At 34.5% G+C, this 57,671-nt stretch carries 54 protein-coding genes, 2 pseudogenes and 1 other annotated feature (2 of these 57 cut by a window edge); of the genes and pseudogenes, 38 read left to right on the top strand and 18 right to left on the bottom strand.

What is annotated here, in order from left to right; all coding sequences use genetic code 11:
- The 5 genes from DOK78_RS11195 to DOK78_RS11175 form a co-directional block, all read left to right on the top strand.
- Nucleotides 1-956, top strand: partial view of a DUF58 domain-containing protein gene (locus DOK78_RS11195; protein ID WP_207940280.1) — the 3' portion only. 58 nt of this gene lie to the left of the window's left edge; 956 of the gene's 1,014 nt are visible here — the last part of the coding sequence; its start codon lies beyond the left edge, outside the window; it ends in the stop codon at nucleotides 954-956.
- Entirely contained in the window at nucleotides 953-3,100 is a 2,148-nt protein-coding gene (locus DOK78_RS11190) for a DUF4129 domain-containing transglutaminase family protein (RefSeq protein ID WP_207940281.1), read from the top strand. The genes DOK78_RS11195 and DOK78_RS11190 overlap by 4 nt, the downstream gene beginning before the upstream one ends.
- A gap of 214 nt (nucleotides 3,101-3,314) precedes the next feature.
- Complete coding sequence (locus DOK78_RS11185; protein WP_339076179.1) at nucleotides 3,315-3,701, top strand: hypothetical protein; 387 nt, start codon at nucleotides 3,315-3,317, stop codon at nucleotides 3,699-3,701.
- On the top strand, nucleotides 3,662-3,937 hold the full coding sequence (locus tag DOK78_RS11180) for a hypothetical protein (protein WP_339076177.1): 276 nt from the start codon (nucleotides 3,662-3,664) through the stop codon (nucleotides 3,935-3,937). Before DOK78_RS11185 ends, DOK78_RS11180 begins: the two co-directional genes overlap by 40 nt.
- A gap of 147 nt (nucleotides 3,938-4,084) precedes the next feature.
- Complete coding sequence (locus DOK78_RS11175) at nucleotides 4,085-4,609, top strand: HdeD family acid-resistance protein (protein WP_207940283.1); 525 nt, start codon at nucleotides 4,085-4,087, stop codon at nucleotides 4,607-4,609.
- A gap of 36 nt (nucleotides 4,610-4,645) precedes the next feature.
- Here the strand turns inward: DOK78_RS11175 and DOK78_RS11170 are convergent, their stop codons facing one another.
- From DOK78_RS11170 to DOK78_RS11150, 5 genes are all read right to left on the bottom strand, one after another.
- Nucleotides 4,646-5,212, bottom strand: a complete 567-nt coding sequence (locus DOK78_RS11170; RefSeq protein ID WP_207940284.1) for a hypothetical protein — start codon at nucleotides 5,210-5,212, stop codon at nucleotides 4,646-4,648.
- A gap of 13 nt (nucleotides 5,213-5,225) precedes the next feature.
- Entirely contained in the window at nucleotides 5,226-6,293 is a 1,068-nt protein-coding gene (locus DOK78_RS11165) for an RnfABCDGE type electron transport complex subunit D (protein WP_207940285.1), read from the bottom strand.
- The gene (gene rsxC / locus DOK78_RS11160; RefSeq protein WP_207940286.1) at nucleotides 6,286-7,626 is read right to left on the bottom strand and encodes an electron transport complex subunit RsxC; all 1,341 of its coding nucleotides are present in this window, start codon (nucleotides 7,624-7,626) and stop codon (nucleotides 6,286-6,288) included. Before rsxC ends, DOK78_RS11165 begins: the two co-directional genes overlap by 8 nt.
- A gap of 136 nt (nucleotides 7,627-7,762) precedes the next feature.
- Nucleotides 7,763-8,203, bottom strand: coding sequence for a hypothetical protein (locus DOK78_RS11155; RefSeq protein ID WP_207940287.1), 441 nt, complete (start codon nucleotides 8,201-8,203; stop codon nucleotides 7,763-7,765).
- A gap of 80 nt (nucleotides 8,204-8,283) precedes the next feature.
- A complete protein-coding gene (locus DOK78_RS11150) occupies nucleotides 8,284-8,811 on the bottom strand; it encodes an HdeD family acid-resistance protein (RefSeq protein ID WP_207940288.1) in 528 nt (175 codons plus the stop codon).
- Nucleotides 8,812-8,951: 140 nt separating this feature from the next.
- On the opposite strand from DOK78_RS11150, the gene DOK78_RS11145 reads away from it, so the two are divergent.
- Nucleotides 8,952-9,437 (top strand): hypothetical protein, encoded by a 486-nt coding sequence (locus DOK78_RS11145; RefSeq protein WP_207940289.1) that lies wholly within the window; start codon nucleotides 8,952-8,954, stop codon nucleotides 9,435-9,437.
- Between the two features lie 29 nt (nucleotides 9,438-9,466).
- Here DOK78_RS11145 and DOK78_RS11140 read toward each other — a convergent pair whose 3' ends face one another.
- The gene (locus tag DOK78_RS11140; protein WP_207940290.1) at nucleotides 9,467-10,063 is read right to left on the bottom strand and encodes a nitroreductase family protein; all 597 of its coding nucleotides are present in this window, start codon (nucleotides 10,061-10,063) and stop codon (nucleotides 9,467-9,469) included.
- 252 nt (nucleotides 10,064-10,315) lie between these two features.
- Between DOK78_RS11140 and DOK78_RS11135 the strand changes: the two genes are divergently transcribed.
- From DOK78_RS11135 to DOK78_RS11110, 6 genes are all read left to right on the top strand, one after another.
- Nucleotides 10,316-13,855, top strand: coding sequence for a PD-(D/E)XK nuclease family protein (locus tag DOK78_RS11135; protein ID WP_207940291.1), 3,540 nt, complete (start codon nucleotides 10,316-10,318; stop codon nucleotides 13,853-13,855).
- Complete coding sequence (gene addA / locus DOK78_RS11130; RefSeq protein WP_207940292.1) at nucleotides 13,848-17,516, top strand: helicase-exonuclease AddAB subunit AddA; 3,669 nt, start codon at nucleotides 13,848-13,850, stop codon at nucleotides 17,514-17,516. The genes DOK78_RS11135 and addA overlap by 8 nt, the downstream gene beginning before the upstream one ends.
- Before the next feature lie 66 nt (nucleotides 17,517-17,582).
- Nucleotides 17,583-17,903: a winged helix-turn-helix transcriptional regulator gene (locus tag DOK78_RS11125; RefSeq protein ID WP_207940637.1), complete on the top strand. Its 321-nt coding sequence runs from the start codon at nucleotides 17,583-17,585 to the stop codon at nucleotides 17,901-17,903.
- Nucleotides 17,904-17,946: 43 nt separating this feature from the next.
- Nucleotides 17,947-18,155: a binding site (T-box leader), on the top strand.
- Between the two features lie 78 nt (nucleotides 18,156-18,233).
- Nucleotides 18,234-19,277, top strand: coding sequence for a phenylalanine--tRNA ligase subunit alpha (pheS, locus tag DOK78_RS11120; protein ID WP_207940293.1), 1,044 nt, complete (start codon nucleotides 18,234-18,236; stop codon nucleotides 19,275-19,277).
- Between the two features lie 5 nt (nucleotides 19,278-19,282).
- On the top strand, nucleotides 19,283-21,703 hold the full coding sequence (pheT, locus tag DOK78_RS11115) for a phenylalanine--tRNA ligase subunit beta (RefSeq protein WP_207940294.1): 2,421 nt from the start codon (nucleotides 19,283-19,285) through the stop codon (nucleotides 21,701-21,703).
- 225 nt (nucleotides 21,704-21,928) lie between these two features.
- Nucleotides 21,929-23,536 carry an ATP-binding cassette domain-containing protein gene (locus DOK78_RS11110; protein ID WP_207940295.1) on the top strand — a complete coding sequence of 536 codons (1,608 nt, stop codon included), beginning with the start codon at nucleotides 21,929-21,931 and terminating at the stop codon, nucleotides 23,534-23,536.
- A gap of 37 nt (nucleotides 23,537-23,573) precedes the next feature.
- Here DOK78_RS11110 and trpS read toward each other — a convergent pair.
- Nucleotides 23,574-24,580: pseudogene (gene trpS / locus DOK78_RS11105) on the bottom strand (tryptophan--tRNA ligase).
- Nucleotides 24,581-24,834: 254 nt separating this feature from the next.
- On the opposite strand from trpS, the gene DOK78_RS11100 reads away from it, so the two are divergent.
- The 8 genes and pseudogenes from DOK78_RS11100 (at nucleotide 24,835) to cbpB (ending at nucleotide 31,116) form a co-directional block, all read left to right on the top strand.
- Entirely contained in the window at nucleotides 24,835-25,572 is a 738-nt protein-coding gene (locus tag DOK78_RS11100) for an amino acid ABC transporter ATP-binding protein (protein WP_207940297.1), read from the top strand.
- An 11-nt stretch (nucleotides 25,573-25,583) separates the two neighbouring features.
- Complete coding sequence (locus DOK78_RS11095; protein ID WP_207940298.1) at nucleotides 25,584-26,396, top strand: transporter substrate-binding domain-containing protein; 813 nt, start codon at nucleotides 25,584-25,586, stop codon at nucleotides 26,394-26,396.
- 11 nt (nucleotides 26,397-26,407) lie between these two features.
- Nucleotides 26,408-27,055: an amino acid ABC transporter permease gene (locus DOK78_RS11090; RefSeq protein ID WP_207940299.1), complete on the top strand. Its 648-nt coding sequence runs from the start codon at nucleotides 26,408-26,410 to the stop codon at nucleotides 27,053-27,055.
- 13 nt (nucleotides 27,056-27,068) lie between these two features.
- Nucleotides 27,069-27,725: an amino acid ABC transporter permease gene (locus DOK78_RS11085; RefSeq protein ID WP_207940300.1), complete on the top strand. Its 657-nt coding sequence runs from the start codon at nucleotides 27,069-27,071 to the stop codon at nucleotides 27,723-27,725.
- 122 nt (nucleotides 27,726-27,847) lie between these two features.
- Nucleotides 27,848-28,663, top strand: a complete 816-nt coding sequence (gene racE / locus DOK78_RS11080; RefSeq protein WP_207940301.1) for a glutamate racemase — start codon at nucleotides 27,848-27,850, stop codon at nucleotides 28,661-28,663.
- A pseudogene (gene rph, locus DOK78_RS11075) lies at nucleotides 28,664-30,014 on the top strand (ribonuclease PH). It abuts the gene before it with no gap.
- A 1-nt stretch (nucleotide 30,015) separates the two neighbouring features.
- Nucleotides 30,016-30,528 carry a metallophosphoesterase gene (locus DOK78_RS11070; protein WP_207940303.1) on the top strand — a complete coding sequence of 171 codons (513 nt, stop codon included), beginning with the start codon at nucleotides 30,016-30,018 and terminating at the stop codon, nucleotides 30,526-30,528.
- Between the two features lie 96 nt (nucleotides 30,529-30,624).
- Complete coding sequence (gene cbpB, locus DOK78_RS11065) at nucleotides 30,625-31,116, top strand: cyclic-di-AMP-binding protein CbpB (RefSeq protein ID WP_207940304.1); 492 nt, start codon at nucleotides 30,625-30,627, stop codon at nucleotides 31,114-31,116.
- 37 nt (nucleotides 31,117-31,153) lie between these two features.
- Here the strand turns inward: cbpB and DOK78_RS11060 are convergent, their stop codons facing one another.
- Both DOK78_RS11060 and fabI read right to left on the bottom strand, forming a co-directional pair.
- Nucleotides 31,154-32,083 (bottom strand): mechanosensitive ion channel family protein, encoded by a 930-nt coding sequence (locus tag DOK78_RS11060; RefSeq protein ID WP_422389682.1) that lies wholly within the window; start codon nucleotides 32,081-32,083, stop codon nucleotides 31,154-31,156.
- A 170-nt stretch (nucleotides 32,084-32,253) separates the two neighbouring features.
- Nucleotides 32,254-33,009: an enoyl-ACP reductase FabI gene (gene fabI / locus DOK78_RS11055; RefSeq protein ID WP_207940306.1), complete on the bottom strand. Its 756-nt coding sequence runs from the start codon at nucleotides 33,007-33,009 to the stop codon at nucleotides 32,254-32,256.
- Between the two features lie 209 nt (nucleotides 33,010-33,218).
- Between fabI and fabZ the strand changes: the two genes are divergently transcribed.
- Nucleotides 33,219-33,662 carry a 3-hydroxyacyl-ACP dehydratase FabZ gene (gene fabZ, locus DOK78_RS11050; protein ID WP_207940307.1) on the top strand — a complete coding sequence of 148 codons (444 nt, stop codon included), beginning with the start codon at nucleotides 33,219-33,221 and terminating at the stop codon, nucleotides 33,660-33,662.
- A gap of 43 nt (nucleotides 33,663-33,705) precedes the next feature.
- Here the strand turns inward: fabZ and DOK78_RS11045 are convergent, their stop codons facing one another.
- Nucleotides 33,706-34,452, bottom strand: coding sequence for a peptidylprolyl isomerase (locus tag DOK78_RS11045; protein ID WP_207940308.1), 747 nt, complete (start codon nucleotides 34,450-34,452; stop codon nucleotides 33,706-33,708).
- 180 nt (nucleotides 34,453-34,632) lie between these two features.
- On the opposite strand from DOK78_RS11045, the gene DOK78_RS11040 reads away from it, so the two are divergent.
- The 7 genes from DOK78_RS11040 (at nucleotide 34,633) to DOK78_RS11010 (ending at nucleotide 41,072) form a co-directional block, all read left to right on the top strand.
- Nucleotides 34,633-35,724 carry a DUF871 domain-containing protein gene (locus DOK78_RS11040; RefSeq protein ID WP_207940309.1) on the top strand — a complete coding sequence of 364 codons (1,092 nt, stop codon included), beginning with the start codon at nucleotides 34,633-34,635 and terminating at the stop codon, nucleotides 35,722-35,724.
- Between the two features lie 130 nt (nucleotides 35,725-35,854).
- Nucleotides 35,855-36,784, top strand: coding sequence for an alpha/beta hydrolase (locus DOK78_RS11035; RefSeq protein WP_207940310.1), 930 nt, complete (start codon nucleotides 35,855-35,857; stop codon nucleotides 36,782-36,784).
- Nucleotides 36,785-36,892: 108 nt separating this feature from the next.
- Nucleotides 36,893-38,206, top strand: coding sequence for a GTPase ObgE (gene obgE, locus DOK78_RS11030; RefSeq protein ID WP_243430415.1), 1,314 nt, complete (start codon nucleotides 36,893-36,895; stop codon nucleotides 38,204-38,206).
- Between the two features lie 117 nt (nucleotides 38,207-38,323).
- Nucleotides 38,324-38,881 (top strand): DUF1269 domain-containing protein, encoded by a 558-nt coding sequence (locus DOK78_RS11025; protein ID WP_207940311.1) that lies wholly within the window; start codon nucleotides 38,324-38,326, stop codon nucleotides 38,879-38,881.
- 44 nt (nucleotides 38,882-38,925) lie between these two features.
- Nucleotides 38,926-39,870, top strand: coding sequence for a ribonuclease Z (gene rnz, locus DOK78_RS11020; protein ID WP_207940312.1), 945 nt, complete (start codon nucleotides 38,926-38,928; stop codon nucleotides 39,868-39,870).
- 2 nt (nucleotides 39,871-39,872) lie between these two features.
- Complete coding sequence (locus DOK78_RS11015) at nucleotides 39,873-40,661, top strand: SDR family NAD(P)-dependent oxidoreductase (protein WP_207940313.1); 789 nt, start codon at nucleotides 39,873-39,875, stop codon at nucleotides 40,659-40,661.
- 12 nt (nucleotides 40,662-40,673) lie between these two features.
- A complete protein-coding gene (locus DOK78_RS11010) occupies nucleotides 40,674-41,072 on the top strand; it encodes a LapA family protein (RefSeq protein WP_207940314.1) in 399 nt (132 codons plus the stop codon).
- 21 nt (nucleotides 41,073-41,093) lie between these two features.
- On the opposite strand, the gene DOK78_RS11005 is transcribed toward DOK78_RS11010, so the two are convergent.
- Nucleotides 41,094-41,663: a DUF2179 domain-containing protein gene (locus DOK78_RS11005; protein WP_207940315.1), complete on the bottom strand. Its 570-nt coding sequence runs from the start codon at nucleotides 41,661-41,663 to the stop codon at nucleotides 41,094-41,096.
- 1,190 nt (nucleotides 41,664-42,853) lie between these two features.
- Nucleotides 42,854-43,957, bottom strand: a complete 1,104-nt coding sequence (locus DOK78_RS11000; RefSeq protein ID WP_207940316.1) for a GGDEF domain-containing protein — start codon at nucleotides 43,955-43,957, stop codon at nucleotides 42,854-42,856.
- 114 nt (nucleotides 43,958-44,071) lie between these two features.
- On the opposite strand from DOK78_RS11000, the gene DOK78_RS10995 reads away from it, so the two are divergent.
- The 4 genes from DOK78_RS10995 (at nucleotide 44,072) to DOK78_RS10980 (ending at nucleotide 48,147) form a co-directional block, all read left to right on the top strand.
- Nucleotides 44,072-44,311, top strand: coding sequence for a hypothetical protein (locus DOK78_RS10995; protein WP_339076166.1), 240 nt, complete (start codon nucleotides 44,072-44,074; stop codon nucleotides 44,309-44,311).
- The gene (locus DOK78_RS10990) at nucleotides 44,275-44,808 is read left to right on the top strand and encodes an EAL domain-containing protein (protein WP_339076165.1); all 534 of its coding nucleotides are present in this window, start codon (nucleotides 44,275-44,277) and stop codon (nucleotides 44,806-44,808) included. Before DOK78_RS10995 ends, DOK78_RS10990 begins: the two co-directional genes overlap by 37 nt.
- 535 nt (nucleotides 44,809-45,343) lie before the next feature.
- Complete coding sequence (gene recJ, locus DOK78_RS10985) at nucleotides 45,344-47,623, top strand: single-stranded-DNA-specific exonuclease RecJ (protein WP_207940318.1); 2,280 nt, start codon at nucleotides 45,344-45,346, stop codon at nucleotides 47,621-47,623.
- Nucleotides 47,624-47,634: 11 nt separating this feature from the next.
- Nucleotides 47,635-48,147, top strand: a complete 513-nt coding sequence (locus tag DOK78_RS10980) for an adenine phosphoribosyltransferase (RefSeq protein ID WP_207940319.1) — start codon at nucleotides 47,635-47,637, stop codon at nucleotides 48,145-48,147.
- 34 nt (nucleotides 48,148-48,181) lie between these two features.
- Here the strand turns inward: DOK78_RS10980 and DOK78_RS10975 are convergent, their stop codons facing one another.
- Complete coding sequence (locus DOK78_RS10975) at nucleotides 48,182-48,397, bottom strand: hypothetical protein (RefSeq protein ID WP_207940320.1); 216 nt, start codon at nucleotides 48,395-48,397, stop codon at nucleotides 48,182-48,184.
- Nucleotides 48,398-48,581: 184 nt separating this feature from the next.
- Between DOK78_RS10975 and DOK78_RS10970 the strand changes: the two genes are divergently transcribed.
- Nucleotides 48,582-48,794 (top strand): hypothetical protein, encoded by a 213-nt coding sequence (locus DOK78_RS10970; RefSeq protein ID WP_207940321.1) that lies wholly within the window; start codon nucleotides 48,582-48,584, stop codon nucleotides 48,792-48,794.
- Nucleotides 48,795-48,815: 21 nt separating this feature from the next.
- Here DOK78_RS10970 and DOK78_RS10965 read toward each other — a convergent pair whose 3' ends face one another.
- Both DOK78_RS10965 and DOK78_RS10960 read right to left on the bottom strand, forming a co-directional pair.
- Nucleotides 48,816-49,715 (bottom strand): aminoglycoside phosphotransferase family protein, encoded by a 900-nt coding sequence (locus tag DOK78_RS10965; RefSeq protein WP_207940322.1) that lies wholly within the window; start codon nucleotides 49,713-49,715, stop codon nucleotides 48,816-48,818.
- 59 nt (nucleotides 49,716-49,774) lie between these two features.
- On the bottom strand, nucleotides 49,775-51,568 hold the full coding sequence (locus DOK78_RS10960; RefSeq protein ID WP_207940323.1) for a DUF4153 domain-containing protein: 1,794 nt from the start codon (nucleotides 51,566-51,568) through the stop codon (nucleotides 49,775-49,777).
- 86 nt (nucleotides 51,569-51,654) lie between these two features.
- Here DOK78_RS10960 and DOK78_RS10955 point away from each other — a divergent pair, with 86 nt between their 5' ends.
- Complete coding sequence (locus DOK78_RS10955; RefSeq protein WP_207940324.1) at nucleotides 51,655-52,191, top strand: GNAT family N-acetyltransferase; 537 nt, start codon at nucleotides 51,655-51,657, stop codon at nucleotides 52,189-52,191.
- 11 nt (nucleotides 52,192-52,202) lie between these two features.
- Here the strand turns inward: DOK78_RS10955 and DOK78_RS10950 are convergent, their stop codons facing one another.
- Nucleotides 52,203-52,553: a DUF2200 domain-containing protein gene (locus DOK78_RS10950; protein WP_207940325.1), complete on the bottom strand. Its 351-nt coding sequence runs from the start codon at nucleotides 52,551-52,553 to the stop codon at nucleotides 52,203-52,205.
- Between the two features lie 146 nt (nucleotides 52,554-52,699).
- Here DOK78_RS10950 and DOK78_RS10945 point away from each other — a divergent pair, with 146 nt between their 5' ends.
- The 3 genes from DOK78_RS10945 (at nucleotide 52,700) to DOK78_RS10935 (ending at nucleotide 54,166) form a co-directional block, all read left to right on the top strand.
- Nucleotides 52,700-53,203, top strand: coding sequence for a GNAT family N-acetyltransferase (locus tag DOK78_RS10945; protein ID WP_207940326.1), 504 nt, complete (start codon nucleotides 52,700-52,702; stop codon nucleotides 53,201-53,203).
- Nucleotides 53,204-53,267: 64 nt separating this feature from the next.
- Nucleotides 53,268-53,606 carry a DUF6054 family protein gene (locus DOK78_RS10940; protein ID WP_207940327.1) on the top strand — a complete coding sequence of 113 codons (339 nt, stop codon included), beginning with the start codon at nucleotides 53,268-53,270 and terminating at the stop codon, nucleotides 53,604-53,606.
- 17 nt (nucleotides 53,607-53,623) lie between these two features.
- Entirely contained in the window at nucleotides 53,624-54,166 is a 543-nt protein-coding gene (locus tag DOK78_RS10935) for a DNA-3-methyladenine glycosylase I (protein ID WP_207940328.1), read from the top strand.
- A gap of 59 nt (nucleotides 54,167-54,225) precedes the next feature.
- On the opposite strand, the gene DOK78_RS10930 is transcribed toward DOK78_RS10935, so the two are convergent.
- Both DOK78_RS10930 and DOK78_RS10925 read right to left on the bottom strand, forming a co-directional pair.
- Complete coding sequence (locus DOK78_RS10930; protein ID WP_207940329.1) at nucleotides 54,226-55,305, bottom strand: iron-containing alcohol dehydrogenase family protein; 1,080 nt, start codon at nucleotides 55,303-55,305, stop codon at nucleotides 54,226-54,228.
- A gap of 38 nt (nucleotides 55,306-55,343) precedes the next feature.
- Nucleotides 55,344-57,101 (bottom strand): EAL domain-containing protein, encoded by a 1,758-nt coding sequence (locus DOK78_RS10925; RefSeq protein WP_207940330.1) that lies wholly within the window; start codon nucleotides 57,099-57,101, stop codon nucleotides 55,344-55,346.
- A gap of 232 nt (nucleotides 57,102-57,333) precedes the next feature.
- Here DOK78_RS10925 and DOK78_RS10920 point away from each other — a divergent pair, with 232 nt between their 5' ends.
- Nucleotides 57,334-57,671 carry the start of an ABC transporter permease subunit gene (locus DOK78_RS10920; protein ID WP_207940331.1) on the top strand. 1,126 nt of this gene lie beyond the right edge of the window, so 338 of the gene's 1,464 nt are visible here — the first part of the coding sequence; the start codon lies at nucleotides 57,334-57,336; the stop codon falls past the right edge of the window.

Below are 57,671 nucleotides of genomic sequence, written 5' to 3'. Positions count from 1 at the left end.
TTGTGATTTATGCGTTGATTTTTACCAATGAAACGGGCTGGACTTTGTTGTTATTTGCTAGCTTACTTATCCTTATTGAATTGATAAGCATATTAGGCTCTTTACGAAGGTTACAATTAACTACTAGTGAACAACTTATGATACATCTAGGAGAACAGGCAGAACTTACGTTAGAAATCACCAAACGAAGACAATATCCATTAATTTTATTTCAAACCGAAATATCTAGTGTCTTTTTTAAACAGTCTATTTTCTTTTATTTTTTTAATACTCAAAAAAACGTGCAGGTTAGTTGGTCACCTGAACAACGAGGATATTATCAAAAACTGCCTGTTCAAGTAATCAGTCGAGATTTTTTTGGTTGGTTTCAAAAAAAGAAAACTCTCGAATTGAACATGACAAGTTTTGTGTTACCAGAGTTTTCAAATTCAGCCGAAACAGCCATTTCTTATTTCCAACAGATATTGCAACGGAGTTCTTATGGTGAACCAAGTTTTACGGTGAAAAATTATCGTCCTTATAGAGCAGGAGATGCTTTGAAACAAATTGATTGGAAGGCATCAAGCCGTCAACAGGAATTAATTTATCGAGAATACCAACAATTTCAAACTTCTGAATGGATTTTTATCTTTTATGGACAAGATAGTTTTTATTTTGAAGAGATGTTGAGTGTATTCTATTCCTTGCAGCGACAATTTCCTCAAATACCAGCCGTATTGTTAGGAAAAAAATCAGATGCTTTTGCTGAAAATGACTTAAGGCAATATGCACTGATTCAGCCGTTAAAAGCATCTCAATCTTTGCCAGATTTTCATCAAAAGAGAATTTTTCTTTTTACACCCAAATATTCTGAGGATTTAGAACAACAAATTGCTTCCTTGCAACAAGATAATCAAGTTACTGTCTATACTTATAAAGAGTTAATGAAAACGTTAGGAATTGAGGTGGCCTTATGATTCAGCAGCTAAAAGAAAAACTGGTCCCCATGTTGCTAACATTTATTACTTTTTTTCTTTTTTTTATTCAGTTCTTATCGATTTATCGCTTAGGTAATTATCCATTAGCGGGCATGATAGTAGGACTGTTTTGTTTGATTGCGGGAATTATTCCTTATCGTTGGTTAAAGTTTCCTGTGTATTGTCTAGCTGGAAGTGGTGCAGCATATCTTTTTATGCCACTTGGACAGACTTTTTCTAAAGAATGGGTTAGCCTTTTTGTACAAACCTTAAAAGAAAATTATTTGGGATTTTCTAGCGGTGAAATTTCTTTTATTCCACCAGCCATTGCATTAACCATCATTTTATTATTGATGATTTTACTAATTGAATTGCAAATTGAGTATATGCGTATTTATTTGAGTACGCTAATTGTCGTAGGGTATTTATTACTCTTAGTTATCTACAATCATTTAGATTTAAGTCTAGTTATTTTGTTCGTTTTATGTAACGCATTATTCTTTCGGCTTGTTGTTTATTTAAAAGACCGTCAAGCAATCATTCTTGGAACAATGGTGATTGGTCTTCTATTTTTGAGTGCTGTAACGCTTCCTAAAACTCAATTAGAGAATCGTTTGCTAGAAGTGAGTTCTTCCATTAGAAATCAATTGAATGAGCAAGGATTTTATCGTTATTTTGAACAAAATGGACAAGGAAATGGTCCGGGAAATGGTTTATCACGGACTGGCTTTAGTGAAGATGACACGTCATTAGGCGGTCCCTTACTAGATGATCGAACGATTTTATTTGAAGCAGATCAACAGCAGGCACATTATTGGCGAGTAGATAGTAAAAATATCTATACAGGAAAAGGCTGGGAGCCATCTGAAGAAAACGTAACTCGTCAAAGTTTATTATATGCTTCCGAAATAGCCGTCTCGGCACGTGATTATCAAGGAGAATTGGCTGAAAATGAAACGATTAATCTAACTTTTCAGAATCGTAATAATAATCAATATTTGCCGTTACCTTATGGAGAAAAACAAATTCAATTAACTTCAGGGCAAACAACTTTTTATCTGTATGAGGAAAGTGATCGTGTCGATTTATTAGGTAACAGTGTACGTATTGATTGGCAAGATTTAAATTACTCTGCAGCAGAGTTATCTGAAGTTTCCATAAGTTTACCAACGAATACGATTGACTATTTGCAATTACCCGAACAGTTACCCCAAAGAGTTCGTGATTTAGCGAATGAGTTGGTTGCTAATCAAGAAACGATGTTTGACAAAGTAATGGCTGTTCAAGAGTATTTAAAAACCTCGTCTGACTTCCGATATTCAAAATTAGATGCAAAGGTCCCACCAGAAAATCAAGATTATGTGGATCATTTCTTATTTGACTCGCAAGTTGGTTATTGTGATAACTTTTCAACAGCAATGTCTGTTTTACTGAGAAGCGTGGGAATTCCTACTCGTTGGGTGAAAGGATTCGCTCCAGGAACCGTAACAGAAACCAATGAAACTTACCAGACCTATACTGTTCGAAATCAAGATGCTCATTCTTGGGTAGAAGTGTATTTCGAAGGTTATGGCTGGTTACCATTTGAACCCACGCCTTCTTTTAGTCAGCCTTTGACAGAAGAATTGGTAGAAACAACTGAAACGACGAGTTCAGAAAGTATAGAAACAAGTGAGTCTTCAACAAGCATTTCTACAAGTAGCGAACAAGAAACGACTGTAGAGTCTGTCGAAGCTGAACAAAATAACCAAGCATTTCGTTTTGGACCGATTTGGAATTGGCTAAAATGGTTATTGTTAGCTATCGTGTTGATTACGATTTGGTATTGGCATTTTTATGTACTTATCTTATTATTATTGAGGATAAGTAAGCAACCGCTTTTAAAAACGTACCCATTACTATTAGCTAAATTAGAGAGACAACTTCCACGTCCTAAAGAACAACCATTGCAACAATATGCAGAACAAGCCGAAGAAGCATTCTCAAGCTTAAATGGTGAATTCGTATTATTAACTTCTCATTATGAACAATCGATTTATAGCAATGAAAAAATCACTGAAAATGAGAAAGAATTAATAAAGTCCTTGGCATGGAAATTGAATAAACCTTTCAAAAGAGGAATGACACAAGTAAAAAATATCTGAACTATATCAACTGAGTGACGATGGATTTACGCCGAGAACCTACGGGATTGCAGAGTCATCTATAGATACTATGAAAGAGGCTGATGTCACAGTCTCTTTTTTCTTTAAAATCAGTCTTTAGTCTTATGAGAAAAGTATGAGAAAAGCTGTTTTTATGTGCTATAATGAAGTGCAGAAGGGCACAAGCCTTTTTTTGTTGAGAAGGAGAAACGAAATGAAAAGTGTATATATTGTATTAACAGATACTGGAACAGTATTGACTAACTGCATTAAAATATTTACTAGAAAAAATTACAATCATTCATCTATTGCTTTAGATAAACAATTAGATAATGTTTACAGTTTTGGTCGTGAAAAAGTTAATAATCCATTTAAGGGTGGTTTTGTTAAGGAAAATTTATATCAGGATTTTTTCTTACGTTCCCGTTGTCAGGTGTATCATTTAGAAATGTCTGAAGAACACTTTGAACGGATGCAAGAAAAGATCACGGAATTTGAACTAAACCGAACTGATTATCGTTATAATTTTATAGGTTTAATAGGAATTGCGTTACGTCAAGAGTGGGAACGCGAGAACGCCTTTTTTGTTCACAATTTTTAGCCTATATTTTACAAGAGAGTGGCAGGGTAGAATTTCATAAACCAATTTATCTCGTTACACCAGATGATTTAGTTGCTTCTTTAAACCCTCAATTAATTTATCAAGGAACCGTCAGCCATTATCTAGCAAGTCAAACCTTATATGCGGAAAATCAAGAAGGAAGCTATGAAACCCAGTATGTACCGCAAACATTTACCAAAAAATGGACATTTCCAGTGATTAATCGTTTTTTTTAAACTACCTTATTATTAGAAAAGCGAATTAAAATCTTATAGCATTTTAACTTCTTTGGATAAGCTTTGACCAAAAAAACAAAAAAATAGTAGGATAGAAAAGGAGAGAGATTCTTCTTTTTAACTATTAATTTTAAGGAGCGAAGCATGATGTATGAAGAAAAACGTTTTGATTGGAGTAGCTTAATTTTAGGGATTATATTTGTTGTTGTCTCATTAATGGCTTTCCAAAACCCAGGTAGTAGCCTAAAAGCACTTGTTATTTATTTAGCTATTACAGCAATTATTAATGGTCTTACTAGCATTTTTATCCGCAACAGAGTAAAACAATTCACAGGGTTTAAAGCAACAGCTTTATTAACTTTAGGAATTTTAGAGGTGATTTTGGGAATTGTTTTAATGTTTAACCTGTATGTAGGAGTAATGGCTCTTGCTTACGTCTTTGCGTTATGGTTTGTGATTGATTCGATACGTAATTTAGTCACATTAAATGAAGTGCGTTTAGTAAGTACGGCTTATTATTGGTTTTCTCTGATTTTAAATATTATTGGAATTTTTATTGGAATTTCTTTATTTTTTGATCCAATTGTTTCAATGCTAACTTTATCATTTTTAGTAGGTTTCTACTTAATGTTAACTGGAATTTTTTATATCGTACGTGCATTTATAAAATAAACGAAAAGGAACGTCAGCTATTGACGTTCCTTTTTTTTAAAATAGTTGATCGAAAAAGACTCCATTTAGGAATGAAAAACTTAATAAAAATAAAAAGAGGGTCAACAAATCAAGCGGTAATCCTTTAATAAATTCCGGAATAGGCGCAATACTCATTCGATCTTTAACACCTGCAAAACAAACAACAAAAAACAAATACATACAGCCGTAAATAATGACTTCCTTAATTAAATAGTGTGGATCGATGAGTGTAAAGGTTGAAAGGGATAATAATAGTTGCACAACAATCATCATTTTCTTTAACTCAGTATTCAAAAATTTTTGATGTTTAGGGGCAAAAAAGCTTAGATAGGTGATGATTAAACTAAAGCTTGCGACAGTAATTGACTGTGTAATTGGTGTATTACCATAGTGTATATAAGGAATGAAGGTCTCAAAAAGAATACCACTAATTATATAGCTGAAACTAATTAAACTTGCGACGTAAAGGATACGCTTAATAATAAGAGGCTGTTTCTTTTGCATAGTTGATGGATATTTTTCACAAACATAAAAAGTGATTAACACTGCAAGAAAAAAAACTAAACGGTTAGCAATAATCATCTAACAACCCTCCTTACGCATTTATTTTTAAATTAAAGGGACTTTGTTTTCCTTCACCTAATACACGTAAACGCAGTAGGCGATCAATTGCTGGCGTAAAACAGTTCATAATTAAGATACCATAACTGACGCCTTCATTCGTCAATCCAAAGAATCTGAAAACAACTACTAGGAGACCTACGCCAAAAGCAAAGATTATTTCGCCCATTTTGGTTGATGGGGTCGAAGCATAGTCGGTTGCCATAAAAAACGCTCCTAAAATGGCGCCACCACTGATGATATGTCCGATGATATTTTGCCAAGAACCAGTAAATAAACCAGTAGGTCCTAAAATAAATGCGCCAAGTCCAATCGTCCCTAAAACAATCGATGGAATGTGAAAACCAATAATTTTTTTGTATATTAGAAAAATGCCACCTAATAAAAGAAGAAATGCACTTGTTTCTCCTGCGCGGCCTCCGATAAAACCAAAGAAGGCTGCATTTAGCTCGTCTAAAGAAAGTGTTTCCCCAGCTCGCATAACGGCTAAAGGAGTTGCTCCTGACAAGGTATCAATTGTGGGATCGAATGGTTGTGGTGAAAGTTTATTAAACGGCGGATCAGGCCAACTAATTGTGAACATTTGTTGATAGAAAAGAGCCACTAAAAAAGCTCGTCCTCCTAATGCTGGGTTGATAAAGTTGTACCCTAATCCTCCAAAAAATTCTTTAATAACGATAATGGCAAAAGTCGTGCCAATGATTGGAAAATACCATGGAGCAGAAGGGGGCAAATTCATTCCGAGTAATAAAGCTGTTAAAACGGCACTATAATCCCATTGATACCTACGCTTAATCCATTTAAACCAAAGAAATTCGACACAAATACCTGTCAACATGGCGAGTAAATAATTTAAATAGACAGTCCAACCAAAAAGATATCCAGAGAACAAGATAGCGGGCAATAGAGCTAAAATAACCATTAACATGATAGTTTGAGTTTCTTGATTTCCGCGGATATGCGGATTTGGTTGGGTTTTTGGAAATTTTGATGTTTGTTGAAAAAGCTTTTCACTTTCAGATTCTTGATAATAATCAGGCATTTTGCAACGCCTCCTTTTTCAAGGCGCTAACTTTATTTTTTGCTTCAGTAATAGTAGCCGCCAAGTTACGTCTAGCAGGACAAACAAACGTACAGGCGCCACAACTGATGCAGGCTTCTGCTAATAATTCATCACATTTGTCATAGTCACCGGCTCTAAAATATTGATCAATACTCAAAGGCATCAGGCGCATCGGACAAGCCTCCACGCATTTGTTACAACGAATACAAGGGTTTTCAGTGAATAACCAGTCATTGTCTTCATTAAAAACCAAAATTCCGTTGCTCCCCTTGGTTGTTGGCACGCGTAAAGTAGTCACTGTTCTACCCATCATTGGTCCACCTAGAATAACTTTACTAGGTGCGCCTTGGAAGCCACCTGCAAAATCAATTAATTCACCAGCTAAGGTGCCAATTGGACTTTGAATAACCTGTGGCTGTTGAACGTCTCCAGTCACCGTAGTGTAGCGGTTAATTAACGGTTTATTCCAGCAAACTGCCTCATATAGTGCAAAGCTAGTGGCAACGTTCATTAAGACGACGCCAATGTCAGCAGTTAATTTTCCTAAAGGGACTTCTCTGTCTAAAAGAACTTCGACTAATTGTTTTTCTCCTCCTGTTGGATAAACAGTTGGTAATACTTTGACTTGAATAAAAGGATAAGAGGTGGTTGTTTTTTTCATAGCAGCAATAGCAAGAGGTTTATCGTCTTCAATTCCAATAATAATTAAAGGATCATGAAGTAATTTACGGGCAATTAGAGCACCTTCAATAATTTTTGAAGCAGCTTGTTCCATTAATAAAGCATCGCTACTTAAAAAGGGCTCACATTCTGCACCATTTAAAATTAATGTATCAATTTTTTTGGTATCATCGATTGCAAATTTGACATGTGTTGGGAACGTTGCACCGCCTTTACCTGCGATGCCAGCTTGTTGAATTTTTTTCTTAATTAAATCATTCGAAGCTTCTTCCCAAGAAAAAGGGGTTGAAAGGAAATCATTGTCATAGTTAAAATCATTTTCAATGACAATGGTTTGCGTGGTCTGATTATTTTGATTCGGCCATTCGGTAATATCTAAGACTTTACCAGATACACTAGCATGAACCTTTGCAGATACAAACGCATCAGATTCACCAATGACTTGCCCTTGTTTAACGTAATCACCAGGGTTAACAATTGGTTGAGCAGGTGCACCAATATGTTGAGATAGAGGTATAAAAACCATATTGGGTTCAAAGACAGAAACAGTTTGTTGATGGATTTCTAATTTCTTTTTCAATGCTTTTAATGGGGGGCTTAATGAAAAGCCACCAGTTACTTTTTTCTTCATCGTCTCCCTCCTAAAATGTGGCATGTAAATATGTTACTTAAATCTTAACATAAAACGCTTTCTTTAATAAACAAATAAGGTATTTTTTTAAAAAAAGCGTAAAAAAACACATACCATAGAGATATGTGTTTCTCGTTTAGTTAAAAATAGGTAATCCAGAGAAAGAAGTTTCATCTAATTTTTTCATACGTTTATTGATTCGTCGAACAATACCTTCAGAAAATTCAACAGAACCAATATTTTTACGCGTAATAATTAACAAATCTTTTTCTTTAGTAAAGCGTTGTTGCTTACGGTAAATATTAGCTAATCGTTCAACGTATTCATAATGAGTGTAATCTGTACAAGCAATTAAATACAGCAATAAATCTTCAGCTTTTTCTAGCTCATTATTGCTATAATACGTAATAGCTTCACGATATAGTTTAATTTCTAATTCTTCAAGTAATTTTGCCTGTTGTTTTTGCTTTTTCCATTCATTCACTGAAAGTTTACCAGTGATTTGGCCAGCAGCATCATAAGAAAAAATCACAGGGACATCATTAGGATGTGATTGTTCTTGATAAATTTTTTTCATGAAATAACCTCCTGTGTTTATGATGTAAGCTAAATATACTATATTTATTAGAAAATTTCCACATTATTTCAATGTTGTTTTTAAGATAGGTTCCGTTTGATCTGGATATAACCAATAATTTCGGAGATACCCATAAAAATTAACAGGCTGCCAAAAAGAGTCATAATGCTAGCAACTGCATTAAACATTAATAATAATCCACCCACGACTAACAATGCACCATATAAGAGCCATGGCCAGTAACCTTGGTTTAGACTTTTCAAATTAAATCCTTGAACAATTCGTAAAAGACCGTTTAGAACTATCAAAATTCCTAAGAAAACAGTCAGAATGGTAAAAATTGGTTTAGCAAGAGCCAATACAGCTGCTGCGGCTACTAAAAACAACACGCCAACAATCATCTCAAAACCAACATATCCTGAACGTCGTTTTTCTTGATAGGCATTCCAAAGATTACTTATTCCTAAAATTGCGATATAACCCGCGACTAAATAAATGATGCCTTGAGTGAATTGCTTTGGATACATAATGGCGAATCCACCCGTTAAAATATAAAGCACGCTACGTAATAAGGCATATCTTTGAAACTGTTGAATAATTTTATTCATAATGCCACCTCATTTTCTTTGTTTTCTTTATTTTAGCGAAGTTTTGTTAAAATAGAAAATTATTTGCTAAAATTAAGGAAATTCATTTGGTAGAGTTTCTTAACCTCTGTTAAACTAAAAGAAAAGACTAGGAGAATATAATGGATATATTTACAGGATTATTTGGTGCTTTTACCATAATATTATATGCTTATTTATTTTTATTGAAAAAAGAATTAGTATTTGTAGCAAAGCGTAAGTCCATATTTTCAATTGTGGCACCATTAGCAGTTGCAGGATTTATTGCTGTTTCGCAATTTTTTGCAGAAACACTTGACGAAAAAATTAGAGGGTTATTTGCTGCTTTATTGATTTTGAGTTATTTGATTAATGGACGCGGAATGACAGAAGATCGTTTTGTTACTCACTCACTAGATAATCGAGGAATTAAATTTACAGAAATTGATCGAGTTGTTTTATTTCAAGATACTAAAGAAAAAGTGGTACGGATTAATTTTTTTAAGCGAGGATTACGAGGACCTTTAATGAAATTTAGTGCTTCAATCGAAGAAATTGCGAATTTTTTAAAGAAGAATTTAAAAGAGGGGACACCTATTGACGTTATTACGCAAGATGAAAAGAGCTAGCGGTCTATCACCACTAGCTCTTTTTATTATTATTTAAAAACGCGGAAACGTTCTTCGTCAGCTAAATATTCTTTTTCACCAGCTTCAGCTTCTTTTGAACCGAATACTAATTGAGAACGTAATTTCCAGTTAGCAGGAATGTTCCATTCTTTTGCAACAGCTTCATCAATTACTGGATTGTAATGTTGAAGACTAGCGCCAATACCAGCTTCTGCTAATACTGTCCAAGTATTTGCAGTAGCAATTCCGTTTGATTGTTCTGCCCATACTGGGAAGTTATCAGCATATAAAGCAAATTGTTCTTGTAAGTTTGTTACTGTATCTTGATTGTAGAAGAATAAAACTGTACCGAAACCAGCTTTGAAGCTAGCTAATTTTTGTTTTGTTCCTTCAAAAGCTTCTGCTGGAGTTAATGGTTCTAAAGCAGCTTCTGTTAAATCCCATAATTTTTCATGTGCGTCACCAAATAAAATAACTGCACGTGTTGATTGAGCGTTAAAAGCACTTGGGCTAGCTTTTACAGCGTCTTTGATTAATTCTTCAATTTCTGTTTCAGATAAAGAAACGTTACGTCCGATTGCATAGATTGAACGACGATTTTGTAATGCGTTTAAAAAGTTTGTCATGTTATATTCCACCTTTGTTTTCTTAATTACAAGAGTTACTATATCATCTTACTAAAAGTTAGTAAATAAATTTGCTTAAACTTTTTATAAAAAAATTTATTTATTAGTATATTAGCGAACGTACGTTTGATTAAAAAGAGATGTATGTTAAAATATGATAAAGTATAATTTAATGAGAAACAAGTTTGTTTATATACAATATCTTAAGAATAATTGTTACAATACTATCAATAGAACAAAGGAGGGACTCACTTGAGCTTGCAATTTATAACAGGCGGTGGCAATACCAATCATCAGCAAGCAATTATTGATATTGCAAGTGAATGGTTAGCTAATCCGCAACAAGATGTTTTTTTTCTAGTGCCTAACTATAATAAATTTGAACGTGAACAAGAATTACTTTCACAATTGAAGAGACAACAACATGTAGAAGAATTTACTTCTATTCGTGGACAAGTCTATAGTTTTAATCGATTAGCATGGTATTTCTTACAACGGACTGGTCAGTTTGGTGGGACAATGATTTCTGAAGTTGGCTCTGCAATGATTATGCGGAAGGTATTAGAATCATTGACAGAGCAATTGACGATTTTTCGAGGGGAAATTAATAAGTCTGGATTTATTTCGCAATTAATTGAGTTATATAAAGAATTTCAATTAGGGAATATTCATGCAGAAGAGTTACAATTTGGTAGTGAGAATACAGATTTTGAATTGAAAATGAAAGAAGTTCAATTAATTTTTACTGTTTATGAAGAAGAATTGCTTCAGCGCCAACTACAAATTGAACAGCCGATACCGATGTTAACACGCTATTTAACTCATAGTGGTGAATTCTCTTCAAATACAGACTTGCCTAATTTAAAGAAAAGTCTTTTTATCGTTAGTGGCTTTGCAAATTTTTCAGCACAAGAACAAGCATTATTACAAGTGTTAATGCAACAAAGTCATCTTTGTGTAGATATATATATTGATAATGTCCATAAAGAATCAGACGCAATGGACTTGTTTTTTGAAGCACAACAAACGTATAGTCTTTTAAAAAACTTTGCTCAAATGTATCAAATACCAGTGCTGTTTGATAAAAAAGCTATTTTATTAGAAGAAGCGACTGGTTACTCAGTAATAGAAAATTATTGGCGAACAAATGAAATAATTATTACAAGCAAAAAAACTTTAAAAAGTTTTTTAGAAATTTGGAAAGCAGAAACGCCTGAAGAAGAACTGCGCCAAATCGGAGTGGAGATTCGCCGATTAGTTGCTGCTTCAGCAGAGAGTCCTCAACCGATTCGTTATCGTGATATCCAATTAGTCACATTAAACCCAGAGATTTATTATTCATTAATTCCTATTGTTTTTGATGAATTAGCAATACCGTATTATTTAGATGAAGACCGTAAAATGGAGCAACATCCCTTAGTAGAGTTTATTCATGCATTGTTTGCTTTGGATAAGTATTATTATCGTTTGTCTGATATTTTTCGATTTTTACGAACAGAACTGTATATTCCTCAAGAGATGCGAGTAGGAAGTGAAGACTGGCAGCAAGCACGAAACCAATTTCGTCATGCTGTAGACATTACTGAAAATAAGGCGTTATCCCATCACTTCCAAGGGAATGATTGGTTGAAAGCGGAGGACTGGCAGTTAATTGAATACAATTTTGAAGAGAAACAATTAGCAGACACAGTCTCGGTTGAAGAGCAAACAAATCAAATTCGCCGAGCTTTTCGTCGTGATATTGCAGCTTTCTTTAAAAAAATTAAAGCTGCTAAAACGACATATGAAGCGCTTGAGATTTTTTATCAATTTTTAATTCAACAGGGGATTGAGGAACAACTCATCCATTGGCGCAATCAAGAAATTGAACGGGGTCACCTTGAACAAGCTCGTAATCATGAGCAAACATGGTCATCTTTAATGGATTTATTAGATGAATTCTCTGAAATTTATGGTGAAGATGCGTTTAATTTTGACTTGTTTGAAGAAATTTTATCTAGTGGATTAGCTAATTTGACATTTGGTAAAATTCCTACAGCGATTGATCAAGTAAAAATTAATCCATTAGATTTGGCAAGACCCATGCAAGCTAAAATTACGTTTGCCATCGGTCTGGATGAGACTACGTTTCCTAGAAAAATTGAAAATAAAACCTTACTTTCGAGCGAAGAACGGGCTCAGCTAAATGCTGTGTTAAAAGAAGATCAATATTTACGCGACCATGTAGGTGAGACGTTACGAAATGAACCTTTTGTTGCATATAATGTATTGTTATCGGCTTCTGATAAGCTCTATATGACGTACGCAGCTAATCATGATACGCAACAGAATATTAAAATGTCTCCTTATTTGGTTCGTTTAGTTGAGGGGACAGGAATTGAGTTACAAAACCGACAAAGTTTAACGTTAGAAAGCAATCCAGCGTATTATGTTGGAACGTATCGAAGTTTAATTCGCCAATTAAATAGCTTATATCGTCAAACGCAAGACGTAAAAATCAATTTACCAAATGTTTGGCGTTGGATGGAAAAACAATTACGTGGTGAGAATAAACAATTAGCAGAACGGGTATTTGCTAGTCAAAGTCATCGCAATGTCCCAGTTTCTTTACCGCAAGAAACGGCACTTGCTTTGTATGGGACAGAAATTCATAGTTCAATTTCACGCATGGAGACTTTTTATCAATGTGAATATCGCTATTTTGTTGATTATGGTTTACGTTTGAATGAACGAGATATTTACGGATTAAATCCGGCTATTACAGGAGAATTTTTCCATGATGCATTAGATCGTTTTTTAACTTTTTTAATTGAAGAAAATATTTCACTAAGTCAACTGACTGCCACAGAACGGGATCATTTTGTGGATCATGTGTTAAAAGAAATTTTTGGAGAAATTCGTTACAATTTGTTGAATCGTTCTGCACGAATGAATTTTATTCGTCATCAATTAAGCAAAACAATTCAACGTGTGACCTGGGCGTTGCATAAGCAGGGAGAAAAAACACAATTGTCTCCTGTACAAACCGAAGTATTATTTGGTCAAATTGCAGGGAAACGTGGAATTCCTGGGTTACAATTACCGTTGAATTCTGGTGGACAATTACATTTACGAGGAAAAATTGATCGAATTGATACAGCGATTGTTGACGGACAACCATGGTTATCTGTTGTGGATTATAAATCTAGCAGTCGTGAATTTGATTTAACGGAAGCATATTATGGATTGGCAATGCAATTAGTGACGTATTTAGATGTTGCTTTAACTGATGCGGTAGAATTAATTGGTAGAGATGACGCTAAAATTGCCGGAGCCTATTATTTTCATGTGCATAATCCAGTCATGGATCATCAAAAAGCTACCGATGACGAACGATTAAAGCAATACAAATATGATGGCTTATTTGTTGACGATGCAGAAGTTTTTCCAATCTATGATGAGACATTAACGAAATCAAAAAACTCAGCATTATTTCCAATTCGTAAAGATAAAAATGAAACAATCCAAAAAATTACTCAAAGTAAAGACAAATTTTATACAGAAGAAGAAATCAATTATCTGATTCAACATAATCGAAAAAAAATGATTGATGGTGGTAATCGAATTCTTTCAGGAGAAATTGCGTTAAATCCATCTTATAAAATGAAAGATAAAAAACGTGCATGTCAGCATTGCCCGTTTCGCAGTATTTGCACGTTTGATGTGATGTTACAAGAAAATGAGTATCATCGTATGAAACAATTGTCAAAAGAAGAAATTATTGAACGAATGAGGGAGGAAGAAAATGATTAAGATCCCTTTGAAACCTAGCAACGAAACTTTTACCGATACGCAATGGCAATCCATTTTTGATAAAGGGGATAATCTATTGATTTCTGCTTCAGCAGGGTCAGGTAAAACCACTGTGTTAGTTCGCCGAGTGATTGAAAAATTAAAAAGCGGGAGCAATATCGATGAGTTATTGATTGTTACTTTTACTGAAGCAGCTGCTAGAGAAATGAAAGAACGTATTCAAGTAGCCTTACAAGACGCTGTAAATAAAGAAAGTGACAGCGAAAAAAGAAAACATTTTGTCAGACAATTGACACTGTTACCTATGGCGAATATTTCTACGTTACATGCATTTTGTTTAACGGTTATTCGCCGTTTTTATTTTTTAATTGATTTAGATCCAGTGTTTCGAATGTTGACAGATGAAACGGAAAGCATTTTATTAAAAGAAGAGGTATGGGAAGAATTGCGTGATGCTTGTTATGAAGCAAAAGATGAATCATTTTATCGGTTGACGGAAAACTTTTCAAGTGATCGTTCTGATGAAGGTGTGACTGATCTAGTGATGTCACTCTATACATTTGCTCGTGCAAACCCAAATCCAACCAAATGGTTGACAAATTTAGCAGACAATTATCAAACAGAAGATGGTTTAACACAAAATCAGCTGTATAAAAGTCAATTAAAACCTGCGATTATTCATACTTTAGAAGCGGCAATTCAGCGTTTAGAAATTGGGTTACAACTTGCGCAAATTGATGCACTTATTGAAAAAGCTGCAACATTAGTAGCTGATGAATTAGCACAAGCGCAACGGTTATTAAGTTATTTTCAAGAAGATACCTTAGATTTAGCCTATGCACAAATTGAAGGCTTGTCGTTTGGGCGTTATCCTGCGTTTCGTAAAGAAGAACAAAAAGAATTATCAGAACCAGTAAAAATTCAACGACAAACAGCCAAAGAATTAGTAGAATCGGTTAAACAATTTTTTGCGTATGCGCCAGAAGAAATGTTGGCATTAATGGAACAAGCACGTCCAATTGTGGAAGAAATGGGCAATTTAACTCAACGTTTTATGGAAAATTTCCAGCAAAGAAAATTGGATAAAGGTGTATTAGATTTTAATGATTTAGAGCATTTTACTTTGGCGATTTTACGAGGTGAAGGCCAAGGTAGCGAGGCATCAGCTTATTATCGACAAAAATTTGAAGAAGTATTAGTAGATGAATACCAAGATGTCAATCGTCTACAAGAAGCTATTTTATACTGGGTACGTGAACCTGACGATACTCAAGGAAATATGTTCATGGTAGGGGATGTCAAACAATCCATCTATGCTTTTCGCTTAGCTGATCCAACTTTATTTATTGATAAATATTTGGCTTTTGAAAAAGCCGAGGGTGGACGTCGTATCGTTTTAGCTGAAAATTTCCGCTCACGTTCAGAGGTGTTGCAGTTTACAAATTTAGTTTTCCAACAATTAATGGATGAAGAAGTAGGACAAATTCCTTATGATGATGCGGCAAAATTGATTCCTGGTTTCCCAGCGTTTCCAGAAAGCAACCAATTTCAAACAGAGCTGTTGTTATTTGAAAAAGGTGTTGAAGAAGACGCAGATGTTGTGGATGATAAAACAGAAGGTGAATTACATCTTGTTGCCTTAAAAGTCAAAGAATTAATTCAGCAACAATTTGAAATTTACGATAAAAAAATGAAAGCTAAGCGCCCTGTTAGCTATAAGGATATTGTATTGTTAACCCCAACTCGTAAAAATAATTTAGTTATCATGGATATTTTTAAAAAATTTGATATTCCATTAGAAGTAAATGATGCTCAAAATTATTTTCAAGCGACTGAAGTCCAAACAATGATTGCCCTTTTGCAAATTATTGACAATCCGTATCAAGATATTCCGCTAGTCGCTGTTTTAAGGTCGCCAATTGTAGGTTTAAATGAAGAAGAATTAGCGGAAATCCGTTTAATGAAAAAAAATGGAGACTATCTAGAAGCTGTGCAATTGTATGCAGTAAAAGACACTGAATTAGCGCAACAAGTCCAAAAATTTCTTGCACAATTGGATGTCTGGCGTGAAATGGCACGTCGCCGTTCACTTTCAGAACTTATTTGGTCAATTTATGAAGAGACGGCCTATCTGGATTATGTGATTGGATTGCCATCTGGACGTCAACGTTATGCTAATTTAGTTGCTTTAGCTAACCGCGCAGAAAGTTATGAACAAAGTAGTTTCAGAGGGTTATATCAATTTATCCGATTTATTGAAAAAATGCAGGAAAAAGACAAAGATTTAGCAGAACCTTTAGCTATTTCAACTGAAGATGCTGTGAGAGTAATGACGGTTCATGCCAGTAAAGGATTAGAGTTTCCGATTGTTTTCTTATTGGATACAACGAAGCAATTTAATTATCAAGATTTTAATTCCCGGTATATTTTTGAGGAACGATTAGGTGCAGGTATTCAGTTTATCAATGAAGAACGGATTCGTTTTGATACGTTACCTTACCAAGCAATTAAGCAAGTACGAATTCAAAAAGCATTGTCAGAAGAAATGCGTAAATTGTATGTTGCCTTTACTCGTGCGGAGCAAAAATTGTATCTAGTTGGTTCTTATAAAACGAAAGAAGATGCTTTTAAGAATTGGAGTCGAGCCTTAACCCAAGAAAATCTAGTTCTTGATTCATCTTTACGTTTAAGTGGGAAAGGCAACTTGATGAACTGGATTGGCTTAACCTTAATGCGGCATCCTGATATGCAAAAAGTTTATGACAACATTGATGCCGTTCGAACTGTCCGTCATGATGCGAACTTCCAAATTCACTGGTGGAACCAAGCAGAGCTTTTGGAGCAACTACCCAAAGTTTTGGCAGAACCAATTAAACCAGAGCAATTAGCGATACAAGCGAGTGAAGAAACAGCCGAATTTCAACGTCGTCTCGCATTTACGTATCCTTTAGAAAAATCAACAATGACAACAAGCTATCAATCTGTATCTGAGATGAAGCGAATCTATAATGATCCCGATGAACAGGATATTGCCAAATTAGATTGGGAGAGTACGTTTGAACAAAGCCGTAAACAACATTTCCGCTATGCTTCGGATGAACTAGCTAAGCCCAAATTTTTGCAAAAAGAAAAAATTGAACCAACAGCAATTGGCAGTGCGACGCATACGCTACTGCAGCTATTACCTTTAACAGCAATACCAACCAAAGAGAGCATTCAAGATAAGTTGACTGAATTAGTGACAAACAATTATTTAGAAAAAGCTGTGGCAGAAAAAATTGATATTGATGCTATTGTCTGGTTTTATCAAACTGATTTAGGAAAGTCTTTAGTTCAGCATGCTAACAACGTTCATCGCGAACAACCATTTTCGATGTTAAAAGATGCTCAGACAGTATTTTTAGATTTTGAAGAACCCGGTGCTGAACTATTGGTACATGGGATCATTGATGGGTACATTGAATTAGACGATTATATTATATTGTACGATTTCAAAACAGATGCAGTGTACGCAAATAATGAAGAGAAAATTCAACAGCAATATCAAGGACAATTACGATTATATAAAGAAGCATTACAACAATCGCTAAAAAAACCTGTTACTGAAACCTATCTGGTATTGTTAAATGGTCAAACAATTTTGCCTATGAAAAACTTATAAGTTCTGGAAACAGTAAAAATCACCTGCATTGTGGTATAATATGTTGAGAAGAGGTGAGTGCCAATGATGGAAACAAGTAAAACAAACTATACACTTTGTCCAAAATTTGAAAAAGCTTTTTCAATTCTAGGGAAAAAGTGGAATGGCTTAATCATTGATGTGTTACTTCAAGATGGTGAACAACGATTTGTCGATCTTGCAAAAAAAATTCCAATGTTAAGCGATCGTGTCTTAACAGAGCGTTTGCGAGAATTGGAACGAGAATGTATTGTAGATAAAGCGGACAGCTTATACCAATTAACCGAAAAAGGTGTTGCCTTAGCAAATGCCTTGGAATCCGTAAAACATTGGAGCCATGATTGGGTAACTGAAGAAGAATGTAGTTGATTTCTATTTCAATATCTAGTAAACTAAAAAACAATTGGATACGTAATAAGCGAAGATGGAAACGAGTAATTTGGATGAAACAGACCAGGGAGATTTGCCATAGACTGAAAGCAATGACTGTATTCGAAAAATGAAATTCACTTCCGGAGCTTGCTTAGTGAAAAAACTAAGCCGGTAGTCATTATCGTTAATGAATTGAGTGCGCGTTATTTTACGCGAAGTAGGATGGTAACACGAGACCTCGTTCCTTTTTTGGGAGCGAGGTCTCTTTTTGTTCGCTCGTAACGACACCAAATTTCTTGAATTACTATATTTAAAGGAGGCAATAAAATGTCTTTACAGGAAAAACTGGAAGCATTAAAAACAGCAACAATTGAAAAAATTGAAGCAGTAGAAGATTTAAATCATTTAAATCAAATTCGAGTGGAAACATTGGGGAAAAAAGGCCCCATTACAGAAGTTCTACGTGGAATGAAAGATCTTTCGGCTGAAGAACGCCCAAAAATCGGGAGTTTTGCAAACGAAATTCGTGATGCATTAACTGGCAAAATTGAAGAGAAAAAAGTTGCCCTTGAAGAAGCTGCTATGAATAGAGCTTTAGCAGAAGAAAGCATTGACGTGACTTTACCAGGAAAACAAATGGTACAAGGGACGCGTCATGTGTTAACGCAAATTATGGAAGAAATTGAAGATATCTTTGTAGGAATGGGTTATCAAGTGATTGAAGGATTTGAAGTCGAGCAAGACCATTATAATTTTGAGCGAATGAATTTACCAAAAGATCATCCAGCTCGTGATATGCAAGATACGTTTTATATTACTGATGAAATTTTAATTCGTACGCATACTTCACCTGTGCAAGCACGTACCATGGAACAACATGATTTTTCAAAAGGCCCATTACGCATGATTTCACCAGGGAAAGTTTTCCGTCGTGATACAGATGATGCCACACATAGTCATCAGTTCCATCAAATTGAAGGATTAGTCATTGATGAACATGTAACAATGGGAGATTTAAAAGGAACATTAGAAGCCTTGATGCAAAGAATGTTTGGTGCAGAACGCGAAATTCGCTTACGTCCAAGCTACTTCCCATTTACAGAACCTTCTGTTGAAGTAGATGTAAGTTGTTTTAAATGTGGTGGTAAAGGCTGTAATGTCTGCAAACATACTGGCTGGATTGAAATATTAGGTGCTGGTATGGTACATCCGAACGTTCTAGAAATGTCTGGCATTGATTCAGAAAAATATTCAGGTTTTGCTTTTGGATTAGGGCCTGATCGAATTGCAATGTTACGTTATGGTGTCAATGATATTCGTAACTTCTATCAAAATGATACGCGATTCATTCGTCAGTTCAAGGGGGAATAAAACAAATGTTAGTTTCATATAAATGGTTAAATGAATATCTCGATTTATCAATGGTTTCAGCACAAGAACTAGCAGATAAAATGTCTGTAACCGGAATCGAAGTTGAAGCAGTAGAAGTGCCAGCAGAAGGATTAAAAAAAATCGTTGTTGGTGAAGTAGTAGAATGTGTCGATCACCCAGACTCCGATCATTTACACATCTGTCAAGTCAATATCGGCGAAGAGGAGCTCTCACAAATTGTGTGTGGTGCACCAAATGTTAAAGCAGGCATTAAAGTAATTGTTGCTTTACCAAATTCACGTATTGCTGGCAATGTAAAAATTAAAAAGGGAAAAATGCGTGGCCAAGTATCTAATGGCATGATTTGTTCATTAGAAGAAATTGGTTATTCGGATAGTGTCATTCCTAAAGAATATTCAGAAGGGATTCAATATTTACCAGAAGATGCAATTCCTGGTGAAGATGTCTTTCCATATTTAAATATGGATGATGCGATTATTGAATTATCTATTACACCAAACCGTGCAGATGCGTTAAGTATGCGTGGTGTTGCTTATGAAGTTGGAGCGATTTATAATCAAGTGCCAAACTTCAAAGATGAAGAGTTACATGAAGTCGCACAACCAGCTCACGAAAAAATTTCTGTTAAAGTTGAAGACACAACAGATGCGCCGTCTTATCAAATTCGTGTTATTGAAAATGTAAAAATTGCTCCAAGTCCACAATGGCTACAAAATGTATTGATGAACGCGGGTATTCGCCCAATCAATAACGTTGTTGATGTAACAAACTATATCTTGTTATTATTTGGTCAACCATTACATGCATTTGATTACGCTAAATTAGGGAGTCAAGAAATTCTTGTTCGCCGTGCGCATGAAAAAGAAGAATTGGTAACATTAGACGGCGTTACTCGGCAATTAACCAAAGAAAACATTGTTATTACAAATGGTCAAGTGCCAGTAGCTTTAGCTGGTGTGATGGGTGGATTAGATTCAGAAATTGACAATCAAACAACGACAGTGGCATTAGAAGCGGCTTTATTTGATCCATTATCTGTTCGTCGTACATCAAAACAATTTAATTTGCGTAGCGAGTCTTCTTCACGTTTTGAAAAAGGTATCAACAAAGCAACTGTTGACCAAGCCTGTGATGTAGCAGCCGCAATGATTGCGAGTCTTGCTGGTGGAGAAGTATTAAATGGTGCAGTGAAGGGTTCTGAAGTAATCGCTGAGGATGTGGAAGTGACAATCACATTATCACGCATTAACAACTACTTGGGGACTGAGCTAACAGTCGCTCAAGTAAGTGATATTTTTGAAGCATTAGGTTTTGCCTATAGCGAAAAGGATGAGCATTATATTGTTGTTGTTCCTCCACGTCGTTGGGATATTTCAATTGAAGCGGATATTATTGAAGAAGTAGCGCGTATCTATGGCTACAATAATTTACCATCAACGTTACCAAGTGGTGAAACTGTTGCAGGGGCGCTGACACGTGAGCAACGTTTAACGCGTAAGGTTCGTAGTTTATTTGAAGGTAACGGTTTAAGTGAAGCAATCAGCTATGCATTAACTACAGAAACAAAATCAAAGCAATTTATGTTAAAAGAAAGTCAACCAACTCGCTTGGATTGGCCAATGACAGAGGATCGTTCTGTATTACGCTTAAATCTAATTAGCGGTTTATTAGATGATGTTGCATATAATGTGGCACGTAAAAATACGCAATTGGCTCTATACGAGGTAGGTCACGTTTTCTATCGAAATGAAGATACGACAACAGCTTTACCGATTGAAGAAACACATATCGCTTTTGCTTTATCTGGTGAATGGACAACGAAAGATTGGCAAGGAAAAGGCGAAAAAGTTGATTTTTATCATGCAAAAGGTGTGTTAGATAATCTATTTGCAATGTTATCAGTAGAAGATGTTATCAGATATGAAAAAACAAGTGCCATGAAAGAGATGCATCCAGGTCGCACAGCTACAATTTATTTGGGTGAAGCAAAAATCGGTTTTATCGGTCAAGTTCATCCTTCTGTGGCAAAAGCCTATGATGTTCCAGAAACCTATGTTGCTGAATTAAATTTAGAAGCGTTATTAGCAAATGATGCAGGCAAATTAATTTATCAACCAGTATCTAAATTCCCAGCAGTTTCTAGAGATATTGCGCTATTAGTGAAAGAAGAAATTTCTAATCAAGAAATTGTTCAAGAAATCAATCAAGCTGCTGGTAAGTTCTTAACAAATGTGGAACTTTTCGACGTTTATCAAGGGAAAAATATTGAAGCAGGTCACAAATCATTGGCATATAGCTTAACTTTTGTGAATCCAGAAGCGACATTAACTGATGAAGAAATTAATCGAGCAATGGAAAAAGTAACAAAAGCTTTAACAGAAAAATTTGAAGCGGTAATTCGCTAATTATTAAAAATCAGCATTCTTATCCAGATTGCTGATTTTTTTATTTAAAGAATGCAATATGGTATGATTTGTTTAATAAGTAAACATAAGGAAGTGAATCCGATGAGAAAGTTCCGAGGTAACTACTCGATATAGCTGATTTGATAGGCCCTATATCGAGTATGCTTTCCTATCGTATTTCAGCTATATCGTCATTATGAATTTTAATAATGAGGAGATATCGCTGTGAATAAAAAAATTATTAAAACATTTCAAAAAAAATTCAGTTTGTATATTCTGTTAGGCATTGGTGTGGCTTTCTGCCAAGCAAGTAATGTCTATTTTCTACAACAATTAGTTGATCGAGTATTAGCACAGCCATTGTTGTTAATGGTCGGTTATGCAAGTACATTATTTTTGAGTCCATTAATGGCTTATCTTTCGGAATATCCGTTTAATCAATTGCAGCAAGGGATTTTCTATTTTTTAAAGCAACAAGCTTTGGAAAAAATGTCTACCATCGATTATTTAACGTATTTACAATATAGTTATGGAGAATTACTACAAAAAATCGAGGTCGGAGCTACGGCAGGACGCACGATTTATTTACAATTTTATTGTCAGCTACTTAGAGAATTGTTACCAGAAATTGTATTTACCCTATTTTTTATCACCTTTATTGATAAAAAATTAATTCCTTTTATTTTATTAGGATATCTGGTGATCTTTTTATTTACCAAACTATTGTTAAAATTACTCCAAGCTTTAAAAGAATCAACTCTAACATTTGAAGAGGAATTGAATACGAAGTTAGTCAGAGGTATCACTGATTTGTTAGTCTTTCGAATCAATCGAAAGTACCCTAAAGAAATAGCAGCTTATAAGGAAACCGCTGAAAAAGCAACCAATGTCACAACTAAAATGGCATTAATCCACGAATCTTTTTTTACGTGTTTTGCAATCAGTGTGGTGTTGCTAAAAATAGTGGTGGTTGTTTTGTTTTTTACCCAAAAACTATCGTTAACGATGGGGAGTTTTATTGCTTTATTAGCTTATATGGATAAAATTTATCAACCGATTGCGATTTTTAATGTGTTGTTTGTACAATATCGCTTGGATAAATTAGCTTATTCTCGCTTACTTGCAATTCTGAGAGAGAAAGATGATCCAAAATTAACAAAGGCAGACGTTTGGCAGGAAGAAATTCACGCTCTTTCTTTGGAAAATGTTTCTTTCTCAATTGGCGAAAAAAGCTTGCTGTCAGATATTTCAATGCGATTTGAAAAAAATAAAATCTATGGATTGATTGGAAAGAGTGGCTCAGGAAAGTCTACCGTTCTTAAACTATTATTAGGTTTATTTCAACCAACAGAAGGGATGGTAAAAGTTAATCATTGGGTGCTAGCCAAATGCAATATCGCTTCTATTTATGAGCGAGTTTTTTATTTATCGCAAGAAGCACCAATTTTTGAAGGAACGTTACGAGAAAATATTGTATTAGATCGGCTAGTTGATGAACAAGAAATTGAAGACGTTTTAGCAAAATGTCAATTGACAGCGTTCTATCAAAAGCTGCCAGATAAATTAACGACAAAAATTGGTGCCAATGGGGTAAATTTATCTGGTGGAGAAAAGCAACGACTAGCATTTGCTCGTTTGTTTTTTTCAAACGTCGAGGTTATTTTATTAGATGAAGCAACTTCTGCCTTAGATAGTCAAACAGAGAAACTGCTAATGAATGAAGTCAAGACATTATTCCCTCAAAAAATTGTCATAATGGTTACCCACAAGGACAGTGATTTAGCATTAGTAGATGAAATTGTTACCTTAGATAAGGGGATTGAATCCAAATAAAAAGGAAACGACCGTTTGTGTCGTTTCCTTTTTTGAGTTAACCAAAGTAATTAATACCCATAGCAGTTTTTACTTCTGCTAATGTTTGAGCAGCAACTTGTTCTGCTTGAGCGCTACCTTGTCTTAGAATTTCCATGACAGCGGCAGGATCCTTAGCAAACTCTTCGCGACGTGCACGAATGGGTGCTAATTCTTCTTCTAAAACCTCGATTAAGTAACGTTTAATTTTGACATCACCTAAACCACCACGACGGTAATGGTCTTTTAATTCTTGGATATATTCTTTATCCTTACCAAAAACATCTAGATAAGTAAACACCATGTTTCCTTCCACTTGACCAGGGTCTTGTACGTGAATATGATTTGGATCAGTGTACATGCTCATCACTTTTTTTGAACAACATCAGCTGTATCAGATAAATAAATCCCGTTACCTAAAGACTTACTCATTTTTCCGTTTCCATCAATCCCAGGTAAACGCCCCATACCTTTTGGTGGGAAGACACCTTTTGGTTGAACTAAAACATCACTATAAGTAGAGTTAAAACTATGCACAATTTCTTGCGTTTGTTCTAACATTGGTTTTTGGTCTTCACCAACAGGAACTAAATTTGCTTTAAAAGCCGTAATATCTGCTGCTTGAGATACTGGATAGATAAAAAAGCCAGTTGGAACACCTTCACCAAAGTTTTTTTGCTCGATTTCTGTTTTGACTGTTGGGTTACGTCGTACACGAGCAACACTTACCAAATTCAAATAAAACATGGTTAATTCAGCAATTTGTGGGATTTGTGATTGGATAAAAAGCGTTGTTTTCGCTGGATCTAAACCAACTGCTAGATAGTCTAAAGCAACTTCTAAAATATTTGAAGATACTTTTTCGGGTGTTTTTGCATTATCCGTTAATGCTTGAACGTCTGCAATCATTACATATAATTTATTGGTTGGATCAGCTTGCATCTCAACGCGCGTTTTTAATGAACCAACATAATGTCCAAGATGTAAACGACCAGTTGGGCGATCCCCTGTAAGGATAGTATTCAAATTCTTCACCTTTTCTTTTTATAGTCTCTAAGTCATCTTACCTTTTTTCGAGAAAATAAACAATGATTTATGACGAGAATCTTTAGGATTTTATTGGATTTTTCTCACATGTCAATGTAAGAAAAATCCTGAATTTTACAAAGATCCATGCTTTTCTTATAAAAAACTTTACAAAATTGAAATTTCAAGCTTATAATATTTATTAGCCCATAATTAAAGTAGGCTCATCATACTAAATATAGGAGCGTGAAAGAATGTCAATGATTGAATTTAAAAACGTTGAGAAATACTACGGAAAATTTCATGCGTTGAAAAACATTAATTTGGAATTCGAAAAAGGGGAAGTTGTCGTAGTTATCGGACCATCAGGCTCTGGAAAAAGCACGATGTTACGTACAATTAATGGCTTAGAAACAATTTCTTCGGGAAATCTTTTAATTAATGATAAAGATATTCGTAGTAAAGAAACAAAATTAACTGAAATTCGTCGTAACATTGGAATGGTTTTCCAACATTTTAATCTTTATCCTAATAAAACGGTGTTAGAAAATATTACGTTGGCACCAATTAAAGTCTTAAAGTTAAATGAAACTGAAGCAACAGAGCGTGCTGAAAAAATCTTAGATCGTGTAGGGATGTTAGATAAAAAAGATTCCTATCCATCAATGCTTTCAGGAGGACAACAGCAACGTGTAGCAATTGCACGAGGATTAGCGATGCAACCTGAAATGTTGCTATTTGATGAACCTACATCCGCACTTGACCCAGAAATGATTGGAGATGTATTGGATGTTATGAAAAAAATTGCACATGAAGACATGTCAATGATCGTTGTTACACATGAGATGGGCTTTGCGCGAGAAGTAGCAGATCGTGTTATTTTTATGGCTGACGGACAAGTGTTAGAGGATAGTCGTAATGTCAAAGAATTCTTTGAAAATCCACAAGAGGAACGTGCGCAACAATTTATTAGTAAAGTAATTAACCATTAGGAGGAAAAGCGATGATTAAAAAAACTTTTTTTTCCTTACTAGTTCTAGTAGCGGCAGTCTTTAGTTTATCTGGCTGTAAGTCAGGGAATGTTGCCGACTTGGATATTTTGGAAACAAGTAAAGAATCAAATGAAATTATTTGGGGCGTAAAAAATGATACTCGCTTATTTGGTTTAATGGATATTCCTTCTCGTGAAGTGAAAGGTTTTGATATTGATATTGCTAAAGCAATTACGGATAAGATTTTAGGTCGTGATGGTCGTGCAACTTTTGTTGAAGTAACCTCTAAAACACGAATTCCGTTATTAAAAAATGGGAATATAGACGCCATTATCGCAACAATGACAATTTCAGAAGAACGTAAAAAACAAGTAGACTTTTCAGATGTTTATTTTGATGCCGGCCAATCATTATTGGTCAAAAAAGGTAGCTCTATTACCAGTGTGGATTCTTTAGATGAAACAACTACGGTATTAGCAGTGAAAGGATCAACTTCGGCGGTGAATATTCGCAAAGCTTCACCGAATGCCAATATTTTAGAATTAGAAAACTATGCTGAAGCATTTACCGCATTACAAGCTGGTCAAGGCGATGCCATGACAACAGACAATGCGATTTTGTTAGGGATGTCCAGTGAAAATCCTGATTATGAATTAGTTGGTGGAACATTTACAGAAGAACCTTACGGAATTGCCATTAACAAAGGACAAGAAAATTTCCTTCAAGCAGTGAACGATGCCTTAGAAGAAATGCATGAAGACGGAACATATGATGAAATTTATGAAAAATGGTTCCCAAATGACGATACTGGAAAAGTGAAATAGGAGGGGATACGATGATTGAGTTGTTTCAAGCAAATGCAGATTTGTTTTTTGAAGGATTTAAATATACGATCCTTTCTAGTGTACTCGCGTTAATTTTTAGTTTAATAATCGGAACATTAATGGCGATTTTTCAGTTATCTGAAAATAAAATTATTCGCAATTTAGCAAAAGCTTATGTTGAGTTTTTTAGAAATATTCCATTATTAATTATTGTGATGTTTTTCTATGTAGTGCTGCCATTATACGGCATGCCATTTGATGGTTTTCAAGCAGGTACCATTGGTTTAACGATTTATACGTCAGCCTTTATTGCTGAAACGGTTCGTTCCGGAATCCAAACCGTACCAAAAGGCCAAATGGAAGCAGGTTTATCATCTGGTTTTACTTACAGTGAAACGATGCGTTATATCGTATTGCCACAAGCCTTCAAGATTGTTATTCCTCCATTAGGTGGTCAATTTATCAATTTAATAAAAAATTCTTCTATTCTAGCAATGGTAGCGGGCTTAGACTTGATGTATCAAGGAGATTTAGTAGCCAATGCCACCTTTATTACGTTTGAAACATATATTATTGTAGGGATTTTTTATTTGATTTTAACATTGCCACTATCATATTTAATGGCTTATTTAGAAAAACGCTGGGCAGTAAGAGGATAGAAAGGAGACAACAATGGATTTTATCGGTGCATTTTCATTCGTAAATTTACGATTTTTATTAGATGGCTTACAGATTACCGTTGCGGTTTCCGTGCTATCGATTGTGTTTAGTTTTTTAATTGGTGGGTTAATGGGGACATTGCGTTTTGCCAATATCCCATTCTTTTCCAGAGTTTTAGGTGTATTTGTGGACATTATTCGTAATTTACCATTACTGTTAATTATCTTCTTTACGTATTTTGCTTTACCACAAATTGGGATTCGCTTTAACATTTTTTGGTCAGCTGTCGTTGCTTTAACGATTTTTGAATCAGCAATGTTATCAGAAATTTTCCGTGCAGGGCTAAATGCAGTACCAAAAGGCCAAATGGAAGCGGGGCTTTCAACAGGCTTAACTTATGTTGAAACGATGCGTACCATTGTATTACCACAAGCTTTTCGTTCAATGATTCCAGCAATCGTGAGTCAATTAATTTCATTAGTGAAAGATACATCTTTAGCTGTCATTATTTCACTTCCTGAATTGACACATCACGCACGAATCATTTATGGACAAAATACGAATTATGTTATTCCAATGTTTGTGGCAATGACTTTAAGCTATTTTGCTATTTGTTATGTATTGTCCTTGTTATCTAAATATTTGGAAACTAGAAAATATAACTATTAAAAAATAATCCGCTCATTGGGCGGGTTATTTTTGCTTTTCGAAGAGAAAACTTGAAAAAAAAGTCAAAAAAGTACAAAATAAAGAAACAGACTCTGTCTAAGAGAAACAAAGGATGGAAAGAAATGACAAATACACAACCTATTGGCTTTATTGACTCGGGCGTTGGAGGATTAACAGTCGTCAAAGAAGCAATGAAGCAGTTACCAAATGAGAATATTATTTATCTAGGAGATACTGCTCGTTGTCCGTATGGTCCTCGTCCTGCAAAACAAGTCGTAGAATATACATGGCAAATGACTAAATTTTTATTGGAAAAAAATATAAAAATGCTTGTTATTGCATGTAATACGGCAACCGCTGTTGCTTTAGAAGAGATTAAAGCGCAATTGGATATTCCGGTAGTGGGCGTTATTTTACCGGGGACAAGAGCAGCTGTAAAAGCAACAAAAAATCGTAACATTGGGATTATTGGAACAGTGGGAACTATTAAAAGTAGTTCTTATGAACAAGCCATTAAAACGAAAGTTCCAGAAGCATCAGTTACTAGCCTCGCTTGTCCTAAATTTGTACCGATTGTTGAAAGCAATCAATTTCAATCTTCGGTAGCTAAAAAAATTGTCGCAGAGACGCTACTGCCTTTACACCATAAAAAATTAGATACATTGATTTTAGGCTGTACACATTATCCTTTACTACGTCCAATTATTCAAAATATTATGGGCAGTAATGTCAAACTGATTGATTCAGGGGCAGAAACGATTGGTGAAGTAAGTATGTTATTAGATTATTTTGATATTGCAAATACCAATGTCAATTCACAACCCGAATTTTCATTTTATACAACAGGTTCTACAATCATGTTTGATGGTATTGCTAAAGAATGGTTAAAATCAGCAAATGTTTATTCACAACATATTGAATTAGGAGGAACAGAATAAATGCGACACGATGGCAGAGGACCGCAACGTTTGCGTCCTATTACAATTAAAACTCATGTTTACAAACATCCAGAAGGTTCTGTAGTCATTTCGTTTGGTGATACAGAAGTAATCTGCTCAGCAACAATTGAAGAATCGGTACCACCATTTTTACGAAATACAGGAACAGGTTGGGTAACAGCAGAATATAGTATGTTGCCACGTGCAACGAATTCAAGAAATCGTCGTGAAAGTTCAAAAGGAAAGTTAACTGGACGTACGATGGAAATTCAACGTCTTATTGGACGTTCATTACGTGCTGTCATCGATTTAGAAAAAATTGGGAGAACGTAGCATTGTAGTCGATTGTGACGTTGTGCAAGCGGATGGAGGAACCCGAACAGCAAGCATTACAGGTGCTTTTGTGGCATTACGTTTAGCTGTTAATAAATTATTACAAACAAACGCTTTAAAAGAAGACCCGATTAAAGAACATCTAGCCGCAATTAGTGTCGGAATTTTACCTGATGAAACTTGCGCAGTGGACTTAGATTATGTAGAAGATAGTGCTGCACAAGTGGATATGAATTTAGTCATGACAGAATCTGGCCGTTTTGTTGAAATCCAAGGAACAGGTGAAGAAGCTACTTTCGATGGTGAACAATTAAATGAGATGCTGGTTTATGGAAAAACCGCAATTGAAGAATTGATTGCTGCACAAAAAAATACTCTTTATGCAAACGAAGAAAATCGCGCTCGAATTGTAGACAAAACGATTATGATTGCGACAGGCAATTTAGGGAAAGCGAAAGAATTTGCTGAAATGTTTGCTAAAGAAGGTTATCAAATTAAAACGCTAAAAGATTTTCCAGACTTACCAGACGTTGCGGAAACAGGGAGTACCTTTGAAGAAAACGCCCGGTTGAAAGCTGAAACAATTGCGAATATTTTACAATGTCCAGTTTTAGCAGATGATTCTGGTTTGAAAGTTGATGCTTTAGGAGGGAGGCCAGGGATCTATTCTGCACGCTTTGCTGGTGAACACAAAAGCGATGCGTCAAATAATGCTAAATTATTATATGAATTAACCGATATTCCTGATGAAGAACGAACAGCACAATTTCATTGTACGTTAGTATTAGCGGCACCTAAAAGAGAGAGCCTAGTTGTTGAAGCTGAATGGCCAGGTCGAATTGGCCGTATTCCTAGAGGCGAAAATGGTTTTGGCTATGACCCATTATTTATTGTTGATAAAACTGATAAAACAGCTGCTGAAATTTCTAGTGAAGAAAAAAATAAAAATAGTCATCGTGGACAAGCAATTGAAAAATTACAGTTGCAATGGAAAGAATGGTTAGAAGGAGAGGGTTAATTTGAAATATTTAGTAGTTAGTGATAACCATGGAGATCGTAAAATTTTAGCAGATCTCTTTGCCCATTACCAGGGAAAAGTAGATTATATATTCCATTGTGGCGATTCTGAGTTACCCGTAGATGATGAATTATGGCAGCAGGCTTATGTAGTTACTGGTAATTGTGACTATGACCCTAAGTATAAAAAAAGCCAACTAGTAGATACAGGTGTTGATCGAGTATATATGACACATGGTCATTTATCAGATGTGCGTTTTGGTATTACTCATTTAGGCTTAGAAGCACAAGCAGTCGATGCATCAGTCGTTTTGTTTGGGCATACGCACCAAATTGGTTGTGAAAAAGTAGGGCAACGTCTATTTTTAAATCCTGGAAGCATTTCACAACCTCGAGGACCGATTCAAGTAAAAAGTTATGCGATTATCGATAGTACGCCTGAAGCCTATTACGTTCAATATTATGACCGTGAATTTCAAGCTGTTTCAGAACTATCTTTTGTCTTTAAAAAATAAAAGTTATAAATTTTTAAAGAAAGCGATTTTCTCGCTTTCTTTTTGTATTTTGAGGTAAAATAAGGAGTAATGTAATAGCGAAATGGAGGTATTCATTTGATTGGTAAATACACTGAAGCTTTGTTGATGGAGAATCAAGAAACTTTTCTTGTGCCTGCTGATAATGTAGCGACCGTATTATATAGCCATCCTTTAGAACACGCATTACTAGTGTTATCTAAAGTCGGTTATGCAAAGATTCCAGTCTTGGATTCAGAAGATCATTTAGTTGGCTTAATCAGTTTAGCAAACATAATAGACAAAATGATGGGGTTAACAGGATTCGACACAGATCAATTAGAAGGGTTAACTGTGGCAGATGTCATGGAAGTAAATGTGCCTAGAATTCAAAATAAAGATGATTTAGAAGATATTTTACATTTACTAGTACAAGGTTCTTTTTTGCCTGTTGTGAGTGAAGACAACGTGTTTGAAGGAATTATAACTAGAAAAGAAATCTTAAAATCCGTGAATCATTTAGTTCATGAATTAGAAAAACGATACACAGTTAGTATGAAAGAAACTGTAAAAGAAAAATTAATTAGTTAAAAAAAGAGAGAAAATCATTGTTGATTTTCTCTCTTTTTTATTTAGCTGCAACTACTGGTGAATTTGGAATCGTAAATCCCGCTTGTGATACTTCATGAATAGAAGCACTTAATAACTCTTCTTGAATTTTATGTTGACGACCATTGCTGACATACATTGTTGTACGAATGGCATAGTTGCTGTTGCCTAAATCAACAATACCAAAAATCACAGGAGGTGTTTGAATAACTTCTGTATATTTTTGAACAATTTGTTGATTGGCGCGTTCGATTGCAGCTTGGATACCAACTATATCTTCTGATGGATCAATCCGTACATCTACTAATACGCGCATATTTGCACGAGACGTATTGCTGATGGTTGTTATGTTACGGTTGGGAACAAAATGAACCGTCCCGTCTGAAGATTGCAACTGTAATGTACGTAGACCAACAGAGGTAACTGTTCCTTCGATTGCTAAATCATTTAACTTAATATAATCACCAACATCAATTTGTTGTTCGGTAATAATGAAAAAACCTGTGATAATATCATTCATAAAACCTTGTGCACCAAGACCAATTGCCAAACCAGCAATTCCGGCCCCAGCGAGCAATGAACCAACTGGAATACCGATGGTCGATAATAGCGCATAAATAAAGAAGAAACCTAATGTGTAATGAATAACGTTTCGAATCAAAGTATGTAACGTCGTCATTCGAACTTCATTAGTTTTCTTTTTACTGTAAGAGGTGAAGGTACGGTCAACTAAAAAGTCAGCTACACGAACTAAAATACTAAACAAGACAATAATAAAAAGAATGGTAATTGCTTTTTGAATGATTAGTCCTGTAATAGCTTCCCAATTAAGACTGAGCCACCACCGTTGAATTGCATTTAATTGTTGAGCAGCAGGTTCAATGATACTTATATCAGATGAATCTACCGTTGAATCTGCTGTCCCAACGGTTCCTAAAAGAAAATACACGAGCATCCCTCCAATGTTACTGTTCTTTATTTTAACAAGGGATAGTCAAAAAAGGAATGAATTAATTTAGGATAAATAAAAAATTAAGATAAATGCACGCCTTTATCAACGAAAATTGTTTCACCAATAATTCCAAAAAAGGAATGAATTAATTTAGGATAAATAAAAAATTAAGATAAATGCACGCCTTTATCAACGAAAATTGTTTCACCAATAATTCCAGCAGATAGAGGGCTCACTAAAAAGGCACAAACATTCCCAACTTCTTCAATCGTTACACCTACATGATCGGGTGTGCGGTCTTCAGATAATTGGATTAGTTTTTGATAATCTTTTACGCCTGTTACTGCTAATGTTTTAATTGCACCTGCAGAAATAGCATTCACACGAATTTTTTGTGGTGAAAGCTCAGCAGCTAAATAACGAACAGCTGCTTCTAAAGCTGCCTTAGCAATACCCATCATGTTGTAATTTGGTACTGCACGTTCAGCACCTAAATAAGTTAAGGTAACGATTCCGCTATTTTCAGCTAAAATTGGTTTTGCGTAGTGAGTAACAGCGATTAATGAATAGCTGCTGATATCTTGTGCTAAAGAATAACCTTGACGGGAGATATCTGTTACATCACCTTGTAAATCTTCTTTGTTAGCATACGCAACTGCATGAACAACACCGTGGATTTCGCCAGCATATTCTTTAATTTCATCAAATGCCTTAGCGATACTTTCATCACTGGCAACATCTAATTCAACTAGAAATTCGCCGCCTTCTAATAATTTTTCCAAAGGTTTTTTCATACGGTCGTTTTGATAAGTGTAGATTACTTCTGCACCTTGGTCACGTAATGCTTGAGCACAACCCCAAGCGATACTACGTTTATTTGCGACGCCCATTACGACAATTTTTTTACCAGTTAAGAAACTCATAATTCCACTCCTTATAATAAATACATAATAAATACATTCCATTTCAATTCATGGCATCATTACACCATGATTACTTATTATTAGATAAAATTGTTTGATTGTCAAACTAAATTTACTGAATTAATTCTAAAGTTGCCAAATTACTGAAAATATGATACTTTGATAATCAAAATAACTAAAATTTTGAAAAAAGGAAATGAGGACTCAAAATGGAAAAATTATTAACTGAAGTAGAAGTGATGGAGTTAATTCCTAATCGTTATCCAATTATTTATATAGACTATGTAGATTCAATTGATCCTGGTAAAAAAATTATTGCTACAAAAAATGTAACCATTAACGAAGATTTCTTCCAAGGACATTTTCCTGGTAATCCTGTAATGCCTGGCGCATTGATTTTAGAAACTTTAGCTCAAGCTGGTTCAATTTTAATTTTGAAATCAGAAGAGTTTTTAGGACGTACAGCTTACATTGGAGGCATTAACAAAGCGAAATTCCGCCAAAAAGTTGTTCCAGGAGATACGATTAAATTATCTTTTGAAATTACTAAAGTAAAAGGTTCAGTAGGTACCGCAGATGCGATTGCTACAGTAGAAGGCAAGAAAGTTGCTGAATGTGAATTTACTTTCATAGTTGGAGAACAACGCCAATAAAATAAAAATAGAGAAATTCCGTCAATGGAATTTCTCTATTTTTTTATTTTGCTTCTTGTAAGATATTAATTTTTTCAACTTTGACTGGTTTGACCGGAGTAGATTCTTCACCTGTTTCACCGGCTTCAACTTCTGCCTGGGCAATTTTATCAACAACATCCATGCCATCAATGACTTGACCAAAAACTGTATAGTTGCTGTCTAAGCTAGGAGTCCCTCCGTTTTTATAAGCATCTATGATTTTTTCTGGCGTAAATTGAATAGCTAGGCCATCAGACATATCTTGATCATTTTGTACGATAAAGAATTGACTGCCTTGGCTATCTAGTGCTTGTGCTCGGGCCATAGATAAGGCGCCACGAATATGGTAAAGGTTAGGAGAAATTTCTACTTCAAAACCGTCTCCCCAGATACTTTCACCACCCATACCTGTACCTTCAGGGTCGCCACCTTGAATCATGAAGTCTTCCATGACACGATGGAAGACAGTTCCGTCGTAGTAACCATCGTTGGCATGAGTCATAAAGTTCTCAACTGCTTTTGGTGCATATTCAGGGAATAATTTAATTTTTATTTTTCCTTCTGTAGTGACTAATTCAACCAAGTCTTCATTTTCTTTGACTTCTTTATCTAATTGCGGTAAATCTAATTGATTCAAATCAACGGATGTTTCCGTTGTTGTGGAAGATGCAGCTGTCGAGTCTTTTGTTGCGGTAGTACTATTGCAAGCTGCTAATAAAGCGATGCTAGCGAATGTTGTAAATAAAAGTACACGTTTTTTATTTTTCATAGTGGAATTCCTTTCTTATAACGTCTTGTTTATCATAACAAATAACTATTTTTTTTCCTAGTTTTTCTATAGTAAATTTAAAAATAGAAGAACGAGAAAGGGTTTGCATTTTTGGTCTAGAGCAATTATAATGTTAGAGGATACAAAAAATGTTTTTTATTTTTAGGAGGATTTTCAATAATGGGAAAATTAGGTGTTTCGATTTATCCAGAACGTTCAACATTTGAGAAAGATCAAGCATATTTAGATTTAGCACATAAATATGGCTTTAAACGTGTATTTACAAGTTTGCTACAAATTACGGACGACAAAGAAAAAGTACTCGCAGAATTTAAAAAAGTTGTCGATTATGCAAATAGCTTAGAGATGGAAGTCATGGTTGATATTAACCCTAGCTTATTTGAGCAACTAGAAATTTCGTATGATGACCTATCATTTTTCCATGAAATGGGTGCGTATGGCGTACGTTTAGATATTGGCTTTACAGGAGCCGAAGAAGCACGTATGACACGTAATCCTTATAATATTAAAATTGAAATTAATATGAGTGGGGGGACAAAATATGTAGATAACATTATGTCTTACTCACCAAACACAGAAAATTTATTAGGTTCACATAATTTTTATCCACATCGCTATTCAGGATTAGGTTACAATCATTTTGTTGCATGCTCTGAACAATTTCGTCAATATAACTTAAATACAATGGCGTTTGTCAATTCAAGTGCAGCAACGTTTGGTCCTTGGCCGACACAAGATGGGTTATGCTCATTAGAAGACCATCGTGAATTAGAAATTGCAACTCAAGTGAAACATTTAATGTTAACTGGTTTAATAGATGATATTTTAGTAGGGAATGCGTATGCTTCAGAAGATGAGTTAAAAGCGATGGCAGATGCTTTTTATGCTCCATATCCAACATTAAAAGTGGTTGTTGAAGACGAGATTACTGAAAATGAACGCATTTGTTTATTTGATAATTTACACAGTTATCGTGGCGATCGTTCAGAATATATGTTACGTTCAACTATGACACGTGTTTATTATAAAGATAAGGAATTTCCAGCACACACGACACGCGATATCGTTCGTGGCGATGTTTTAATTGATAATGAAAAATATGGACAATATAAAGGCGAAACACAAATTGCATTGAAAGAAATGAAAAATGATGGACGCGTCAATGTGGTTGGTCATATTTCAGAAGATGAGTTGTTCTTGTTGGATTTCTTGAAACCATGGTCAAACTTTAAATTAAGCGAAGTAAAATAAATCGTTAAATCTCGCATTTTTGCGAGATTTTTTTTATAGAAAAATAACAGAGTTCAAGCAATATGTAAATGGTTGTTGAAATGCGTCTTTTTCTTTATACTGTACTCTTGTAGGATAGAGGAGGTCAGGTATGAAAATTTTTGTATGGATAGCGGGAATACTTGCAATAGTAGCAGTTGTTGGTTTGGGTTGGGCAGCAAATTATTTTTACAATTATGCAGTTGTTCCTTCAGAAAAAGATTTTTTAGATAATGAAACACCTGGAACAAGTAAAGTGGAAACGGAAGAAGCGAAACGCTGGTATTCTGATGAAAAAAATCGAACACGTTGGTCATTGGATGCACAAGATGGCTTGAAATTATCTGCTATTTATATTCCTGCTGAAAAAAATAACCATAAGACAGCGATTATTGCTCATGGTTATATGGGAAATGCAGAGACAATGAGTGAATATGCTAAAATGTATCACGACTTTGGGTACAATGTATTAGTTCCTGATGCACGTGGTCATGGAGAAAGCGAAGGTCATTACATTGGCTTTGGCTGGCACGAAAGAAAAGATTATTTACAATGGATTGATTGCGTTCTTGCAGAAAGTGGCGAGGATGAAACCATTACGCTCTATGGATTAAGTATGGGCGCTGCTACGGTGATGATGGTCAGTGGAGAAGAATTACCTAAAAATGTCGTATCGATTATTGAAGATTGCGGTTATTCATCAATTAATGCCGAATTAGCGTATCAATTAAAAGATATGTTCAATTTGCCTGCATTCCCATTAATACCGGCAACAAGCTTAATGACGAAGATGAGAGCAGGCTATTTCTTTGGTGAAGGCGATGCTACCAAACAATTGGCGAAAAATACTCGTCCAATTTTATTTATTCACGGTGACGCCGATAAATTTGTACCATTTTCAATGTTAGATACCGTCTATCAAGCAACCGATGCACCAAAAGAAAAATGGATTGTTCCTGATGCTGGTCATGCTAAAGCATTTTCTACTAATAAAAAGTTATATAAAGAGAAAGTTCATGATTTTTTAGAAAAAAATGAATGAAACGAAAGAAACGTAGCGAAAAGATAGACAAACGGCTGTTAGCTAGGTACAATAATAAAGGCTTTGATACACAAGAGTATGAGTAAATAGAATGGAGGACAAAATTACATGTCCATGTTTTTAGATCAAGTAACCATCGACGTAAAAGCTGGTAAAGGCGGAGACGGAATGGTTGCATTTAGAAGAGAGAAATATGTTCCAGATGGTGGACCTGCCGGCGGTGATGGTGGACGCGGAGGAAATGTTGTATTAGTAGTTGATGAAGGATTACGTACATTAATGGATTTCCGTTTTAATCGTCATTTTAAAGCACAACCTGGTGAAAATGGAATGAGTAAAGGCATGCACGGTCGCGGTTCAGAAGATATGTATGTAAAAGTTCCTGAAGGGACAACCGTTCGCGATGCTGAGACAGGCGCATTATTAGGAGATTTGTTAGAACATGGACAAACCTTAGTAGTCGCTCATGGTGGTCGTGGCGGTCGCGGAAATACTCGTTTTGCAACACCGCGCAATCCAGCGCCAGAAATGGCTGAAAATGGTGAACCCGGACAAGAACGCAAGATTGAATTAGAGTTGAAAGTTTTAGCAGATGTTGGATTAGTTGGTTTTCCGTCTGTCGGTAAATCTACCTTACTTTCTGTTATTTCAGCTGCACGTCCTAAAATCGGTGCGTATCATTTCACCACTTTAGTTCCTAATTTAGGGATGGTAAATATGCCTGATGGTCGCAGTTTTGTTGCGGCAGACTTGCCAGGTTTAATTGAAGGTGCTTCTCAAGGTGTGGGATTAGGTACGCAATTCTTACGTCATATTGAGCGTACACGTGTTATTTTGCATGTGATTGATATGAGTGGTATGGAAGGCAGAGATCCCTATGAAGATTATGTGGCGATTAATAACGAATTAGCGTCTCATAACTTACGTTTATTAGAACGTCCGCAAATTATCGTCGCTAATAAAATGGATATGCCTGATGCAGAAGAGAATTTGAAAAAATTCAAAGCAGAATTAGCGAAGGAACAAGAAGATGAATTTGCTGATCCAATTCCCGTCTTTCCAATTTCTGGGGTCACTCGTCAAGGCTTAGAACCTTTATTAAGTGCTACTGCAGATTTACTAGACGTTACACCTGAGTTTCCGTTATATGAAGAAGAAATTGAAGAAGATGTGGTGCAATATGGATTTGTTTCAGATGAACCAGCCTTTTCAATTGATCGTGATGCCGATGCAACTTGGGTCTTGTCTGGTGAGAAATTAGAAAAACTATTCAAGATGACTAACTTCGATCATGATGAAACAGTTATGCGTTTTGCACGTCAATTACGTGGTATGGGCGTTGATGAAGCGTTGCGTGCACGTGGAGCCAAAGATGGTGATATTGTTCGTATTGGTGAATTTGAATTCGAATTTGTGGAATAAAACAATGGAAACTAGCTTTTTCAGCTAGTTTCTTTTTTTAGGATTCAAGGTATAATTCGTTTCCAAACGTTTAAATTATTGATACAATTAATAAAAATAGAAAGTGAGGAAATCATCATGACAAAACGAGTGATTGTATTAAATTTTGAAATCAGTTCACAAGCATATCAAGCTTTTTCAGAAATCAAAAAATTACATCTTGGGAAAGAAATTGTAGGTGAGCAAATGGCGGTTATTACCCATTCAAGTGAGGGCGACCATCAATTTAAAGTAGAGGATTTTCTAGATTTCACAGGTACAAATAAAACATCTAAAGGAGGACTAATTGGAATGTTAGTTGGTATTTTAGGTGGTCCATTGGGAATGATGTTGGGCTGGTTTGGTGGCAGTCTCTTTGGTGCTTCTAAAGATGCGCAAGAAATTCGTGTCGCGCAGACTATCTTTGAATTTGTTGGCAATAAGATTGGCGAAGGGGATACCGGATTAATTTTAATTGCCGATGAAGAAGACAATCGTCCATTAAATAACATTGTGATGTATGAATTAAGCGGTGAAATTTCACGATTTGATTTAGATGAAGTAGAAATGGAAATTAAAAAGGCGCAAGAAGTAGAAGCAGCAGCAACAAAAGAAAACGCTCAAAAAATTTGGGAAGAAAAACATTCCAATGACTAATTCGTTCCAGTTGAGCGAGAAAACAAAAGAAAGTAAGGGTAACTATGGAACTAGAATTTTTAGGAACTGGTGCTGGTGTGCCAGCAAAGCACCGAAATGTAACAAGTATTGCTTTAAAATTACTGGAAGAGCGGAATGAAGTGTGGTTATTTGACTGTGGTGAAGGTACTCAAATGCAAATTCTGCATACAACGATTCGCCCTCGAAAAATCAAAAAAATTTTTATTACGCATTTACATGGAGATCATATTTTTGGGCTACCCGGCTTAATTAGTAGTCGTTCATTTCAAGGAGGCGATGAGCCATTAAGTCCATTGGAAATTTATGGACCAGAAGGAACCGAGCAGTTTGTAAGAACGGCATTAAAAATTTCTAAAACACGTTTAGGTTATCCGCTTCATTTTATTGAAGTGAAAGAAGGTATCGTATTTAAAGATGATCAGTTTGAAGTTTCTTGTAAAAAATTAGATCATGGTATCGATAGTTACGGTTTTCGAATGGTGGAAGCTGATCATCAAGGAGAATTACAAGTCGATAAATTAAATGATTTAGGTATTAAACCTGGGCCAATTTATGGAAAAATCAAACGTGGTGAAGTAGTTACGTTACCAGATGGCACGATTCTTGATGGCAAACAATTTGTGGGGGAGCCTAAAAAAGGTCGTGTTGTAACAATTTTAGGGGATACACGTTTCACGCAACATTCCATTGAGTTAGCACGAGAGGCAGATGTGCTTGTTCATGAAAGTACGTATAAAAAAGATGAAATGAATATGGCGAAAGCGCACTATCATTCTACAACCCAACAAGCGGCAACAGTTGCCAAAGAAGCAAATGTTGGCAAATTAATGTTAACGCATATTAGCGCACGCTACTTAGCAAATGATGTGTTGGATTTAAAAGCAGAAGCAGAAGAAATTTTCCCGCATGTCCGAGTAGCGAAAGATTTTTATATTTTGCCAATTCCTTTTAAAGAAAGAGAGGCGTAATCATGAGTTTAGAGAATAAAGTCGTTTTAGTAACAGGGGCATCTACAGGCTTAGGAGAGCAAATTTGTTACGAGGCAGCTAAACAAGGAGCTATTGTTGTTGTTTGTGCTCGTCGCATTAATTTAATTGGGCAAGTGAAAGAACGCTGTATGGAAATTAGTCAAAAAGAAGCCTATGCTTTTCAAGTAGATGTTGCCAATCCGGATAACATCGAAAGTTTGATGGAAAAACTAAAAGAAGAGGTCGGTACCGTTGATGTTCTAGTTAATAATGCTGGTTTTGGCCAATTTGAAGAGTTTGTTTCTTTTGATATGGAAGTTACACGAAATATGTTTGAAGTAAATATTTTAGGCATGATGTTATTGACACAAAAAATCGCCATTGAAATGTTAGACCAACAATCCGGACATATTATCAACATCGCTTCTATGGCAGGAAAGATGGCAACGCCTAAATCAGCAGTTTATTCCGCAACAAAGTTTGCAGTATTAGGGTTTTCAAATGCCCTGCGTTTGGAATTAAAACCTTTTAATATTTTTGTAACGACAGTGAATCCAGGACCGATTGCAACCGAATTTTTTGATAAAGCCGATCCATCAGGCGATTATTTAGAAAATGTTAGTTCCATGATTTTAGATGCCCAAAAATTAGCCAAAACCATTGTTAAACAAATGCTACGACCAAAACGCGAAATCAATCGTCCTGTAGCAATGGAAGTTGCAGCACGCTTTTATCAACTGTTTCCTCATGTGGGAGACTATTTAGCAGGTGGCTTGTTTAATAAGAAATAAGGAGGGAAACATATGAAAAATCAGTGGCGCATTATTATTGGTTTAATCTTAACTTTAGTTATTGTCATTTTTGCAGTATTAAATAATATGCCAGTACCGATAAATTTTGGTTTCTCTACTTTATCGGCACCCTTAATTATTGTGATTATCGGTTCAGCTTTTTTAGGCGCAATTATTATCTCTTTAGTTACAACTGGAACTATGTGGCAACAGCGCCGTGAGATTAAGCAATTAAAACACGAAATTGACGATTTGAATAAAAATATCGAAGCAAAAACTGCACAAAAAAAAGAAGAACTTGAACGTGAGTATAATAATAAATTAGCTGAATTTGAAGCAACACAAACGGTTTATCCAAATGAAGTCGAACCGACCTTACCAGAAGAAACGCAAGAATCACAAAACCAATAAAAAAAAACAACCCTCTTTTTATTAAAGGGGATTGTTTTTTTGAGGTGATTTTTTCATGCGGCGATGCACTTTTTTTGTCCAAAAACCACCAGAAATTTGTTTTGGTTCATAGCTGATAATGAAGGCGCGACTTTCAACTTCTTTAATTTTTTGATAAAGTTGTTTCTCTTTATTACGCGGAGAAAGAATTTCTAAGACCATTCGGGGACCTTCCAAACCTTCCCCGTAACTAACTGTCACACCGTATCCTTCGCTTCGTAAAATACTTGGTAAGGTATCTTCTTCCTTTGAAGTGCTTGGTAAAATAGCAGTGACCATCGTGTAGCCCAATGCCATTTTATCTTCAATCTTAATCCCTACGCCAATCCCAATTGCAAAACCTAACGCATAGACAATTAAATTAATCGGATTGTCTAAACTATCTAATACTAGAGATAAACCCACCACATAAATAATAATTTCAAACATACTTACGACAGGGGCAATGAAGCGATAGCCTTTCATTGTTAGTAGTAAGCGAATTGTACTTAATGTGACATAGGCAAAATTGATTGCAAAAATCATTGCCAACATTTTAATGTCAATGCTCATTAAAAATCTCCCTTCATACATAAAATAAACATTTTTATCAGTGTAACATACAGTTATTATGAAGTCATATCATTCGAATAACTAAGACCTGAACTATAAAATGTAAGTATTGTTAATTATTTTAAGAGTTGTAGATACGCAACTTTTTTGAATATGATAACTTTTTTTTACTAGCGTTGTTGTATTATAGAATAACTTGGTTGTGGGCGATGTTGATACATCAGTAGTTTAATTTTTTTTTTAAGTGACTACCATTTTACTACCATCTCTTTTGTCTAAGAAAAGAGATGAAAAATAAGGTGTTCCATTCGAAGTATTTGTATACTTAACTTCTACTTTATTTACAGTGACAGGTCCTTGTCCTGTAGATCTTGAAAAATGAGTTATAACCATAAGATCAACGTTTCCTGTTTCAGTTTTAAACATATATTGATTTATATATCTTGCTGTTAATCATCTTAGAAGCGACATTTTTCCACTTGTAATAACATTATTGGTACTTGGTTGCAAAGAAGTGCCAGTCTCTGCGATGGACAATAATATAATAACTGTCTTCTTCATAAAAAATTCCTTAAATAAAAAATAGTTAGAAAATAATATCAAGCTAAGCAATCATATGTTTCAAAACAAATGTGGGCTATAGATACTTTGATTACACTATTTTTTAACAAAATAATTATATATTAATTAATAGAATAAAAACCAATTTTGTCCTAAACGTAATAAATCTTATTACTTATATTTACAAATTAACCTAATAAATTACGGATATACTATTTTGGTATTGTTTTATTTTCGAAACTAAATAAAAATATATAAGTTGCTAAATCATAAAAAAATACGATGTAATAATATCATACTGTGCAAAAAAGAGCCTAGATATAAATTTAGTGCAGTCCCCCGTTGTTTATCTAGAACTTTCTTTTTTTACCTCTTGCAAATAGGAGGTTATTATTATTACAAAAGTATAGTTTTAGTTGGTTAAACTTTTGAATTAGGTTTTCTTGGCTAACAAGTTTCATGTAATCTTTTATAATGTAAAACTATTATTATTTATATCATATCCCCATATCAATTAATCTTGTTATTTAACCATTGCAGATATATACAGTTATTTTTACTAATTGCATATTTAAAGTATCAGCATAGGATACTTAGCATTAAAAAAATTTTACACGACAGTTTAAATTTCAATAAACGAAAACCCGTCCTCGACCTTCTTGTTTTGCTTTGTAAAGAGCTTTATCAGCTTGATTAATTACTTCTGAAATATCTGAGCTTAGTTTAACTTCTGATATTCCTGCTGAAAAAGAAAATATGAGTTTCTTTGCATTTTCTAAATACAGATTTTCTTCACCTAAAATTAACTGAAAGTCTTCTAAAACTTCTTTTACAGAATCTACATTATTTTCCTTAAAGATAACTAAAAATTCTTCTCCTCCGTAACGATAAACTTCAACTAAATAAGAATTCATATGCTGGTAAAGGAAAGAAATGAGTTTATTTGAAAAGAAAATCAATGATTTATTACCTATCTGATGACCATATTGATCATTTATTTTTTTGAAATAATCTATATCAATCATAGCGAATACTAAATCTTGATTTTCATTAGAAGCCAGTTTTAAGATATCTTCATTGAGACTTCTAAGATTTTTCAATTGAGTTAATTCATCGTAGTTTCGTTCAATGATTTTTGTATTAATATTTTCTAAAAATTTTGTTTGATTATGAATATAATATTTCCAAAGAACAATAATAGCTACTGCACCTACACTTAAGGATATAGAATCTCCAATACTTACTTCTCGTTTGAAAAATATAAGAGAGTTGATGATTGGGGATAAAAGGGTTATCAGAACAGAAAATATATAAAATAAATTATGATTATTTTTTTTGTGAAAATAATTTTTTAAAAGATATACAATGGTTAAAATTAAACTATTTAAACCGATAACATACAGAGTAGCCGTTAGATTATTAATATCTATTAAGTAAAAGAAAGTAATTAAAATAATTGGAACTAGTACAATTAAAAAGAATTTTTCTTTTAATGAACCAAAATAATAAATAAATATTGGGATTGAATATTCATATGCGATATAACCTATGCTATTGAGCGAGAAGGATATAATAAAATACACTTGAGAAATAAAAAGTACACTTCCAATAAGAACTTTAAAGGTAAAATATAAGTTTAATTTTTTAAAATTTTTTATAAAGATATCGTATGATATTAGTAAACTTATAACTAATATCGAATAAATTGCTACATAAAAAAGATGTAAAAACATAGTATCACTCTTTCTAGTATTTTTTTCTTGTTATTTATGACAAGTATGTAATTATTTTAATGTTAAAATAGATTTGTTGCAAAAATTATAAGAAAACATAGAGGAGAAGATGGAATGACTAATTTAAAAGACAAAAATTTATCGTCGATATTTTCTATATTATACTTTGATATGCAACCAATATTTAAAATTGAGAAAGAAAATCGAAAAGTTGTTTGTTATGAATTATTATTAAGAAGTACAGAAAAAAATACTTTCCCCATAGAAATTTTCCATCAAATTATTAAATGTAAAAAACAGCATACTCAGTTACTACAATGGTACAAAATAAAATTTTGTCATTACTTGAATTAAACAGCGAAATAAGTATTAGTATCAATATTCATCCTCAGCAATTGTTTTATACGGAAACATTCTTAATGTTTAAGAATTTACAACATTATAGTAATCGTATCCTGATTGAGATTACAGAAGACGATACGAAGCCTTCTATTGCGTGTAAACTGGATATATTTTTGACAGATAAAATTATAGAAATAAAAAAAATGCAGTTTTCGGTTGCATTGGATGATGTTAGTACAGGAATCTATTCATTTAAGAATATTCGACCACTATTAGATAAAATAGATATGATTAAACTTTCATATATTTCATTGGAAAAATTACCTCAAAAGGATATATCCTGTTTGATTAATTTCTGGAGTGAAATTGCGAATAAATTAGGAATAGATTTTGTTGTTGAAGGTGTAGAGAATATTAACATTCATAAATATTTACTAGATAATGTAATTTGTTTACAACAAGGGTTTTATTTATCCAAACCTTTTTCTGCTTCTAAATTAATAACTTAATAAGGAATACTGAAATTTATTAAGGTTATAAAATTGGATTCTTATTTTAAAGAAATATAATTTTATTTAGTCATTTCACCAGTACTAAGATTTAATGAAACAACTATATATGATCTTATTTTTCCCACTATAACAATAGTTGTTGGTATCATTGGATATAAAAAAATGATCATCACCTATATAAATAAAAATTATGTAAGAGAGAAAACAGAAAATTTGTAGTAGGAGAGACAGCACTTCACGGTAATGTAACTTACCATTACGATCTGACAATATTATAAAATAGCCAATCAAATCAGTTGATTTTTATGTTGTTTAAAAGTTTATTTAACCATTAAGATACGTTTTTTTACTCTAAAAAACTTATGTATGCTTGCCTAATTTTGAGTACCAATTGAATACTATATCAGTGGTATTTTTTGTTTTTTCTTGGTACTTTTTAAATTAAAAAAGTTAAACAAAGCCCTTTATTTACAGCATAGTACTTCTTTTTGTTATTAGCGTGTGATATTATAACTTGGTTAGGAGTGATTAGGTGAAACAAGCAAGTTTTCAATGGCAATTACCTTCAGAAAAAGCATTGCCCGAAACATTTATCCAAGTATTAGAAGAAAAGAAAATCCCTCGTTCGTTGGGACAACTTTTTTGGAATCGTGGTTTGCAAACTGCTGAATCCTTAGAAACATTTTTAACACCTTCCTTAGAACAATTGCATGATCCATTTCTTTTTTATGAGATGGAAAAGGCAGTTGAACGAATTCAGCAAGCGATTGTCAATGAAGAACGTATTCTAGTCTATGGCGATTATGATGCAGATGGAATTACTAGTACGACAATTATGAAAGAGACGTTAGAAAATTTAGGTGCTGACGTTGAGTTTTATTTACCAAATCGATTCAAGGATGGTTATGGACCAAATCAAGCAGTTTATGAACAAAAAATAGCAGAGGGTATCCAATTGATTGTTACAGTGGATAATGGCGTTTCTGGACACGAAGCAATTGCTTATGCAAACAGCCAAGGAGTAGATGTTATCGTGACGGATCATCATGAGTTACCGGATGAGTTGCCCGAAGCTTATGCCGTTATTCATCCACGACATCCAGAAGGCACTTACCCATTTGGTGATTTAGCGGGTGTCGGTGTCTCATTTAAAGTTGCCTGTGCATTATTAGAAGAAGTTCCCATTGAATTTTTAGATTTAGTGTCGATTGGGACAATTGCTGATATGGTTTCTTTGACTGATGAAAATCGTACATTGGTTTCATTTGGTTTGCAATCTATGAGACAGACTGAACGGATTGGGTTAGAGAAACTATTAGAGATCAGTGGTGTTTCAGCCGATAAATTAGATGAGACGAGCATTGGTTTTTCAATTGGTCCCAGATTGAATGCCATTGGTCGCTTAGAAGACCCTAATTCTGCCGTAACTTTAATGACCACGTTTGATGATGAGGAAGCGGAAGAATTAGCAGGGCGTCTAGATCGAATTAATACACGTCGGAAAGATTTAGTAGAAGTCATTACAGAAGAAGCAATGGCTATGATACGACCAGAAGATAAGCTTCACCTAATTGCTGGGGAAAATTGGCATGAGGGTGTATTGGGAATTGTTGCTGGGAAAATTTTACGAGCAACTGGAAAACCAACAATTGTCTTAACAAAAAAAGAAGACGGTATTGCTAAAGGTTCTGGACGTAGCGTGGAATCAGTAAATCTATATGAAATGCTTAATGGGATGCGTCAATGGATGACTAGTTTTGGTGGGCATCATGCAGCGGTTGGATTGAGCTTAGAAATTGATAATATTGCAATTTTACAAGAACAAATGAATCGCTATATGGAGGAACATCAATTAACAGGTGGCGTGAGTTTGACAATTGATTCTAAATTGGCAGTTGAAGAAGTTTCTGTTGAGTTTATTGAATCATTGAAATTATTAGCGCCTTTTGGAATGGATAATCCACTGCCGAATTTCTTATTTGAAAAAGTTGCAGTTAGCAATAGTCGAACAATTGGTGCTAATAACCAGCATTTAAAATTTACTTTAACAGATACAATTAATCAGTTAGATGGTGTTGGTTTTGGCTTCGGAGCACAAGCATTAGAATTTCGAAGCGATGATTTAAACGTAGTGGGGCAACTATCGATTAATGAGTGGAATGGTAAACGAATTCCTCAATTAATGTTAGAAGACTATCAAATTAATGCCTTACAAGTATTTGATTATCGTGCCAAAAAATATCAACAAGCATTACAGTTTACTGAACCTACTTTGTTTATTAGCTTTTCTGAAAAGACAGCTAAAAAATGGGAAAAGAAACTTCATCAAAGTGTAACCGTCATTACTGATGACACACCTGTTCAATCTGAAGTGGAACAAGTCGTTTTTTTAGATTGTCCAACTGAATTACCTCTGATGAAAGAAACGGTGAATGACCTACAAGTCTCTCGTGTGTATATTTTGTGTCAAGCAGAAGATGAAGCATATCTAGATGGCTTAGGCTCACGTGATCAGTATGCTCGGCTATTCAAGTTTATTGCAGCGCAAGATAAAGTGGATGTTCGTTACAAATTGTCAATTGTAGCCGATTATTTAAAAATCCCTCAAAAATTACTTGTTTTTATGATTCAAGTGTTTTCTGAATTGGGTTTTGTTGCAATAACGGATGGCGTTATGCGTAAAGTTGATCATCCTGTCAATCACGCATTGACGGAAAGTCGTATCTATCAAGAACGAGCCAAACAAATTAAAATAGAAGAATTTTTATTATTGAGTGATTTAACAACATTAAAAGATTGGCTATCAATCTAGGAGGAAAAAATATGAATTTAAAAGATTACATTGCCAGCATTCCAGACTATCCATCAAAAGGAATTATTTTCCGAGATATCTCACCCTTAATGGCTGATGGAGATGCCTATCGAGCAGCGACTAAAGAAATTGTTGACTATGCAAAAGAGCAACAAATTGACATGGTCGTAGGACCAGAAGCCCGTGGATTTATCGTCGGTTGTCCGGTAGCTTATGAATTAGGTGTCGGTTTTGCTCCAGTACGTAAACCTGGGAAATTGCCTCGCGAAACGATTGAAGTGTCCTACGATTTAGAATATGGTAGCGATACTTTAACGCTACATGCAGATGCAATCAAACCTGGACAACGTGTCTTGATTTGCGATGATCTTTTAGCAACTGGTGGAACAATTAAAGCAACGATTGAATTAATCGAAAAATTAGGAGGCGTAGTAGTTGGTTGTGCGTTCTTAATTGAGTTGATGGATTTACATGGGCGCGATAAAATTGAAGGTTATGACATTTTAACATTAATGGAATACTAATAAAAATAGCGTAAGAGCATCTCTTACGCTATTTTTATTCATAGTGATAATATTCAGAAGAATAGTATTCTTCTTGCTCTTGATAGTGTTTGCGTTCAGCTTGACGGAATTTTTTATCATCCCAAAGAATTAACCAAAAAGTAAAGAGAGGACATACAATTAAAATTGCTGTTAACATACCAAAATTACCAATAACAATACCAATTAAGAGAATTGTTAACATTAAACCAAAACGACGGATTGCTTTCATTTTTTTCTCACCTCTTCAATAAATGCGAACGAATGTTTGTATTTATATTATACGAATGTTTGTTCGGTTTGTAAAGAAGAAAAAACAAAAAAATAAGATTTTAATTGAATCGGTATTTTTCATTTTTTTTATTTCTTCTTGTTAGAAAACTTGTTAGAATAAAAGAAATGAAGGGAGGAGTGGAATGGGAGCGCTTTTTATTATTGTTTGTATTGTATTGGTCAGTTTGGTTTTAAGTGTTTTCTTTCTAGAAATACAAAAACTAGAAGGAATTGAACTTACGTTAACGGAAGAAATAAAAGAAATTGTATTAATCATTGTGGGGGTATCTTTTATTTTTTCATTAATCGGTCAAATTGTTTGGGCATATTTTGTAACAAAAAAATGGATAAAATAAAACAACACCAATTAGTAGAAACTAATTGGTGTTATTTCGTTGAAACCATGCAGGAGGATCATCAGAAAAAGAATGTGTTTGGATAATGTATTTGGTTCGCTCTTGGACGGCGACACAATTTCCAAAGTGATACCCACCAAGCTGACTGGCGTGACAATTTAATGCTACAAATAAGTGATATTTTTTCCAAAAGTTTTGTGGAATGTGTCCATCGAAATAGCCTATGAGTTGTCCTTTAGCAAAGGCAACGCTAACCGGCGTTGTATATTTGGGAAGCTTAAAAAATTCTTCCCATGGATCACCCCAATCGAATGAATCAAAATCTAGAACAAAAACTTTTTGTTGATGATAAAGCAAATTTTGTGGGTGGAAATCATCGTGTTGAAAACATATCGTGCTATTTTTTAACAAATAAAAATTTTCTTCGATAAAGGTTTCGATTTCTTTTTGATGATAAAAATGTAAATTTAATGCCGCGCATTGCTTTTTCTTCAGTTGATATTTTTGGTAACGTGTTTGATACCAATCAAATTCAGGCGAGGGGAGTAAATGAATTTTCTTTAGTTCTCGACCTGCTTGAATACCTAATTCATATTGTTTCGTTCGAGTGACTGTCGGAAGAAGTTCTGCTAACGTAATTCCCGAAAGATAGTTGAAAATGAAGTAACAGAGTTGTTCACGTTCAAACGTATCGTAAAAAATAGGTGTCTGACAATGTACATGATTTTTTTGATGTTGTTTCAAGAAAACTTGTTGCTGTTGCAAACGTTCAAATTTAGCTAGAGGATAAATTTTTAATAAATATTTTTTATCCCCACTAGTTAATAGATATTTTTTTGTGTTTGAGAAGCCTGAGGAAATTTCATAATAGTCAGTGATGAACAACTGATGACGTTCAAAAATACGAGCAATGTTAAACATAGTTCCTCTCCTTTTGAAATAGAAAAACTTCGCAAGAAAGAGTTCTTGCGAAGTTATCTTTATTGAGTAAACGAAAGTAGTAGATAAAAATCACCGTCAATATTTCGTTCTTCTTCTACAAATAAACGGGTTACATATAAGGTTAATGTCAAATTATCAAATTGTTCACTGAACGTTAATTCTTCTGGTGGCAAGGTGACATTTTCATTGGAAACATTCAATTTTTCGATTTCACGTAAGAAGCGCAAATCATAAGAAGCTAATGTTTGTTCTTGATCTTTAAGTACCAAGGTTAATTTCTTCTCGGCATCTTCTTCCCAAACTAATTGATACTCTTGATCTTGATAGGTGATCGTCAACTCATTGGTATCACCTGCTTGTGCAATTTTACCATCGTAAACAGAGAATGGTAAAAATAAATTAGCGTTTGATACATCCAATTGCAGACCTTGTTCTTGATCCATATCGATATAAACATTTTTTGCTTGCGGATAACCTTGGTTAGGTGTAGGGGTATCTAAAGAATAACGATCAAATCCAAAAACTTCTGCGAATTCACGACTACTTAAATAATTTGTATCAAAATAAGGTAATTTATCTAACTCGTCAACTTTTTGTAAATAGTTATAACTTTCAACAATTCGTTTTTTATCAGCTGTTGATAACTTGCTATTGGGTTGAATCGTATTATTTGCTAACATATCATTTCGATTGAGTGTTGTTTCGAGTTGTTGAGTTTGACTATACGTTCCAATCGAAACAGCATCGATGTACGGTAAAATTGAAATGATGGATAAAAAAATCAATAGACCAGGAATCCATGACATTTTTCTATGCCAAAATAAATAAATCAAACTTGAAAGTGTTGAAAAAATAACGAACAATAAAATAAAATAGCGACCATCCGTAATACCTAGTTGCTGGAACTTAATAAATGAAGAGGCTCCTTGTAAAGCTGTTACGATAAATAGCAGAGGCGGGAATAATTTCTTAAATAATCGTACCGTTTTGTTTTCGAGAGTATCAATTAAGAATAAAGTAAACCAACCAGCTACAACATAACTAACTAAAAGCGGTTCTAAGAGACTGTTATTCCAAAAATCTCCGGTGATATTTTGTATAATATAAAGCAATAGAATCAAGGTATATGCGATAATAATTGGGATGACAATATAAGAAAGCAGAATTTCTAAGAATCTTGGAACCATAGCTGCTTGTAAATAATTATCATCAGCTGATTCAATATTAGTTGGAAAATGGGGAATTAACGATAAGAAATACAATGTGAAGAAACCAAACCATGTCAGTGCACCAATGTGGGCGTAAATAGTGTAATCAACTGTTTGAATCAGAAAGCTATATGCGCCAACAATTGCGTACAGCCCAAGCATTAAAACGAGTGAAAAGAGTATGGCTACAAATTGAGCCTTTACAAAGACCATAAAACTACGAGAAAAAGCAAATTCATCACGCTTAATGGAAGGAATCCAAATGATGCTCATACAAATAATAAATACTAAAATCCCACTACGAACGCCTGTTAAATATAAATAGAAGTCAGTGTAGTATAGGTAGAGATAGTAACCAACGGAGAATAAAAGAACATTTGCATAAAGCAACAACGGAATTTGGAAGGGTCGATTGGAAAGTCGTTCGCAAATTAAGCGAACCGCAATGCCTAATAACCCAGCCATAACTAAGGTTAAAATTTCTTTGCTCAAATCAGTTTCTGTCTCAATAGCAAACATCACAGTTCCCGTAGTTAAAATAAAAACAATGATTGAAAACCAAAAACGAGTGATTGCTAACGACATATTTCTTAATCGTGCACGACTTTTTTGTGCGAAATTCATATTCATCACCTCTTTTTTGTTTATTATACCATTGAGCTGAGTAGAAAGGATAGTTCTTTGTTATACTAATAAAAAGGAGGGAAAAAATGAACTTACAAACAGAACGTTTAACAATCCGACCATTTATTATGGAGGATTTTGATGAAACCTTTGAGATTTATCAACGGATTGATGTATGTCGTTATTTGTTGCATGAACCATGGACGAAAGAAAATGCCAAAGCATCCTTCATGAAAAAAATAAAGGACCAGACATTGTCTACAGAAAATAGTTTGCATTTGGCCGTTAACTATCAAGGAACGATTATTGGTGATCTTACAGTATTTTACACAGAAATGCGAGAAACGGTTGAAATTGGCTATACGTTTCACCCTGAATATGGTGGACAAGGCTTCGCAACTGAAGCACTGCAAACTGTAATTACTCAGTTATTCCAACAACACAACATTCATCGCATTCAAGCAATATTAGATAAACGTAATCAAGCATCAGAAAATGTTTGCTTACGTTTGGGTATGCGAAAAGAAGGCGACTTTAAAGAAGACTTTTGGAACAAAGGTGAATGGACAGATACGTTAATCTATGGTCTTTTGGCCAAGGAATGGAAAAATAAAAAGAGGTGATGGTCTCACCTCTAGCGCATAATTTTTTCCATTTTTTTACCTTTTGCTAATTCATCTACAACTTTATCTAAATAACGAATTTGTTTCATTAACGGGTCTTCAATCTCTTCAATTCGTACGCCACAAATCACTCCAGTAATTAAAGAAACATTTTCATTTAATGTCGCACGTTTAAAAAACTCTTCAAAAGTGACTTGCTCGTCAATCAGTTGTTGTAAAGTAGTTGAATCAAATCCTGTGAGCCATTCAATTATGGTATCTAGTTCAGCTTTTGAACGGCCTTTTTTTTCAACTTTTGTAATATACATTGGATACACACTGGCAAAAGTCATTTTATAGACTCGTTCTAGATTTGTTTTCATCATCATCATCACCTATTTTCTTTTAGTTAAATTATAGCATATTTTCTTACGTAAGCAAACGTACGTTCTAAAATGTCGGAATGCCTCATAGAATAGTTGCAATCGTTTACTATCTATAAGAAAATAGAAATGAAAGGAGTTTTTTGATGAAGATTGAATTAAGAGAAATGACCGCGACGGATTGGTCTCAAGTCTATGCTATTTATCGACAAGGAATGGAAACGAATTTAGCTACTTTTGATATTGAAACGTTGAGTTATGAAGAATTTGATGACGAACGTCTGCCAATTGGCCGATTAGTGGCATTAGATGGTGAACGAGTGATTGGATGGACTTCTTTAAAACAAGCGTATGAAAAAATTCCAGAATATTATGGTGTAGCAGAAGTTAGTATCTATATCGATCAAGACTATCAAGGAAAAGGGGTAGCAACACGTTTATTGGAAAACTTGATAATTTTATCTGAAGAAAAAGGTTTTTGGATGTTGGAAGCTGATATTTTTGCGAATAATAGCGGAAGTATTCTACTACATGAAAAGTGTGGTTTTCGTCAAGTAGGTTATCGTGAAAAAATCGGTAAAGATCGTTTTGGTGTTTGGCGAGATACCGTATTAATGGAGCGTCGAAGCCAAAAAGTAGGAATCGATTAACTATAAATAAAATGATTAGAAAGCTTTAGCTAGTGCATAAATTAAGAACATGAGGTGGATGAACATGGCAATCTATGAAGCAGATGTAAATGGCACATTTGAAGAAGTGTTGACGTTCCTTAGTACGACAATTGTGAACGGCAGTAGTACTTGTTCCTTAGAAGAAAGCACTGAATTTCAAGTTGGAGATACTAAGGTGGCAATTCATGCGTATGAACGTTATGGATGGTTAGGTGATAATCGAGTAAGTTTGCATTTAACTGTTGTCTCTGATATGGATGCAACTCATGTAACAGTTATCTCTACGGGTGGTAGTCAAGGCATGATTTTCAAATTTAACACAATTAGTGAAGACAACTTTTTGCGAACAGTTGTACCAGCTATTCAGGAAATTGAAAAATGAAAAGAAGGTAAAAATTAATGAAGCGATGCGATTGGGCAACGAATGAATTAGAACAGCTTTATCATGATTATGAATGGGGGAAACCATTACACGATGAAGCAAAATTATTTGAAATGTTAGTATTAGAGAGCATGCAAGCAGGCTTGAGCTGGTCCACTATTTTGAAAAAAAGGGAAAGCATGCGAGAGGCGTTTGATTCTTTTGACTATCATAAAATTGCCGATTATCAAGAAGATAAAATTTTAGCATTATTGGCTAATCCAGGCGTGATTCGTCACCGAAAAAAGATTGAAGCACTCATCAATAACGCACAAGCTTATTTAAAAATTCAAGAAAAATATGGCAGCTTTGATATTTTTATATGGCAATTTGTCGAAGAACCTATCATTAATCAATGGCAAAATACTCACGAAGTTCCAGCATCTACAGAGTTAGCTAAGACAATAAGTAAGGAATTAAAACAAGCAGGATTTAAATTTTTAGGACCAACAAGTGTGTATGCTTTTATGCAATCAGTTGGGATGGTCAATGACCATTTGATTTCTTGCTCCTTTAAATAAAAAACATCGGAACGATAGAAATGAGAGTGCTCAATATCGTTCTGATGTTTTTTAAAATTTTAATTTGTGATGGCTTCTAGTTTTTTCATTGCTGAAACAATTACTTCAGGTGTAATCGTCTCTTTTAGTAAGTGAATCGTTTCTCCTGGTAAGGATGCACGTTCAGCAATACGTTGATAATCTTCATCTGTTAAGTGAAGATTCATCGCTTTTAATGAAATTGGTAAATTTAATTGTTGATAAAAAGGTAATAATTGCTCAATTTCAGCGAATTTATTCTCAATAACTAGTTGAACTAAAATGCAATATGCAACTTTATTGCCATGTAGGTGCTTATGACTATCTGGTAAAATAGTTAATGCATCATGAAGCGAATGCGCACCAGAAGTTCTACCAAAATCATCACCATAGCCGCCAACCATTCCAGCAAGCAAAATATTTGTTTCTAAAACATTTAAAAATGCTGGTGTCAAGGTTTGGTTTTTCATCGCTAGTAACGCATCGGCACTGTCTGTTAATAAAACATCGCGACATTTTTTAGCAGCAAATTCAGCTACTTGAATTTCGATTGGTTTAACAGCAAGTTGTGCAATAATTGGTTCAGCTTCGTACCATTTTGCTAGTGTGTCGCCAATTCCTGCGACCATTAATTCAATTGGGGAATGTAAAATCACTTCCGGCTCAACTAAAACTAATGCATTGGCACGGTTGAATACGTCATATCGATCCATCGCCCCATCTTCAAAATAAACGACACTTAAGGGGGTATAAGCAGCACATGTCGCTGCCAAAGTTGGTAAAATGCAGATAGGGACTTGCGTTTTGTTGGCAACTGCTTTTCCTAAATCGGCTACTTTACCACCACCTACTGCAACAATTCCTTCAATGTTTTTTTGCTGAATCAGTTGACTGAAAAAAGTTGTTTTTTCATCAGTGCAATCGCCACCATAATATTCAAAATGAGCAGTAACTGCTGTTAGTTGAGGGAAATAAGCTTTAGCTGCTTCCCAAGAGTCTTTTCCATGAAGAATTAACACGCTATTTATGTTTCGTTTTAATAAATGCTCTTCTAAATTTTGCCATGCACCGACTCGACATTCATATTCTTGAGGTGCTCCACGAACAATTAATTGTTGCATCGTTTTGATTCACTTCTTTCCATTATACTATTGTATTTTTATTCATCACTAATAATGTAGTCTTTGATAAATTGCTTAAACTTAGTGACGGTTAGAGGGTAACTAAATAAATATCCTTGCATGTAATCAGAGTTAATTGTTTTAGCTAGTTTTGCTTCATTTTCGGTTTCAATGCCTTCACAACACGTTTTTAATTGCAGGTTTTTAGATAAAGCCACAATATGTTTGGCGATAATGCCTTTAGTAGTTTCAATCGTTTGGTTTGTAATGAATGAGGCATCTACTTTCACAATGTCTACAGGAAGCGTTCCAAGTAATGCTAGGGCAGAGTGACCGACACCAAAATCGTCTAATGCAATTCTAAAACCCAACGCTTTTAATTGATTCATCACTTTTAATCCAATTTCCGAATTTTCTACTGCTTGATGTTCAGTTATTTCAAATATGATGGACTGCGCATCAACGTTGTGTTTGTTTACTAACGTTTGAATCATTTGGAAAAAGTTCGGCTGTTCAATCTGTGTTACATCAATATTGATAGAAATATTCGGAAGTGTTTCATATAGTTTATCTTTGAATACTCGTTCGAAAATCCAATAGGTTAATTCAGATATATGACCATGTTTTTCGGCGTGTTTAATCAGTGTGTTTGGTGGTATATAGCCTAACTCACTATCATGCCAACGAAGAAGAGCTTCTGCTCCAGTAATTTCATTGTCATGATTGAACAGGGGTTGATAATACATTTCTAATTCATCCTTGGCAATTGCTGGTGTGAGTCGAGCCACTGTTTTTAAACTCATTACGAAATCTTGTGTCATTTTTTTAGAATAATAGACAATTTTACTGTTCTCATGCTGACTTAAACCAATTTCAGCATCTTCAAGAAGTGTACAAAGACTCGTGGTTTCTTCAGGAAAGGAACTGACACCAATCTCGATATTCATAAAAACAGTTTGTTCGGTAGTAATCACTGGTTCCAAAAGCTTGTTGCGAATTGTTTCTAATAATTGTTGGAATGAGTTCATGTCAGCCAAAGGATTGGTAAAAACACCGAAAATTTCACGAGACAAACGATAAAGTTTATAATTTTCTGGCAACATTGCTTGAATTCTGTTGACCATTTCAAAAACAACCACTTTCCGAACTTCTTTCGAATAAAGAACTGCAATTTCAGCAAGATTGCTACAACGGAATAAGGCTACCGCACACTCTGGAGGAAGGGCGGTTTGCTCAATTTGATGGATATCATAGGAAAATTGATTAAAATTTGGTAAATGAGTGACCGAATCAAGGTATGGTAAGTGATTCGTCACTTCATCCGTATTTCTGATAGAAACGTTATCTATAAAGTAAATTCCATAATACGCTAATTTTCCGTTGGGTGCCGTAAAATGGACAAATTTTAGCCATTGTGTTCGGCTTTCACCGGAAGTGTGCTGGTAATCAATTGTTCCATTCCAACCGTTTGTAGCGGTTCCATCATTCCAAATTTGTTGGAAATCAGTGTCATTGAGATGTACTGGCAAAACTTTTTCCAATTTTTGACCAAGGACTTCTTCTCTACTCACATTTGCTTGATGCAAACCTGCGTCATTGATATACAGAATACGCTGATTCGCATCAATAAAGAGAGTGGAGATAGGAGAAAGATGATTCATTGAGATAAATGCTGCATAATCTGATACATAAGGTTGCTGCGCGAGTATCCCTGATAATTGCTTGTAAGAATGGAATTGTTCTTCAAAAAAATTAAAAGGAATCGGTTCTAAGAGCGGTCTCTTGTCATCCGTCAATGGTAATATCCTCCTATCAATATTATTTGTTATACCATCCACTATTTTACATCCTTTTCTAATGATATTAAAGGTAAAAACTCATTAATTTGTGTTCTTTATTTGAAGGTTAGAAAATGAAGAGAAGGTCTTATAAAGGACTTTTCCTTTATTAGGTTCTATGTTATCATAAAAAAGTTGCAAAGATGTATAAAAATACATCTTTCAAACTAGAAAAAGGAGAGAACTAATTGTGAGCAAGATAAAAAAAATTGGGTTGTTTTTGTTGCCAGTTTTGATGCTATTTATTCAATTTATTCCATTTAAAACCGTATTAGCAGAGACAACCGATCCATATTATGAAAAGATTCAGCAAAAAGGAGAATTAATTGTCGGATTATCCGCAGATTATGCTCCGTATGAATTCCATGCAGAGATTGATGGAAAAGATACGATTGTTGGCTTTGATATTTCAATTGCACAAAAAATAGCTGATGATATGGGGGTTAAACTTCATATTGAAGAACTCGGTTTTGATGCGCTATTAGGTGCGTTAAAAACAGGGAAAATCGATTTGATTATTTCTGGAAT

Source organism: Enterococcus sp. DIV2402, assembly GCF_017426705.2.
GTDB classification, from domain to species: Bacteria; Bacillota; Bacilli; order Lactobacillales; family Enterococcaceae; genus Enterococcus_F; species Enterococcus_F lowellii.
The sequence above is the reverse complement of the archived record's forward strand: the minus strand, read 5'-3'. Positions and strand labels throughout refer to the sequence as shown.

Coding starts and splice junctions, on each gene's coding strand:
- DOK78_RS11190 (WP_207940281.1), top strand. CDS start 953: ATGATTCAGCAGCTAAAAGAAAAACTGGTCCCCATGTTGCTAACATTT.
- DOK78_RS11185 (WP_339076179.1), top strand. CDS start 3,315: ATGAAAAGTGTATATATTGTATTAACAGATACTGGAACAGTATTGACT.
- DOK78_RS11175 (WP_207940283.1), top strand. CDS start 4,085: ATGTATGAAGAAAAACGTTTTGATTGGAGTAGCTTAATTTTAGGGATT.
- DOK78_RS11170 (WP_207940284.1), bottom strand. CDS start 5,212: ATGATTATTGCTAACCGTTTAGTTTTTTTTCTTGCAGTGTTAATCACT.
- DOK78_RS11165 (WP_207940285.1), bottom strand. CDS start 6,293: ATGCCTGATTATTATCAAGAATCTGAAAGTGAAAAGCTTTTTCAACAA.
- rsxC (WP_207940286.1), bottom strand. CDS start 7,626: ATGAAGAAAAAAGTAACTGGTGGCTTTTCATTAAGCCCCCCATTAAAA.
- DOK78_RS11155 (WP_207940287.1), bottom strand. CDS start 8,203: ATGAAAAAAATTTATCAAGAACAATCACATCCTAATGATGTCCCTGTG.
- DOK78_RS11150 (WP_207940288.1), bottom strand. CDS start 8,811: ATGAATAAAATTATTCAACAGTTTCAAAGATATGCCTTATTACGTAGC.
- DOK78_RS11145 (WP_207940289.1), top strand. CDS start 8,952: ATGGATATATTTACAGGATTATTTGGTGCTTTTACCATAATATTATAT.
- DOK78_RS11140 (WP_207940290.1), bottom strand. CDS start 10,063: ATGACAAACTTTTTAAACGCATTACAAAATCGTCGTTCAATCTATGCA.
- addA (WP_207940292.1), top strand. CDS start 13,848: ATGATTAAGATCCCTTTGAAACCTAGCAACGAAACTTTTACCGATACG.
- DOK78_RS11125 (WP_207940637.1), top strand. CDS start 17,583: ATGGAAACAAGTAAAACAAACTATACACTTTGTCCAAAATTTGAAAAA.
- pheS (WP_207940293.1), top strand. CDS start 18,234: ATGTCTTTACAGGAAAAACTGGAAGCATTAAAAACAGCAACAATTGAA.
- pheT (WP_207940294.1), top strand. CDS start 19,283: ATGTTAGTTTCATATAAATGGTTAAATGAATATCTCGATTTATCAATG.
- DOK78_RS11100 (WP_207940297.1), top strand. CDS start 24,835: ATGTCAATGATTGAATTTAAAAACGTTGAGAAATACTACGGAAAATTT.
- DOK78_RS11095 (WP_207940298.1), top strand. CDS start 25,584: ATGATTAAAAAAACTTTTTTTTCCTTACTAGTTCTAGTAGCGGCAGTC.
- DOK78_RS11090 (WP_207940299.1), top strand. CDS start 26,408: ATGATTGAGTTGTTTCAAGCAAATGCAGATTTGTTTTTTGAAGGATTT.
- DOK78_RS11085 (WP_207940300.1), top strand. CDS start 27,069: ATGGATTTTATCGGTGCATTTTCATTCGTAAATTTACGATTTTTATTA.
- racE (WP_207940301.1), top strand. CDS start 27,848: ATGACAAATACACAACCTATTGGCTTTATTGACTCGGGCGTTGGAGGA.
- fabI (WP_207940306.1), bottom strand. CDS start 33,009: ATGAGTTTCTTAACTGGTAAAAAAATTGTCGTAATGGGCGTCGCAAAT.
- fabZ (WP_207940307.1), top strand. CDS start 33,219: ATGGAAAAATTATTAACTGAAGTAGAAGTGATGGAGTTAATTCCTAAT.
- DOK78_RS11045 (WP_207940308.1), bottom strand. CDS start 34,452: ATGAAAAATAAAAAACGTGTACTTTTATTTACAACATTCGCTAGCATC.
- DOK78_RS11040 (WP_207940309.1), top strand. CDS start 34,633: ATGGGAAAATTAGGTGTTTCGATTTATCCAGAACGTTCAACATTTGAG.
- DOK78_RS11035 (WP_207940310.1), top strand. CDS start 35,855: ATGAAAATTTTTGTATGGATAGCGGGAATACTTGCAATAGTAGCAGTT.
- obgE (WP_243430415.1), top strand. CDS start 36,893: ATGTCCATGTTTTTAGATCAAGTAACCATCGACGTAAAAGCTGGTAAA.
- DOK78_RS11025 (WP_207940311.1), top strand. CDS start 38,324: ATGACAAAACGAGTGATTGTATTAAATTTTGAAATCAGTTCACAAGCA.
- rnz (WP_207940312.1), top strand. CDS start 38,926: ATGGAACTAGAATTTTTAGGAACTGGTGCTGGTGTGCCAGCAAAGCAC.
- DOK78_RS11015 (WP_207940313.1), top strand. CDS start 39,873: ATGAGTTTAGAGAATAAAGTCGTTTTAGTAACAGGGGCATCTACAGGC.
- DOK78_RS11010 (WP_207940314.1), top strand. CDS start 40,674: ATGAAAAATCAGTGGCGCATTATTATTGGTTTAATCTTAACTTTAGTT.
- DOK78_RS11005 (WP_207940315.1), bottom strand. CDS start 41,663: ATGAGCATTGACATTAAAATGTTGGCAATGATTTTTGCAATCAATTTT.
- DOK78_RS11000 (WP_207940316.1), bottom strand. CDS start 43,957: ATGTTTTTACATCTTTTTTATGTAGCAATTTATTCGATATTAGTTATA.
- DOK78_RS10995 (WP_339076166.1), top strand. CDS start 44,072: ATGACTAATTTAAAAGACAAAAATTTATCGTCGATATTTTCTATATTA.
- DOK78_RS10990 (WP_339076165.1), top strand. CDS start 44,275: ATGGTACAAAATAAAATTTTGTCATTACTTGAATTAAACAGCGAAATA.
- DOK78_RS10980 (WP_207940319.1), top strand. CDS start 47,635: ATGAATTTAAAAGATTACATTGCCAGCATTCCAGACTATCCATCAAAA.
- DOK78_RS10975 (WP_207940320.1), bottom strand. CDS start 48,397: ATGAAAGCAATCCGTCGTTTTGGTTTAATGTTAACAATTCTCTTAATT.
- DOK78_RS10970 (WP_207940321.1), top strand. CDS start 48,582: ATGGGAGCGCTTTTTATTATTGTTTGTATTGTATTGGTCAGTTTGGTT.
- DOK78_RS10965 (WP_207940322.1), bottom strand. CDS start 49,715: ATGTTTAACATTGCTCGTATTTTTGAACGTCATCAGTTGTTCATCACT.
- DOK78_RS10960 (WP_207940323.1), bottom strand. CDS start 51,568: ATGAATTTCGCACAAAAAAGTCGTGCACGATTAAGAAATATGTCGTTA.
- DOK78_RS10955 (WP_207940324.1), top strand. CDS start 51,655: ATGAACTTACAAACAGAACGTTTAACAATCCGACCATTTATTATGGAG.
- DOK78_RS10950 (WP_207940325.1), bottom strand. CDS start 52,553: ATGAAAACAAATCTAGAACGAGTCTATAAAATGACTTTTGCCAGTGTG.
- DOK78_RS10945 (WP_207940326.1), top strand. CDS start 52,700: ATGAAGATTGAATTAAGAGAAATGACCGCGACGGATTGGTCTCAAGTC.
- DOK78_RS10940 (WP_207940327.1), top strand. CDS start 53,268: ATGGCAATCTATGAAGCAGATGTAAATGGCACATTTGAAGAAGTGTTG.
- DOK78_RS10935 (WP_207940328.1), top strand. CDS start 53,624: ATGAAGCGATGCGATTGGGCAACGAATGAATTAGAACAGCTTTATCAT.
- DOK78_RS10930 (WP_207940329.1), bottom strand. CDS start 55,305: ATGCAACAATTAATTGTTCGTGGAGCACCTCAAGAATATGAATGTCGA.